The 57,671-nt window shown below is 60.6% G+C and carries 52 protein-coding genes (2 of these 52 cut by a window edge); 23 read left to right on the plus strand and 29 right to left on the minus strand.

Annotated features, from left to right (window positions below; translation table 11 throughout):
* Window positions 1–57, minus strand: the start of a protein-coding gene (gene rnpA, locus ISN74_RS20555; protein WP_188795939.1) for a ribonuclease P protein component. 324 nt of this gene lie to the left of the window's left edge; only the first 57 of its 381 coding nucleotides appear in the window; the start codon lies at window positions 55–57; the stop codon falls past the left edge of the window.
* An 11-nt stretch (window positions 58–68) separates the two neighbouring features.
* Window positions 69–203 carry a 50S ribosomal protein L34 gene (gene rpmH, locus ISN74_RS20560; RefSeq protein WP_049621303.1) on the minus strand — a complete coding sequence of 45 codons (135 nt, stop codon included), beginning with the start codon at window positions 201–203 and terminating at the stop codon, window positions 69–71.
* A 181-nt stretch (window positions 204–384) separates the two neighbouring features.
* Here rpmH and dnaA point away from each other — a divergent pair, with 181 nt between their 5' ends.
* The 9 genes from dnaA to ISN74_RS20605 all read left to right on the plus strand — a co-directional run bounded on the left by dnaA (window position 385) and on the right by ISN74_RS20605 (window position 10,909).
* Window positions 385–1,728 (plus strand): chromosomal replication initiator protein DnaA, encoded by a 1,344-nt coding sequence (gene dnaA, locus ISN74_RS20565; protein ID WP_188795940.1) that lies wholly within the window; start codon window positions 385–387, stop codon window positions 1,726–1,728.
* 245 nt (window positions 1,729–1,973) lie between these two features.
* A complete protein-coding gene (gene dnaN / locus ISN74_RS20570) occupies window positions 1,974–3,074 on the plus strand; it encodes a DNA polymerase III subunit beta (RefSeq protein ID WP_188795941.1) in 1,101 nt (366 codons plus the stop codon).
* An 88-nt stretch (window positions 3,075–3,162) separates the two neighbouring features.
* Window positions 3,163–4,242, plus strand: a complete 1,080-nt coding sequence (recF, locus tag ISN74_RS20575; RefSeq protein WP_188795942.1) for a DNA replication/repair protein RecF — start codon at window positions 3,163–3,165, stop codon at window positions 4,240–4,242.
* 75 nt (window positions 4,243–4,317) lie between these two features.
* Window positions 4,318–6,732, plus strand: coding sequence for a DNA topoisomerase (ATP-hydrolyzing) subunit B (gene gyrB / locus ISN74_RS20580; RefSeq protein WP_188795943.1), 2,415 nt, complete (start codon window positions 4,318–4,320; stop codon window positions 6,730–6,732).
* A gap of 304 nt (window positions 6,733–7,036) precedes the next feature.
* Window positions 7,037–8,344, plus strand: coding sequence for a tetratricopeptide repeat protein (locus ISN74_RS20585; protein WP_188795944.1), 1,308 nt, complete (start codon window positions 7,037–7,039; stop codon window positions 8,342–8,344).
* 219 nt (window positions 8,345–8,563) lie between these two features.
* Window positions 8,564–9,223, plus strand: a complete 660-nt coding sequence (locus tag ISN74_RS20590; RefSeq protein ID WP_188795948.1) for an energy transducer TonB — start codon at window positions 8,564–8,566, stop codon at window positions 9,221–9,223.
* A 47-nt stretch (window positions 9,224–9,270) separates the two neighbouring features.
* Window positions 9,271–10,047 (plus strand): MotA/TolQ/ExbB proton channel family protein, encoded by a 777-nt coding sequence (locus tag ISN74_RS20595; protein ID WP_188795950.1) that lies wholly within the window; start codon window positions 9,271–9,273, stop codon window positions 10,045–10,047.
* A gap of 10 nt (window positions 10,048–10,057) precedes the next feature.
* Entirely contained in the window at window positions 10,058–10,483 is a 426-nt protein-coding gene (locus ISN74_RS20600) for an ExbD/TolR family protein (RefSeq protein WP_188795952.1), read from the plus strand.
* Between the two features lie 6 nt (window positions 10,484–10,489).
* A complete protein-coding gene (locus ISN74_RS20605) occupies window positions 10,490–10,909 on the plus strand; it encodes an ExbD/TolR family protein (RefSeq protein ID WP_188795954.1) in 420 nt (139 codons plus the stop codon).
* A gap of 118 nt (window positions 10,910–11,027) precedes the next feature.
* On the opposite strand, the gene ISN74_RS20610 is transcribed toward ISN74_RS20605, so the two are convergent.
* The 4 genes from ISN74_RS20610 to ISN74_RS20625 form a co-directional block, all read right to left on the minus strand.
* Complete coding sequence (locus ISN74_RS20610; protein WP_188795956.1) at window positions 11,028–11,771, minus strand: pyridoxine 5'-phosphate synthase; 744 nt, start codon at window positions 11,769–11,771, stop codon at window positions 11,028–11,030.
* A gap of 40 nt (window positions 11,772–11,811) precedes the next feature.
* Window positions 11,812–12,456, minus strand: a complete 645-nt coding sequence (locus ISN74_RS20615; RefSeq protein ID WP_188795965.1) for a 4'-phosphopantetheinyl transferase family protein — start codon at window positions 12,454–12,456, stop codon at window positions 11,812–11,814.
* A 57-nt stretch (window positions 12,457–12,513) separates the two neighbouring features.
* A complete protein-coding gene (acs, locus tag ISN74_RS20620; protein WP_188795967.1) occupies window positions 12,514–14,454 on the minus strand; it encodes an acetate--CoA ligase in 1,941 nt (646 codons plus the stop codon).
* 124 nt (window positions 14,455–14,578) lie between these two features.
* A complete protein-coding gene (locus ISN74_RS20625; protein WP_188795969.1) occupies window positions 14,579–14,797 on the minus strand; it encodes a hypothetical protein in 219 nt (72 codons plus the stop codon).
* A 136-nt stretch (window positions 14,798–14,933) separates the two neighbouring features.
* Here ISN74_RS20625 and ISN74_RS20630 point away from each other — a divergent pair, with 136 nt between their 5' ends.
* Together ISN74_RS20630 and ISN74_RS20635 are read left to right on the plus strand one after the other, a co-directional pair.
* Entirely contained in the window at window positions 14,934–17,120 is a 2,187-nt protein-coding gene (locus ISN74_RS20630) for a hypothetical protein (protein ID WP_188795971.1), read from the plus strand.
* 47 nt (window positions 17,121–17,167) lie between these two features.
* Window positions 17,168–18,250 carry a PA0069 family radical SAM protein gene (locus ISN74_RS20635; protein ID WP_188795973.1) on the plus strand — a complete coding sequence of 361 codons (1,083 nt, stop codon included), beginning with the start codon at window positions 17,168–17,170 and terminating at the stop codon, window positions 18,248–18,250.
* Window positions 18,251–18,323: 73 nt separating this feature from the next.
* Here the strand turns inward: ISN74_RS20635 and ISN74_RS20640 are convergent, their stop codons facing one another.
* The 4 genes from ISN74_RS20640 to ISN74_RS20655 form a co-directional block, all read right to left on the minus strand.
* On the minus strand, window positions 18,324–20,375 hold the full coding sequence (locus ISN74_RS20640; protein ID WP_188795976.1) for a S9 family peptidase: 2,052 nt from the start codon (window positions 20,373–20,375) through the stop codon (window positions 18,324–18,326).
* An 87-nt stretch (window positions 20,376–20,462) separates the two neighbouring features.
* Complete coding sequence (locus ISN74_RS20645; protein ID WP_203546665.1) at window positions 20,463–22,004, minus strand: hypothetical protein; 1,542 nt, start codon at window positions 22,002–22,004, stop codon at window positions 20,463–20,465.
* The gene (locus ISN74_RS20650) at window positions 21,923–22,819 is read right to left on the minus strand and encodes an ABC transporter ATP-binding protein (RefSeq protein WP_188795980.1); all 897 of its coding nucleotides are present in this window, start codon (window positions 22,817–22,819) and stop codon (window positions 21,923–21,925) included. The genes ISN74_RS20645 and ISN74_RS20650 overlap by 82 nt, the downstream gene beginning before the upstream one ends.
* Window position 22,820: 1 nt before the next feature.
* Window positions 22,821–23,204, minus strand: coding sequence for a GntR family transcriptional regulator (locus ISN74_RS20655; protein ID WP_188795982.1), 384 nt, complete (start codon window positions 23,202–23,204; stop codon window positions 22,821–22,823).
* Between the two features lie 92 nt (window positions 23,205–23,296).
* On the opposite strand from ISN74_RS20655, the gene xth reads away from it, so the two are divergent.
* The 9 genes from xth to ISN74_RS20700 all read left to right on the plus strand — a co-directional run bounded on the left by xth (window position 23,297) and on the right by ISN74_RS20700 (window position 30,790).
* The gene (gene xth, locus ISN74_RS20660) at window positions 23,297–24,076 is read left to right on the plus strand and encodes an exodeoxyribonuclease III (RefSeq protein ID WP_188795984.1); all 780 of its coding nucleotides are present in this window, start codon (window positions 23,297–23,299) and stop codon (window positions 24,074–24,076) included.
* Window positions 24,076–24,759: a YecA/YgfB family protein gene (locus tag ISN74_RS20665; RefSeq protein ID WP_188795986.1), complete on the plus strand. Its 684-nt coding sequence runs from the start codon at window positions 24,076–24,078 to the stop codon at window positions 24,757–24,759. The genes xth and ISN74_RS20665 overlap by 1 nt, the downstream gene beginning before the upstream one ends.
* Before the next feature lie 151 nt (window positions 24,760–24,910).
* Window positions 24,911–25,744 carry a pirin family protein gene (locus ISN74_RS20670; RefSeq protein WP_188795988.1) on the plus strand — a complete coding sequence of 278 codons (834 nt, stop codon included), beginning with the start codon at window positions 24,911–24,913 and terminating at the stop codon, window positions 25,742–25,744.
* Window positions 25,745–25,999: 255 nt separating this feature from the next.
* Complete coding sequence (locus ISN74_RS20675) at window positions 26,000–26,461, plus strand: SPFH domain-containing protein (protein ID WP_188795990.1); 462 nt, start codon at window positions 26,000–26,002, stop codon at window positions 26,459–26,461.
* Between the two features lie 321 nt (window positions 26,462–26,782).
* Window positions 26,783–27,415, plus strand: a complete 633-nt coding sequence (rsmG, locus tag ISN74_RS20680) for a 16S rRNA (guanine(527)-N(7))-methyltransferase RsmG (protein ID WP_188795992.1) — start codon at window positions 26,783–26,785, stop codon at window positions 27,413–27,415.
* Between the two features lie 115 nt (window positions 27,416–27,530).
* Window positions 27,531–28,382: a ParA family protein gene (locus tag ISN74_RS20685; protein WP_188795994.1), complete on the plus strand. Its 852-nt coding sequence runs from the start codon at window positions 27,531–27,533 to the stop codon at window positions 28,380–28,382.
* Between the two features lie 270 nt (window positions 28,383–28,652).
* Complete coding sequence (locus tag ISN74_RS20690) at window positions 28,653–29,522, plus strand: ParB/RepB/Spo0J family partition protein (RefSeq protein WP_188795996.1); 870 nt, start codon at window positions 28,653–28,655, stop codon at window positions 29,520–29,522.
* A gap of 113 nt (window positions 29,523–29,635) precedes the next feature.
* Window positions 29,636–30,352: a glycosyltransferase gene (locus tag ISN74_RS20695; RefSeq protein WP_188795999.1), complete on the plus strand. Its 717-nt coding sequence runs from the start codon at window positions 29,636–29,638 to the stop codon at window positions 30,350–30,352.
* Between the two features lie 69 nt (window positions 30,353–30,421).
* Entirely contained in the window at window positions 30,422–30,790 is a 369-nt protein-coding gene (locus ISN74_RS20700) for a DUF488 domain-containing protein (protein WP_188796001.1), read from the plus strand.
* Window positions 30,791–30,868: 78 nt separating this feature from the next.
* On the opposite strand, the gene ISN74_RS20705 is transcribed toward ISN74_RS20700, so the two are convergent.
* Both ISN74_RS20705 and ISN74_RS20710 read right to left on the minus strand, forming a co-directional pair.
* Window positions 30,869–31,807, minus strand: coding sequence for a patatin-like phospholipase family protein (locus ISN74_RS20705; protein ID WP_188799410.1), 939 nt, complete (start codon window positions 31,805–31,807; stop codon window positions 30,869–30,871).
* Between the two features lie 253 nt (window positions 31,808–32,060).
* Window positions 32,061–33,032, minus strand: a complete 972-nt coding sequence (locus ISN74_RS20710; protein WP_188796003.1) for a helix-turn-helix transcriptional regulator — start codon at window positions 33,030–33,032, stop codon at window positions 32,061–32,063.
* 156 nt (window positions 33,033–33,188) lie between these two features.
* On the opposite strand from ISN74_RS20710, the gene ISN74_RS20715 reads away from it, so the two are divergent.
* Together ISN74_RS20715 and ISN74_RS20720 are read left to right on the plus strand one after the other, a co-directional pair.
* Window positions 33,189–34,049 carry a hypothetical protein gene (locus ISN74_RS20715; protein WP_188796004.1) on the plus strand — a complete coding sequence of 287 codons (861 nt, stop codon included), beginning with the start codon at window positions 33,189–33,191 and terminating at the stop codon, window positions 34,047–34,049.
* Between the two features lie 86 nt (window positions 34,050–34,135).
* Window positions 34,136–34,948, plus strand: coding sequence for a DUF481 domain-containing protein (locus ISN74_RS20720; RefSeq protein ID WP_188796006.1), 813 nt, complete (start codon window positions 34,136–34,138; stop codon window positions 34,946–34,948).
* Between the two features lie 146 nt (window positions 34,949–35,094).
* On the opposite strand, the gene hemC is transcribed toward ISN74_RS20720, so the two are convergent.
* From hemC to ISN74_RS20745, 5 genes are all read right to left on the minus strand, one after another.
* Window positions 35,095–36,006: a hydroxymethylbilane synthase gene (hemC, locus tag ISN74_RS20725; protein WP_229679177.1), complete on the minus strand. Its 912-nt coding sequence runs from the start codon at window positions 36,004–36,006 to the stop codon at window positions 35,095–35,097.
* Window positions 36,007–36,097: 91 nt separating this feature from the next.
* A complete protein-coding gene (locus ISN74_RS20730) occupies window positions 36,098–36,802 on the minus strand; it encodes a LytR/AlgR family response regulator transcription factor (protein WP_188796010.1) in 705 nt (234 codons plus the stop codon).
* Window positions 36,780–37,844: a sensor histidine kinase gene (locus tag ISN74_RS20735; RefSeq protein WP_188796012.1), complete on the minus strand. Its 1,065-nt coding sequence runs from the start codon at window positions 37,842–37,844 to the stop codon at window positions 36,780–36,782. The genes ISN74_RS20730 and ISN74_RS20735 overlap by 23 nt, the downstream gene beginning before the upstream one ends.
* 32 nt (window positions 37,845–37,876) lie before the next feature.
* Window positions 37,877–38,542 (minus strand): alpha/beta hydrolase, encoded by a 666-nt coding sequence (locus ISN74_RS20740; RefSeq protein WP_188796013.1) that lies wholly within the window; start codon window positions 38,540–38,542, stop codon window positions 37,877–37,879.
* 150 nt (window positions 38,543–38,692) lie between these two features.
* Window positions 38,693–40,795 carry a prolyl oligopeptidase family serine peptidase gene (locus tag ISN74_RS20745; protein WP_188796015.1) on the minus strand — a complete coding sequence of 701 codons (2,103 nt, stop codon included), beginning with the start codon at window positions 40,793–40,795 and terminating at the stop codon, window positions 38,693–38,695.
* Between the two features lie 149 nt (window positions 40,796–40,944).
* On the opposite strand from ISN74_RS20745, the gene ISN74_RS20750 reads away from it, so the two are divergent.
* Window positions 40,945–43,377, plus strand: a complete 2,433-nt coding sequence (locus ISN74_RS20750; RefSeq protein ID WP_188796016.1) for a S9 family peptidase — start codon at window positions 40,945–40,947, stop codon at window positions 43,375–43,377.
* A gap of 51 nt (window positions 43,378–43,428) precedes the next feature.
* Here the strand turns inward: ISN74_RS20750 and ISN74_RS20755 are convergent, their stop codons facing one another.
* The 12 genes from ISN74_RS20755 to ISN74_RS20810 form a co-directional block, all read right to left on the minus strand.
* The gene (locus ISN74_RS20755; RefSeq protein WP_188796018.1) at window positions 43,429–44,226 is read right to left on the minus strand and encodes a siderophore-interacting protein; all 798 of its coding nucleotides are present in this window, start codon (window positions 44,224–44,226) and stop codon (window positions 43,429–43,431) included.
* Window positions 44,227–44,252: 26 nt separating this feature from the next.
* Window positions 44,253–44,753 (minus strand): transcriptional repressor, encoded by a 501-nt coding sequence (locus ISN74_RS20760; protein ID WP_188796020.1) that lies wholly within the window; start codon window positions 44,751–44,753, stop codon window positions 44,253–44,255.
* Window positions 44,743–45,423 carry a PadR family transcriptional regulator gene (locus tag ISN74_RS20765; protein WP_229678898.1) on the minus strand — a complete coding sequence of 227 codons (681 nt, stop codon included), beginning with the start codon at window positions 45,421–45,423 and terminating at the stop codon, window positions 44,743–44,745. Before ISN74_RS20765 ends, ISN74_RS20760 begins: the two co-directional genes overlap by 11 nt.
* Before the next feature lie 197 nt (window positions 45,424–45,620).
* Window positions 45,621–45,920 (minus strand): hypothetical protein, encoded by a 300-nt coding sequence (locus tag ISN74_RS20770; protein ID WP_188796022.1) that lies wholly within the window; start codon window positions 45,918–45,920, stop codon window positions 45,621–45,623.
* An 81-nt stretch (window positions 45,921–46,001) separates the two neighbouring features.
* Entirely contained in the window at window positions 46,002–47,960 is a 1,959-nt protein-coding gene (locus tag ISN74_RS20775; RefSeq protein ID WP_188796024.1) for a M61 family metallopeptidase, read from the minus strand.
* Between the two features lie 235 nt (window positions 47,961–48,195).
* On the minus strand, window positions 48,196–50,226 hold the full coding sequence (locus ISN74_RS20780) for a tetratricopeptide repeat-containing sulfotransferase family protein (protein WP_188796026.1): 2,031 nt from the start codon (window positions 50,224–50,226) through the stop codon (window positions 48,196–48,198).
* 81 nt (window positions 50,227–50,307) lie between these two features.
* Complete coding sequence (locus tag ISN74_RS20785) at window positions 50,308–52,947, minus strand: TonB-dependent receptor (protein WP_188796028.1); 2,640 nt, start codon at window positions 52,945–52,947, stop codon at window positions 50,308–50,310.
* 672 nt (window positions 52,948–53,619) lie between these two features.
* Window positions 53,620–54,762 (minus strand): alpha-D-ribose 1-methylphosphonate 5-triphosphate diphosphatase, encoded by a 1,143-nt coding sequence (locus ISN74_RS20790; protein ID WP_188796030.1) that lies wholly within the window; start codon window positions 54,760–54,762, stop codon window positions 53,620–53,622.
* A 20-nt stretch (window positions 54,763–54,782) separates the two neighbouring features.
* Window positions 54,783–55,484, minus strand: a complete 702-nt coding sequence (gene phnL / locus ISN74_RS20795) for a phosphonate C-P lyase system protein PhnL (RefSeq protein WP_188796032.1) — start codon at window positions 55,482–55,484, stop codon at window positions 54,783–54,785.
* Window positions 55,481–56,251 carry a phosphonate C-P lyase system protein PhnK gene (gene phnK, locus ISN74_RS20800; RefSeq protein ID WP_188796035.1) on the minus strand — a complete coding sequence of 257 codons (771 nt, stop codon included), beginning with the start codon at window positions 56,249–56,251 and terminating at the stop codon, window positions 55,481–55,483. Before phnK ends, phnL begins: the two co-directional genes overlap by 4 nt.
* Window positions 56,252–56,405: 154 nt before the next feature.
* Window positions 56,406–57,239, minus strand: coding sequence for an alpha-D-ribose 1-methylphosphonate 5-phosphate C-P-lyase PhnJ (locus ISN74_RS20805; RefSeq protein WP_188796037.1), 834 nt, complete (start codon window positions 57,237–57,239; stop codon window positions 56,406–56,408).
* Window positions 57,236–57,671, minus strand: partial view of a carbon-phosphorus lyase complex subunit gene (locus tag ISN74_RS20810; RefSeq protein ID WP_188796039.1) — the 3' portion only. Its footprint extends 758 nt past the window's final position; only the last 436 of its 1,194 coding nucleotides appear in the window; its start codon lies beyond the right edge, outside the window — the gene reads right to left on this strand; the stop codon is at window positions 57,236–57,238. Before ISN74_RS20810 ends, ISN74_RS20805 begins: the two co-directional genes overlap by 4 nt.

Genomic DNA, 57,671 nt, shown 5'->3' on the forward strand with positions numbered 1-57,671 from the left:
GGCGAAGTCACCGGCTCGGCGAATCCGCGCCTTGCGCGGCAGGCCGGCGGTATCCATATGCGTAATGCTTATGGGATCAGGCGCTTACGGCCCTTGGCGCGGCGTGCGCTAAGGATCTTGCGACCGTCGGCCGTGGCCATACGAGCACGAAAGCCGTGCGTGCGTGCGCGCTTGAGCTTGCTGGGCTGGAAGGTCCGCTTCATGGCTTCCTCCTAAATGTTGGGGTGAAAAAGATTTGAAATTATGCGGAATGGGGCAGGCTCATGTCAAATGGGGGCTTCAGAACAACTTGTGGATATCCATGTGGATAGTTGTCGTGTGGGTGCTGGTAGACTTCCCGGTCCACCCTGCGCGTGAGCGCCCCTGCTGTGGTTGAACGTATCCATGAGTGATCTGTGGCGGCGCTGTCTCGAGCGTCTGGAAGGTGAATTGAGCGCCGAGGACCTGCACACGTGGCTGATGCCGCTGCAGGCGCGCGATGACGCGGACGGCTTGCAGCTTTACGCGCCCAATCCCTACACGTTGGATGCCGTTCGCGACCGCTACCTGCCGCAGATCGAAGCTGTGCTGACGCTGTTGAGCGGTCAGCGCGTCGCCGTGCGCCTGGAAGTGGGTTCCAGTGCCAACGGCGCATCCCATAACCGTCCGGCTGCCCCTGCGACGGCGCGTCCGGCGGCCACGGTAGCAGAACCACCGCCGGTCAACTTTACCCACAACCTGGATCCGCACTACACCTTCGAAACTTTCGTTGAGGGTAAATCCAACCAGTTGGGCAAGGCCGCGGCCATGCAGGTGGCGCAGAATCCGGGCCGCGCCTACAACCCGTTGTTGCTGTACGGCGGCACCGGTCTGGGCAAAACGCACTTGATGCACGCCGCCGGCAACCTGATGCGCGAACACAATCCGCACTTCAAGGTGCTGTACCTACGCTCGGAGCAGTTCGTCGGTTCGATGATCGAAGCACTGCGCACCAAGAGCATGGACGAATTCAAACGTCGCTTCCGCTCGGTGGATGCGCTGCTGATTGACGACATCCAGTTTTTTGCCGGCAAGGACACCACGCAGGAAGAGTTTTTCCACACGTTCAACGCGTTGTTCGAGTCCAAGCAGCAAATCATCCTGACCTGCGACCGCTATCCCAAGGAAGTGGACAAGCTCGAGCCGCGTCTGAAGTCGCGCCTGGGCTGGGGGTTGTCGGTAGCCATTGAGCCGCCGGACTTCGAGACGCGCGCTGCGATTCTGCTTTCCAAAGCGCAGGACAAGGGCGTAGCAGTGAGTGAAGATGTAGCGATGTTGCTGGCCAAGCGCATCCGCTCCAATGTGCGTGATCTTGAAGGCGCACTCAATACGCTCGCGGCACGCGCCAATTTCTACGGCAAGCCGATCACCACCGATTTCGCAGAAGAGACGCTGCGCGATTTGCTGGCCACGCACGCACAGGCTGTCACTGTGCCCAATATCCAGAAGATCGTGGCCGAATATTTCGGCGTGCGTCTGCAGGATCTGCTGTCCAAGCGCCGCGTGCGCTCTCTGGCCCGTCCGCGCCAGGTCGCCATGGCGCTGTCCAAGGAACTGACCGAACACAGCCTGCCTGAAATTGGCGACGCCTTTGGCGGCCGTGACCACACCACGGTCCTGCACGCCTGTCGCACCATCAAGAAGCTGTGTGAAACCGACACCCGCATGCGGCAGGACTGGGAACAACTCATCCGCACGCTGGCGGGTTGAGGACGCGACATTGTATAAGCGCTTGAAAACCGGCAGGGTATCCTGTGGATAATATGAGGACGCTTTGAGGGGCCAAAGTTATCCACTGGTGATACACGGTCCAGGGGCTGTTCCAAGCACAGGGGCATTTTCCGCAAGCCTTTGATTAAGAACGATAATTTTGTGTTATCAAGTTATCCACGGCACCTGCTGCAACCACTACTCTTCTTTTAAAAACAGAACTGCAGGATAGGGAAAGCACAAACATGCAATTCAGCATCCAACGAGAAGCTCTGCTTAAACCCCTACAGCAGGTCGTCGGAGTGGTTGAGCGTCGACAAACTTTGCCGGTGCTTGCCAATCTGTTGGTGAAGGTCGGCGACGGCAAACTGTCCTTCACCGGCACCGATCTGGAAGTGGAAATGGTTGCTGCGACCGAAGCTGAAAAGCTGGTCGATGGTGAAATCACCATTCCTGCTCGCAAGCTCTTCGATATCGTGCGTGCGCTTCCTGATGGCGCAAAAATCGAGTTGAAGTTGAACGGTGATCGCGTCGCCTTGAATGCAGGTCGCAGCCGCTTCACGCTAGCCACCTTGCCTGCCACCGAATTTCCGACCATCGATGAAATAGAACTGGTCGAGCGAGTCAGCCTTCCTGAAGAAGTGCTGCGCGATCTGATGGATCGCACCGCGTTCGCCATGGCCAACCAGGATGTCCGTTATTACCTCAACGGCATGCTGCTGGATCTGCAAGAGCACGCCCTGCGATGTGTTGCTACGGACGGTCATCGTCTTGCATTGAAAGAAACGCAGCTCGAGAGCAAAGTTTCTGCGCGTCGGCAGATCATCATTCCGCGCAAAGGTGTCAACGAGCTGGTCGGCTTGCTCGAATCAGGCGAAGGATCTGTCGAACTGGAATTTGGACGCAATCATCTGCGCGTACGCCGCGGCCAGGTGGTTTTCACTTCCAAGCTGATCGATGGTCGGTTCCCGGATTACGAAGCAGTGATTCCGCTCGGTGCCGATAAACGTGCAACGCTGGACCGCGAAGTGCTGCGCGGTGCGTTGCAACGTGCGGCGATCCTTTCCAACGAAAAGTACCGCGGCGTGAAGTTGGAATTCTCACCCGGGAAGCTGAAGATCGTTGCGCACAATCCTGAGCAGGAAGAAGCCGTCGAGGAAGTCGAAGCCGATACCGGCGTTTCTGATCTGACGGTCGGCTTCAATGTGGGCTATCTGCTCGATGCGCTTGCCGCATTGCGTGGAGATAAGGCTCGTTTGAGCTTGCGCGACGCCCAATCCAGCTGTTTGGTGCAGGAAGACGACAACGAGCAGTCGCGTCACGTCATCATGCCGTTGAGGCTCTGACCTAGCGCATGCGACTGGTTTTGCATGTTTCCACTGTTCGACGCCGGGGCCTCAAGCTCCGGCGTCGTCATTTTAGGGCTGTGTGTCGATGAGGTTTGAGCGGCTTCAGCTTCGCGGTTTGCGTTGTATCACCGAGGCGAGTCTTGAACTCGCTTCCGGGTTCAATGTGCTTGTGGGGGCCAACGGGGCAGGGAAAACGTCGGTGCTTGAGGCCGCTTTTCTGCTTTCTCATGGACGTTCCTTTCGTAGCGGTGCCCGTGAAGCGCTGACTCAACGCAATGCTTCCGCCTTGAGTATTTTTTCAAGCTTGCGTCACGATGATCAGCGGGTCGCTCGGTTGGGATTAGGCCGGGAAGGCGTACGTTGGGAGGCGAGGGTAGACGGCGAGGATGTTCCGATCGGGCAGTTGGTCAGGGAATGCGCTGTTGTCTGCTTTGAACCCGGTTCGCACGCATTGATTGCCGGAGGTGCCGAGGAGCGACGGCGTTATCTGGATTGGGGCGTGTTCCACGTGGAACATGACTTTTTGTCGTCTTGGCGCCGCTATCAAAGGGCGCTCAAACAACGAAATAGTCTGCTGCGGAAGGGTGGCCCGCTCGACGACGCGTTGTTCGGCCCCTGGGAGCAGGAATTGGCGCGATCAGCGAGTGTGATCGATCAATGGCGTAGCACCTATCTCGATGCGCTGCTGCCCTACCTACGGGCACAGGCAGCGTTGTTTTTGCCTGAGTTGGGCAATCTGGACCTGCGTTATCGCTCGGGCTGGCCGGATGGCGAAGCGTTGGCCGAGATTTTGGCGGCTCAGCGCTCACGGGACCTGGGACGTGGTCACACCACCTCAGGGGCCCATCGTGCCGACTGGTCGCTATCCTTCGAGCATGCTCCGCAACGCGAACACCTTTCCCGAGGTCAGGAAAAGCTGGTCGCGCTGGCTTGCCTGCTTGCCCAGGCCCATTTGGACGCGGAAAGACGGGGAGAATGGCCCATCATCTGTCTGGATGATCTGGCTTCCGAGCTGGATCTCAGTCATCAGGCCGCTGTGGTCGCCAGTCTCACTGAAGTTCCAGCGCAGGTTTTGCTTACGGGGACAGAGATCCCCAGGCCGCTTGAGGGGACTCCAAAGCAGGTGTTCCACGTGGAACAAGGCATGTTGGCGCCCCTGCTATAATTGGAAGGTTGCATCCAGCCCGGCCCCTGTGGCGCCGTACCGGGCGGATAAGTGGCGTCAGGACACGGTTACTGCATGAACGCATCTTACGATTCGAACAGCATCAAGGTACTCAAAGGCCTGGAAGCGGTGCGCAAGCGCCCGGGCATGTACATCGGCGATACCGATGACGGCACTGGCCTTCACCACATGGTGTTCGAGGTCGTGGATAACTCCATCGACGAAGCCCTGGCCGGCTACTGCGATCACGTTATCGTGACCATCCACGACAATGGCTCTGTCAGCGTGGTCGACAATGGCCGCGGCATCCCGGTCGATACGCACCCGGAAGAGGGGCGTTCTACCGCCGAAGTGGTCATGACCGTGCTCCATGCCGGTGGCAAGTTCGATGCGAACTCCTACAAGGTTTCCGGTGGTTTGCACGGCGTGGGTGTGTCGGTGGTCAACGCGTTGAGTGAGCATCTGTGGCTCACCATTCACCGCGATGGGCACGAATATCAGCAGGAATACTCGCTGGGTGAGCCGCTTTACCCGGTGAAGATGATCGGGCCGTCGGAGCGACGCGGCACTACGGTGCGTTTCCTGCCCAGCCCGCAAACCTTCACCCACATCGAATTTCACTACGACATCCTGGCCAAACGCCTGCGCGAACTGGCCTTCCTCAACTCGGGGGTCACCATCGATCTGCGCGATGAGCGCGGGGAAGGGCGTCATGACACGTTTGCCTACGAAGGCGGTATTCGCTCCTTCGTACAGCACCTTGCGCAGCTGAAAACCGCGCTGCACCCGAACGTGATCAGCCTCGCCTCGGTGCAGGACGGCATTACCGTCGAATTGGCGATGCAGTGGACCGACTCCTACCAGGAGACGATGTTCTGCTTCACCAACAACATTCCTCAGCGCGACGGCGGCACCCACCTTACGGGCTTCCGCGCCGCATTGACGCGCGCGATCCAGGCCTATATCGAGAAGGAAGGCCTGGCTAAGACCGCCAAGGTCACGCTTTCCGGCGACGACATGCGCGAAGGCATGATTGCTGTGCTGTCGGTGAAGGTGCCGGATCCGAAGTTCTCCTCCCAGACCAAGGACAAGCTGGTTTCGTCCGAGGTGAAGACGGTGGTGGAGCAGGTGGTTTACGAGAAGCTCGGCGAATTCCTGCTGGAGCATCCGAATGAGGCCAGGGCCATCGCCAGCAAGGTGGTGGATGCTGCTCGCGCCCGCGAAGCGGCGCGCAAAGCCCGCGAAATGACTCGCCGCAAGGGTGCGCTCGATATCGCTGGCCTGCCGGGCAAGTTGGCCGATTGCCAGGAAAAAGATCCGTCGCTGTGCGAACTGTTCCTGGTCGAGGGTGACTCCGCAGGCGGTTCGGCCAAGCAGGGCCGCAACCGTAAGACGCAGGCAGTGCTGCCCCTGAAGGGCAAGATCCTCAACGTCGAGAAAGCCCGCTTCGACAAGATGCTTTCCTCGGCCGAAGTCGGCACCCTGATTACCGCGCTCGGCACGGGCATCGGCAAAGAGGATTACAACCCCGAAAAGCTGCGCTATCACCGCATCATCATCATGACCGACGCGGACGTAGACGGCTCGCATATCCGCACGCTGCTGTTGACGTTTTTCTACCGCCAAATGCCGGAACTGATCGAGCGCGGCCACGTCTACATCGGCTTGCCGCCGCTGTACAAACTCAAGCAGGGCAAGCAGGAGCTGTATCTGAAGGACGACACAGCGCTCAACGCCTATCTGATTTCCAGTGCTGTCGACAACGCAGAGCTGATCTACAGCCCTGCTGCGCCGCCAATCAGCGGCGAAGCGCTGGAAAAACTGCTGCGTGATTACCAGGTTGCCTTGGATCAGATCGAACGCCTCGGCCATCGCTTCGATGCCAACGTGCTCACTGCGATGCTGGAGCACGCGCCGCTGGATTCGCATCACTGGACCGATCCTGCTGCTATGCAAATCTGGCTGGACGGCGTAGCGAAGAACCTCGCTTCCAGTGGTCTGGGCAAACCGCGCTATCGGCTTTCGCTGCGCCCGGCAGATGGCGAGCATCCCGCGGCGGTCGAAGTTGTGCGTGATCAGCACGGCCTCAGCCACACCTGGTTGCTGCCGCAGCCGTTCTTCAATGGTTCGGAATTCCGCCCAATTCACGTGATCAGCCAACAGCTGGCGGGATTGATCCAGCCCGACGCGATCGCGCGACGTGGCAATGCTTCGCGCGGCGTGCTTCGCTTTGCGGATGCGCGTAGCTGGTTGCTGGATGAAGCGAAGAAGGGTCGTACCATCCAACGCTTCAAGGGCCTGGGTGAAATGAATCCGGAGCAGCTGTGGGAAACCACGGTGAATCCCGAAACGCGCCGCATGTTGCAGGTAGGCGTCGAAGACGCCATCGCAGCAGACCAGATGTTCTCGATGCTGATGGGCGAAGCGGTGGAACCGCGCCGCGACTTCATCGAGGCCAACGCGTTGAAAGTCGCCAATCTCGACATCTGATGCAGATCAAAGGCGCGGCCACCATGCCGCGCTTTTTTTTAGAGCTTGCACTAACGCATTAGCTAGCGATAACGCGATGCGCAAAAGGAGAATGTGTTCATCGCCACCAACAAAAAACCATATTCACGAATGTCAAGCGCAAAAAATGCGGGCGCGTATGGCGAAGATGTCATAAGTTATTGATTCGTAAATGGCTTTGATGTCGCACTGCGACTTGTTATCGATGGTCGGCTCGGGTTAATCTCAGTGATCCCCCGCACAGTTCGTGCGTGAAATACCGACTCCTTTCATTTTGAGGAACGCCATGAAACACGCTTCCCTGAAGATGCTGGCCGGCGCAGCGTTTGCGTTGATGTTGGCAAGCACTCCGGCGCTAGCGAGCGACAACTCGTCGTCGAGCGACCAGCAGAAAGCGGCTCCGCTGTATCCCAACGCGACCCGCAAAGAACCGAAGCTGGACCTCACCGACGCCAAGGAGCAGAAGGCGCTCAACGAAGGCATCGATGCCGTTCAAAACAACGACAAGGACAAGGCTACGCAGATCCTGCAGCCGCTCGTCGACAGCAGCAAAAGCAAATATGTGCAGGCCATGGCGCTGCAAGCGCTAGCCCGCATCGACGCCACCAGCAACAACCTGCCGGCCGGCATCGACAAATTGAACAAGGCGCTCGCCAACGGCGTGTTGCCCAACGACGCGTACTTCCAGATCGAATACGAACTGGCCACGTTCTACCTGCTCAACCAGCAATACCAGCCGGCCATCGATACCGTCGAAAAATGGCGCGCAGAAGGCAAAAAGGAAACGCCCGAATCCTATGCGCTGGAAGGCGAAGCCTATTACCGCATGCAGAAATACCCCGAATCGATCACTGCGATCCAGAAAGCGCAGTCGATGGCTGGGGACAAAGCCGATCCGCGCTGGAATCAGCTGTTGATGCTCGCTTACAGCGATTCCGGTCAGAAGGACAAGGCAGCAGCACTTGCCAAGCAGGCAGTTGCTACGTCGCCGACCGATCCCACCAGTTTTCACAATGCGTTGAGCCTGGACATCCAGTCGCAGAACTACGTCGACGCGTTGAAGCTGATGGAACAAACCAAGGCCGAAGGCAAAGTACCGTTCACCGAGAACGACTACGTCACGATGGCCAAGCTCTACATGAATGATGCACAGAGCGACAGCAACCAGGATCCTTCCGCTGATACGTCCAAGGCCGTGCAGGCGCTGCAGGACGGCATGAGCAAGGGCATCGTGAAGCCGACCGCCGACAACTACACGCTGATCGGCGACGCCAACATGATCGGGCAGAACTACACCGAAGCCGCTGCGGCCTATCAGAAGGCCATTCCGTCGGCGAGCGATGGCGAGTCTGCTTACAAGGCGGGCGTTGCCTACGTGATGGCAAGCGAGTTCAGCCAAGCCAAGCCGGTGCTGCAGCAAGCCATCAGCAAAGGTGTGAAGCACAAGGGCAAGGCTTATATGGCACTGGCCCAGGCAAACATTGGGCTCAAGGACAAGGCAGCTGCGGCCGATGCAGTCATGGAAGCGGAAAAGGACCCGGAGACGGCCGCTCAAGCCAAGAAGTGGCTCAAGGACGCCAACATTGGCAATTAATCTCTAAGCTCTGGCGTTTGTTTTCCGTTGGCCAGATGGACGTCCATTCGATTGCCATCTCCCGCCTACACGAAAGCTATACAAACGCCATGTGCTGTTGTACCGTTGGACTTTTCCCGCATTGTCCAGTGGCAAATGTCACCCTCTTGGGAACGGCTTTGCCGATAGACGCTGCGACCACGTCATTCCGATTGACTAGCTCCTGATTGAAAGCGACAGATGGCCTCAAGTAACGAAGATACCGGCGTCAAGCCGTTCAGTTGGGGGCGCACATGGGCGCTGGCGGTAGCCATCGCGCTGCATGCGTTTGCTTTCCTGATACTGATCGCGCCGATGGCCCCCCCGAAATCGGCAGAAGTTCAGAAAGAAAAGATCGTGCAGGTGAACTTCATCGAGCCGCCGCCCCCGCCGCCTCCGCCGCCGCCCCCGCCGCCGGAGCCGCCGAAGCAGCCGCCGCCGAAGATCATCAAGCAGGTGGTTCCGCCGCCGACTCCGCCTCCGCCGGCACCGCCGCCGGCTGTGGAAGAAGCGTCGACCAATCCGCAACCGTCGCCACCGCCAGCGCCACCGGCACCGCCGGCGCCGCCTGCGGATATCCAGGCCGGTCAGGACATCACGTACAACAGCCGACTCCAGCCGAAGTATCCGCCGCAGGCTATTCGCCAACGGCATGAAGGCACGGTGACGTTGTTGATCCTGGTGGCTGAAGATGGAACGCCTAAGGACATCAAGGTCGACCAGTCCAGCGGCTTCCGCGAGCTCGACCGTGCGGCGATTGAAGCGGCCCAGAAATGGCGTTTCAATCCAGAAATCAAAAACGGTAAAAAGGTTGAGGGATACGTGCGCGTACCCGTCAATTTCAATCTCAATCAGCTGTAATACCTATTACAGTTACAGTTCACGCCTGACTTCCAAGGGTAGCGTTTATGTTCCAACAGACTCCTGCTTCCGATGCCGCCGCTCCGGCTCTGGGTGGCAACGCCAACGCCCAAGCTATGCAACAGATGGGCTTCGGTGACCTCATTCACCACTTCGACTTCCTGGGCTGGACGGTGTTCGTCGTCCTGGTCGTGATGTCGTTCTCCTCCTGGTACTTCATCATTGCCAACGCCATCCGCAACTCGATGGTTCGTAGTCGCGCAGAGACCGTGATCAACGGCTTCTGGTCGAACAACTCCACGCAAGATGCCATCCGCGAGCTGGAAGCCCAGCCCAAGGGCGAACCCTTCTCGAAGATCGCTCTGGATGCCGCTTCTGCAGTGGCTCACCACCAGCAGGCTTCGGCCAGCGGTGGCAAGCTTGCCGAGTCGCTGAGCCGCTCGGAATTCGTCGACCGCGCCCTGCGCCAGGCTGTTGCTCGCGAGAGCCTGCGTATGGAAGGCGGCATGACCTTGCTCGCCACGGTCGGTTCGTCCGCTCCGTTCGTCGGTCTGCTCGGTACGGTTTGGGGCATCTACGGCGCCCTGATCCGCATCGCCGCTACCGGCAATGCTTCGATGGAAGCTGTGGCAGGTCCGGTGGGTGAAGCTCTGATCATGACCGCTTTCGGTCTGTTCACCGCTATCCCGGCCGTGCTCGCCTTCAACTTCTTCACCCGCTCGAACCGCCTGACCTACGCCCGTTTCGACGAATTCGCGCATGACCTGCACGATTTCTTCGCCACCGGCGCACGCGTCGAAGGCGTCTCTTCGACTCAGAAGTGAGGATTGACCCATGGCGATGAGTACCGGAGGAAACGATTCCGGCTCGCCGATGTCGGAAATCAACGTCACGCCGCTGGTTGACGTGATGCTGGTGCTGCTGATCATCTTCATGATCACAGCACCGCTGATGTCGCACCGGATCACGGTAGATCTGCCGAAGGCGAATCCTAAGACCCAGGATGAAGCCCCGAAGACCGAACCGATCGATTTGGCCGTCAAGGCTGATGGCAGCATGTATTTCAACGACAGCCAGGTCGCGATTTCCGACGTTGAGTTGAAGCAGAAGTTCGCGGTGGCTGCGCAGATGTCGCCGCAGCCTGAAGTGCAGATTCGTGCAGCCAAGGACACCGAGTTCAAGGTCGTCCGCAAGATCCTCGGCGAAGCCAAGGATTCGGGCATGGTGCACGTCGGCTTCATGACGACCGGTAAGGAGTGACGGGCCATGGCATTTAGTAGTGGAAGTGGCAAAGGCCCGATGTCGGAAATCAACGTCACGCCGCTGGTTGACGTGATGTTGGTGCTGCTGATCATCTTCATGATCACGGCACCGATCATGACCCATAAGATCAAGATCGACTTGCCGCAGCCGAATCCGAACGTGATCCCGCCGAGCAATCCGCCCGAGCCGATTCACTTGAAGATCGATCCGTCAGGTGCGTTCTATTGGAACGATACTCCGGTGGACGAGTCGCAGTTGAAGACGCAGATTGCGGTTATCGCAACCAAGAGTGAAGCGGACCAGCCGGAAGTGCAGATCGATGCTGCAGATACGGTGCCTTACCAGGTCGTAGCTCGCGTGCTTGCTGACGCGAAGGGCTATGGTCTGAACAAGATCGGCTTCACCGACAGTAGTGGGCAGTAAGTAGTCATCACAGCGGTTGAATCGGAGCAGTTCAATCGTTGTCAGGCGTTACCCGCAAAAACCCCCGCGAAAGCGGGGGTTTTTGTTTGCGGGAACAGCCGTATGGACGGCCAAATGTTTAACGCAAGATCTGCAGATAATGGCGCACGGTATTGGCCATGCCTTCGTACAAGGCTTCGCCGATCAATGCGTGGCCGATCGAGACTTCCGCAAGACCGGGAATGGCCACGCGCAAGGTACCAAGATTGGCTTGGCTCAGATCGTGTCCGGCGTTCACCGCCAAACCGGCCTGTTGCGCGCGCCTCGCGGTCTCCACGCAAAGAGCCAGCTGCTCGCCAGCATTGCCATCCTCAAAGGCTTCGGCATAGGGGCCCGTGTAGATCTCGATACGCTGGGCGCCCATGGCAACGGCGTGCTCGAAACCTTGGGCACCTGGATCCACAAACAAGCTGACGCGACAACCCAATTCCCGTAATTCAGCAACCAGCGGACGCAGCTTTTCTGTATCGTTGGCCAGATCGAACCCATGATCGGATGTGATCTGTCCGTCACTGTCAGGCACTAACGTCACCTGCGTCGGACGGACTTCACGAGCCAAAGCAATCAGGCCCGGATAGTCCCCTCGCGGTGCCGCGAATGGATTGCCTTCGATGTTGTATTCGACACGCCCACGCAGCAACGCCGCCAGGGTGCGAACGTCGTCGGGACGAATGTGGCGCTGGTCCGGCCGTGGATGCACCGTGATACCACCACAGCCCGCTTCAATACAGGTCGCCGCAGCTCGCGAGATATCGGGTTCGTTGCCGCCGCGCGAATTGCGCAAGACCGCGATCTTGTTGAGGTTGACGCTAAGCAGAGTCATGGATCGAAAAGCATATGTCGGGCCGAACACAGTGCGCCCTTCAGCTGTCGTCGGCAAGTGTCCAGATGTCGATCGCCCGAGGCGGACCCCGCCAGGCCAGGCTCGCACGGTAATCGCCACCGACAGCCAGCGCATGCAGTTGCCACGACGAGGCATCCTCGCCATCGAGCCAACGCAGTGCTGCACCTTCGTGCTTCAGCGCCACATGGAGGCGATCCAGACCGAACGCCAAGCCTCGGCCCAGCGCCTTGAGCACCGCCTCCTTGCTGGTCCAAAGCCGTAGGAAGTCCTCTTCACGCTGGTCGTGATCCAGAACGTTCAGCGCCGCTGCTTCTGCCGGATGGAAAAAACGCTCCGCCAGTTCCATCACCTTGGGGCGTGGCCGCGTGCGCTCGATGTCGATGCCGGGAATCACGTCGCGTGCCACGGCAATGATGGCCTTATCTCCGCTATGAGACCAGTTGAATTGCAGTGCGTCGCGCCAGGGCTGAATCAATTCGGGGCGCCCGTACTCGCCCTCCCTCAGCACAACGTCTGCAGCCGGTACGCCGAGATAGACGCCGAGCAAGGCGCACAGTGGCTCGCGTCGCAGCGACCTCTGATAGTCGAGTAACCAGACATGGATAGCACGGTTATCGAGGCCGGAAGCAATGCCGGCGACATCCTGACCGAGTGTGGTGCGCATGCCTCATGCTGCCGGATCGCCGCCGCATGATACAAGCGGCGATCCGGACAGACGGAGTTATCGAATCAGGCGCTCGTCGACCAGACTCTTCACCACGCTCGGGTCGGCCAGCGTGGAAATATCACCGAGCTGATCGGGCTGGTTCTCACCGATCTTGCGCAGGATGCGGCGCATGATCTTGCCCGAGCGCGTCTTCGGCAGGCTAGGCGCCCACTGCAGATAGTCCGGCGTGGCGATGGGGCCGATCTCCTTGCGAACCCAGGCGACCAATTCCTTGCGCAACTCATCGCTGCCCTGCTCGCCGGCCACCAACGTCACGTACGCATAGATGCCCTGGCCCTTGATCTCGTGCGGACAACCGACCACCGCTGCCTCGGCCACCTTGGGGTGAGAGACCAGTGCGCTTTCCACTTCCGCCGTACCAATGCGGTGACCTGACACGTTGATCACGTCATCGACGCGGCCGGTGATCCAGTAATAACCGTCTTCATCGCGACGCACGCCGTCGCCGGTGAAATAATTGCCCGGATACGCCTTGAAATAGGTATCGATGAAGCGCTCATGGTCGCCGTACACCGTGCGCATCTGGCCGGGCCAGGAATCAGTGATCAGCAAATTGCCTTCACAGGCGCCTTCCAGCACTGATCCGCCTGCATCGACTACAGCGGGCTTGACGCCAAAGAACGGCAAAGTCGCCGAGCCTGGCTTGGTGTCGATAGCGCCGGCCAGTGGCGTGATCAGGATGCCGCCGGTTTCGGTCTGCCACCAAGTGTCGACGATGGGGCAACGCTCGTCACCGATCACACGGTGATACCACTCCCAGGCTTCCGGATTAATGGGCTCGCCGACCGAACCGAGCAGGCGCAGGCTGGCACGCGAGCATTTCTTCACCGGCCCCTCACCTTCGCGCATCAGCGCGCGGATGGCTGTCGGTGCGGTGTAGAACAGGCTGACCTTGTGCTTGTCCACCACTTGCCAGAAACGGCTGAAGTCCGGATAGTTCGGCACACCGTCGAACATCACCGTCGTCGCGCCGTTGGCCAGCGGACCGTAGACGACATAACTGTGGCCGGTCACCCAGCCGACGTCGGCGGTGCACCAATACACATCGTCCTCGCGCAAATCGAAGACCAATTCGTGCGTGAAACTGGCATACACCAGATAGCCGCCAGAGGTGTGCAACACGCCCTTTGGCTTGCCGGTGGAGCCAGAGGTATACAGGATGAAAAGCGGATGCTCCGCTTCCACCGGTTCGGCCGGACAATCGGCGGATTGCCCTTCCATCAGCACGTGGTAATAGCGGTCGCGAGGCGACTGCATCGGCACCGCCGATCCAGTGCGCCGCACCACGATGACTGTCTCGACACTGTTCGTACCCGGCCGTTCCAGCGCCGCATCCACATTTGCCTTGAGCGGGATCTTCTTGCCACCGCGGACGCCTTCATCGGCGGTCACCACCACCTTGGCCGTGGAATCGGCGATGCGGCCGGCGAGCGAGTCCGGCGAAAACCCGCCAAACACCACCGAATGAATGGCGCCGATGCGTGCGCAAGCCAGCATGGCCACGGCAGCCTCGGGAACCATCGGCATATAGATTGCCACGCGATCGCCCTTGCTGACACCCAGGTGCTTGAGCGTGTTGGCGAACTTGCACACTTCGGCGTGCAACTCGCGGTAACTGATGCGGCGCGATTCGTTCGGATCATCGCCTTCGAAGATGATCGCCGTCTTGTCCCCGCGCGTGGCCAGATGGCGATCCAGACAGTTGGCCGAGACATTCAGCAGGCCATCGTCGTACCAGCGGATGTGCAAGTTGTGCGGATCAAAAGAAACGTCGCGAATGCGCGTCGGCGCTTTCGACCATTCCAAGCGTTCGCCGATGCGGCCCCAGAAACCTTCAGGATCCTCGACCGACTCGGCATACAGCCGCTCATAGTCAGCCTTACGTAGACGCGCCTTGGCGGCGAATGCGGGATCGACCGGATAGACCTTGGACATAGTTGCCTCCTGCTCGCCGCTCAACCGGGAGCGCACTCGATGGAACACCGCATGACAGGCTGCGGCATCAATCGTCCGAGTGTAGCGTTCAGGCGGCTAAACCGCCAAAGCTGCAGTGCAGCATTCACCCTTGTGGAGGTCGTTGGCGTTGCGGTTTGCGCATCAGCTCGATGGAAGGCTCCGGCCGCGCGTTAGCCTCGATGCGTGCTTGCACAAACGCCAAGGTTGTCGCGATGGCGCCTGCAAGACCCAGCACCAGCCACCATGCCATCGCGCCGGGGCTATGCCGTGTGCTGCACAAAAACCATGACAACAGCGTTGCAGCAAGCAATAACCAGCGCATGACAGTCCTCCTCATTCCGGGCGCTATGTATCCATGATAAGGCGGGCCCCGCCGCAGAAATGCGACGCCATCGCCAGCCCAGCGCGCGCTTGCCCTAAGATGAGTGACCAATCAAGCCATGCGGGGAAGTGGAACGATGGCAGACCAGGATCCGTCCGCCGCGAAAGCAGCGCGCTTGCGGTTCACGCTTCTGGATTTCTTCGACTGGTTCGCCATCGGGCTGGATCATTGCAAGCCGATCCGCGTCTCGTTGCTAGTCCTTGCCTTTGCGACGATCGTGGTGAGCAACGTTGACCAGGCCAACGAGCTGTTCCTGATTGCCATGTGGGCCGATCCCAGCAGTGCCAGATACATCTCGCTGCTGACCACCAGCGCCATCGCGGGCGCGGCCGTTTGGTACACCGCCCACTATGCCTACCGCCTGATCTACCCACGCTGGCCGTCCCTGCAGGACATCCGGGCCGAATCCCTGCGCCGATGGATTCCCCTGATCCTGGGCACCCTCGTACCTTTGCTCGTGCTGTTCGGTTACCTGATGGCGCTGCGAGAGACACCGCATCCCACCTGCAACACGCCCGAACAATGCCATCGGCGCGATTTGCGTGTGACAGGGTTGCTGGCCGAAGCGGCTGTCATGTTCATGATCTTCATCGGGCGCCGCTGGCTTCTGCAATGGCGAGCCGGGCATCCCATACCGGAAAAGCGCGTCGCCACGATGGCCGCGCTGGGCATGCTGCCGCTAAGCATCTTCCTCGCCACCCTGATCTTGAACGTCCTGCTGATGGTGCTGGTGGTGATACAGCCGCGCCAGTTCGACGGTATGGGATCGCTGGCGGTGCTGCTGATCGCCGGCAGCTTCTTCTGTATGAGCGGAGGATTCCTGTGCATGCTCGCGGATCGCCGCGGTGTGCCCCTGCTCAGTCTGCTGGCATTGATGGCAACCAGCCTGCACGCGATGCATCTGAATGACAACCATCGCGTTCGCCAGTATCCGTTGATGAGCACACATCAGCGCCCGGCGCCGCCACCGGCAGATAACCGACCGACCTTTGAAAGCTATGCGCGTGCATGGCTGCAAAGCCGCTGCATGCCGCAACGCGCGTGCCCGGTGATCATGGTGTCGAGCGAAGGCGGCGGTCTGCGTAGCGCTGCGTGGACCGCGATGGTGTTGAGCCGTTTCACCGCATTGGTCGATCAGGCATTGCCTCCCAATGGCGGCGAGCCCATGTTCGAGCGCTACTTGTTCGCAGGTAGCGGCGTATCGGGCGGCAGCCTTGGCCTCGCTGCCTATGTCGCGGCACTGCAAGTGACACCCGCGACAGGCGAACTCGCGCAGAAGCGCACCGAGCATATGCTAAACCACGACTTTCTGGCGCCTGTGATGGCCAATGCGTGGTTTGTCGATTTCACCCAGCGCTGGTTGCCAGGTGCCTTGTTCGACGACCGCGGACGTGCGTTGACCCGGGCATTGGAACAAGCCGCGCAGGAACAGAACATAGATGTTTTTGCGCGACCGTTTTCCGCCCTTTATCAACACACCGATGGCAGCGTAGCAACCACCAGTCCCGCGCTATTCCTCAACAGCACTACGGTCGGACAGGGATGGCGTTTTGTGCAGGATCCGTTCCGTCCCTTCACGAAAAGCCCCTGGACCACGGCGTACGACGGCTCACGCTGGCTCGATCCGCGCGTGCCGCTCAGCGAAGTGGTACTCAATAGCGCGCGCTTCACCTATCTGAGTCCTGCAGGCACCCTGCAAACTGCCGCTGCGCCCGGCCAACCGCTGCCGACGCCGGCCGGATTCCAGCTGGTTGATGGCGGCTATTTTGAAAACTCCGGCACCACCACTTTGCGCGAAATCATCCAGCGCTTGCGCATCATTGCAGCGAAGCAGCAACAACCGTTGCAGATCATCGTGCTGCACATCAGCAACGATCCGAGCTTGCACGACTTTGTCGATGCGCACGATCCCACTCAGCCGTTGCCGCTTTATTCCGCCGCCTGTCCGCGCGTGCCAAGTCCCACCGAGCAGGCGAGCTACGGTGAGGCGACGGCGCCGATCGTTGCGCTGCTCGATACGCGCGATGCGCGCGGTGAATACGCTCGCGCCGAATTGCTGTCTTCGCTGGCTATTCAGCCAGCTGATCCAGGCAACGGCGACATCCTGTGGCATATGCGCCTTTGTCCCGGCAATTATCCGCTGCCACTGGGATGGACCATCTCGCCGCCGGTCTTCGACGAGATGCATCGCCAGCTCGAACAGAATTATCCGCTGGCCACCATGGCGACGTGGCTTGGACAACAGTTGCGTGATGCGATGTAAGCGCGAGTGTCGCGCCGATTGAGATCGCCTGCGCGCATCATGATGGCATGGCTGATCTTCCTCACGCATTCAAGGGACGTGGTGCGGCTTCCAATCCGGAAGGGCGCTTCGAAACCATCCGCCATCACACGGAGGACGATGGCTGGCAGCATGCCATGCTCGATGAAGAGCAACTGCGGCCCAGCACGGAAGTAACGGAAGAACGCGCACGCAGCGTCATTACTCACAACGATTCGCCGGATATCCATTTCACGCAAGCGATGAATCCGTATCGCGGATGTGAGCATGGGTGCATCTACTGCTTCGCTCGGCCGAGCCATAGTTATCTCAATCTATCGCCCGGTCTCGATTTCGAAACCAAATTGCGCGCGAAGAGCAATCTCGCCGAAGTGCTGCGGGCAGACTTGGCAAAACCAGGTTATCGCGCCAATCCGATCAACATTGGCAGCAATACCGATCCCTATCAGCCGATCGAAAAACGTTGGCGCCTGACCCGCGCAGCATTGGAAGTGCTGGCCGAATGCCATCACCCTTGCACCATCGTTACCAAGAACGCGATGGTCGAACGTGATCTGGACATCCTGGTTCCGATGGCGCGCCAACACCTGGTGCAGGTGCTGATATCGGTCAATTCACTGGATAACCATCTCGCCGCAAAGCTTGAACCGCGTGCGAGTGCACCCCATCGGCGTATCAAGGCGATCAAGACATTGGCCGAAGCCGGCGTGCCGGTGGGTGTGCTGGTTGCGCCGATCATTCCCGCTTTGAATGACCGCGATATGGAAGCGGTGATGGAGCAAGCCGCTGAGGCTGGCGCATCCTGCGCGGGGTACACCGTGTTGCGCTTGCCCTACGAATTGAAGGCGCTATTTCGGGAGTGGCTTGAATTGCATGCGCCGCAGCGTGCAGCGCATGTGATGAGCCTGGTCCAGCAAATGAACAGCGGACGCGATTACGACAGCAACTTCGCTACGCGGATGCGTGGCCAGGGTGTGTTCGCGGAATTGTTGCGGCGGCGTTTTGAGATTGCCTGTCGACGTCACAACTTTGGTCGTGCGCGAACGTTGCAATTGGATACGTCGCGTTTTATTCCACCGCGAAAACCATCGCCCCAAGGCGAGTTGTTCTAAATCTTGCGATTCTTGCGCTTACGACTCCCTCCCCTGCTTGGCAGGAGAGGGAGTTTCAGATCGAAAGACCTGATTACTGCGGCGGCAGATACTTCTCAAACCAATTCAACGCGCGTTGCAGCACATCGCGTTGATTGACTGGGTTGTAGAAGTGGTGTCCTTCATTTGGATACACCACCAGCGAAGTCGGCACGCCAAGTGCGCGCAGCGCATGCCAGTACTCGAACGACTGCGGTGCCGGACATTCCGCATCGCGCTCACCGACCACGATCAACGTCGGCGTTTTCACCTTCTTGATGAAGTTGATCGCCGAGCTCTTCGCATAAACCGCGGGATCGTCGTACACCGAAGCGCCGAAGAACGGAATCATCCATTGATCGATCAGGTTCTGTCCGTAATAGCTCTGCCAGTTCGCGATGCCGGCACCCGCCACCACGGCGCGGAAGCGCTGGGTCTGTGTCGGTACGAACATGCTCATGAAACCGCCATAGCTCCAGCCGGTCAGGCCCAGGCGGTGATCGTCCACCGGCACCAACTTCTCCACTGCATCCACGCCGGTCAACGTATCGCGCAGGTCGCCGTAGCCGAAATCTTTGCGGTTGGCCTGTACGAACGTCTCGCCTTCACCGAAGCTGCCGCGCGGATTGGTCATGAATACGAAATAGCCGAGCGCGGAGAACGGCGCAGCACCGTAGCCCACGGACGGCCAATGCGGCATCACCGCTGACGATGGACCGCCGTGAATATTGACGATCATCGGATAGCGCTTGGTCGGATCGTAATTGGCCGGATAGAGCAGCCAACCCTGGACATGGAAACCTTCGTTATCCCATTCCACCGATTGCGCCTTGCCCCAGCTCGGCTTCAGCCCGGCGTTGATGGACGTCACGGCAGACGGTGCCTGATCACCGACAGCACCGGCATAGACTTCAGGTGCCACGTCGAACGACGATTGCGCGAAGGCGATGTAGTGATGATCAGCCGACAAAGAAAGCGAAAGCTCCGCCGTTCCATCGCCGATATAACCCGGCGCAGTGAACAGTACGCGTTGCTGCTGTGCCTGATCTGCCTGGACGGTGTATTCCGCGACTTGCGCGTGCCCGTTGTTCACCTGACTCACCAGCATGGATTGCGGTGAGCTCCAGCTGAACCAGGCCGGCGTCACATGAATACCGGGTGTGAGGTCGACCGGTGCGCCGCCGTGCGCCGAAACACTGTAGAGGTCGCCGCCGGTAGCGCCCTGGTCGCTCATCAGGCCACCGATGAAAGCGATGCGCGATCCATCCGGCGACCAGCGCGGCAATGCGATCTGCAAGCCATGCAAGGAGCCGCTGACCGTATGAGGATCAACCAGCGCTGTGCGCGTTGCACCCGACGTGGCAGCTTGCACGTAAAGTTGCCCGACCCACCAGTTATTGTCGCCCGGCGGCGGTGCGGCGACGTAAGCCACGCGCTGGCTGTCCGGTGCCCAGCTGAACTCGTACACATAAGTGTCCGCTGGGGTCAGCAACTGCAGCGCACCACCTTGTGCAGGCAGGGTAGCGATGCGTTGCACTTCGATGCCTTCGACTCCAATTTCGCCTAAGGCGGGTTTGGCTGCGGCCAATGCGCTGGCGCGGCGAGTGGCGCCTTCGACATACAAGAAGCCCAACGACTTGCCGTCCGGTGCCCAGCTCAGCGCATCCACATAACCATGAAGGTTCGACAGACGCGTCGGCTTGCTCTGCGATTGCGTGTCGAGCACATAGATATCGGGCTGCTTGCTGCCCATCGTGCCGGTGGCGCCAGCGCAGGTGGAAAGAAAAGCCAGATGCTGTGAATCGGGCGCCCAGGCCATTCCGTATTCGCTGCATACGCCCGGCTTGGCTGCCAGACCGACATTGTGCGCGTGCTGACCATGGGCATCGGCCAGCACAATGCCGGTTTTGCCATTCGTGTCCACCACCCAAGCCAGCTGTTGGCCATCCGGAGACACGGCGACTTCACTGATGTTGCGGACCTTGCCCAGCTGGGTAAGCAGGGACTCGATACGCGGATCGGTCGCGCCGCTGTGCGTATCGGCCATGGCGGCAGGAGCGAGCAGGGCGGCTAACAAGGGCAGAAAGAGGCGGGTTGGTTTGAACATGGCGACGATCCGCGAACACAGGAAGGCACTCACGCTAGCAGGCCCGGCAAGCGCTGCTCATGTGCAGGATGGCACCCGCGGCACCCTCTAAGCAGGCAGGAAGGGATGCGGACGGCGCACTAAGCCGCGCCAGCCTCGATGGCCCAGCCAGCAGAGGAACGCCAGCACCATCAGCCGGCCAGCGAGCACGAATGCGGCGATGGAGTAATCAACAACTTGGGAAGCATCGACCCCGGCACTGACCCCGGTGCCGATGCCCAGCAGGACAAAGGTCGTACCGGCCGCCGGGCCGGTTACCCAACCAGGCAAAGCGCGGCCTCCAAGTGTGGCGAGCGCAAAGGCCGGAGCGAATGCGAGCGCTGTGATTTGCTCAAGTATCGCCGACAACCCATCGCTGATGTTCGGATGACGTAGAACAGCGGCAATGCACAACACCACCGCAAGAAGCAACTGCAAACACAGCGTAGGCAACAGACTCGCCTGCAGCAGATTTTTGATCAGCGTCGGGCCACGACCCAGTCCAGGCAGAAGCGCCAGGATGGAAAGTTCGGCATTGGCCTTTAGCCAGCGCTGTTGCATCAGGGTGGCGGCGAAAAGACCGAGAAACAGGCTAGTTAAGCTGAACAGCCAAGCGATGCCATAAAACGGAAATGCGCGCCATAGATCCAGCAACTGCTCCGGAAACAACAGGTACAAAAGAACAAAGAACACCGTTATCGGCAGCGTCACAAGCATGCATAGCCAAAGCGCGTGATGCCGGGTCTTTGGCACCAGCCACCCGCCCAACAAAATGCGCAGGCTGTGCCGCGGATACTGGGGCCCGCTGCCACGCACATCGGCGACGGCTCGCTTCCATGCAGGCTGGGAGGTGCCACGCTCGTCATTTTCAGCACTCCGATCCCAAATCCTCCAGCCAGCTCCGCCATATCGGGCCATGCGTTGAGTCCGCACCACCAGAGGGGTACCAAAGTTCAACCGATAGGGATTGGCTCTGCGCAGCTGATACCACCATGCAACGGCGATGGCGACTACAAGCACCGCCGCGGCCACCCACAGGTGAGTGACAACCAGCGATACAGGGTGGTGAAAACGGGGCAGCACGGAGATGAAAAGGGAAGGCATCAGCATGGTGGTGATGATGAAAGCCCTTGGTAAAACACCGCCGGCAACGCCTATGACCAGACATAGCACCTGAAATGCGACCACTATCGAAGGCGGACCGCCTGCGATACACAAGATCATGGAAGGGATGGCGATCAACAGCACCGAATAAAACAGCATCCCAAGAACGATCGCGTATTGAACTTTGGGCAAGCGCAATTGCTTTGCATCGATCGCCAGCAGCAAACAAGGCGCTAGAAAGCCGATGCCAATCAGATACTGGCCGAACGCTGAAAAAAGCGATGGAACCCAAACAGGGGGAGCCCCTGGCTGATAACGTTGCAAAGCGGTTGCCAGCGCCAATAACAGCACCATGACAACCACCATGGCACAACGCGAGCCAGCGGAAGTTGCACGCAGAGGCATCTTCAGCACCGTTGCCATATTCATTCGGCAATCTCCACGAACAGATCTTCCAGGCCGAGCACATCGATGCGTGCGCCAAGCAGCGTGGACGCCTCCGGCCAATGCCCTTGTTCATCGCGCGCGACAACCAGGCTCAGGCTGCCATCGTCATGGCGGCGCCGGCTCAAGCTTTGCGCTGGCGCGGCCGCCGTCATTTTCGCTGGCAGCCATAAGCGCCCGTAGCGTTCTTTCGTGTCGTCCACGCCACAATGCAGCAGCACTTTGCCTTCGTGTAGAAACGCCACTTCCGAGGCAACGCGCTCCAGATCGGAAACGATGTGAGTGGAAAACAGTACCGTCGTGCCCGATTCGCCGGCACGTAGCGCGAGTTCGCGTAGCAATTCGCGGCGTGCAACGGGATCGAGCGCGGCTGCAGGTTCATCCAACACCAGCAATTCGGGCTGCGAGGCGAGTGCGCGAATCAAATCTACGCGCTGGCGCTCGCCCGGTGACAACTTGGCCAGCAGGCGGTTGGGCTGGATATCCCAGCGTTGCAGCATCTTCTTTGCGAATCCTGCGTCCCAGTGCGGATAAAAACGGCCGACGAAGTCCAGCATCTGCTCAGCCGTCAGCCATCCCAGCGCTTCGGGTTGTTGCGGCACGTACGCGATACGTGACTTCGCGTCGTCGCTGAGCTTCAGCGCGGACTCGCCAAAGACGAATGATGAACCCGACAACGGTTCAAGCAATCCCAGCATGGCGCGAATCAGTGTGGATTTGCCGGCACCATTGCGTCCGATCAAACCGAGCACGCTGCCCGATGTCAACGCAAGATCCACACCGGTAAGCACGTTGCGGCCCTCATAGCAGTGCACTAGGCCCTGGGTGATCAGTGGCAAAACCGGTGCCTTAACAACGTCCTGTCGAACAGCGTTCATGTCAGTCCCCCAGCAATTTGGCCAGCCGGCGCAATACGGGCTCGGCGGGCAGTTCCAGTTCATTGGCGTGACGCGCCAGTTCCTGCAGTTGTGCTTCCAGCAGCGCCATGCGCTGGCTTTCGCTTTGCACTGCCTTGCGCGTGGCGGCTACGGCCATGCCTTTGCCGCGCAGGCGTTCAAGCAGGCCCTCGGCTTCGGCGATGCCGTAGGCGCGCGATACGGTCATCGGATTAACGGCATGGAAACCGGCCACATCGCGGACCGAAGGCAGCAGCTCGCCCGCGGTCAGCTGGCCGCTGGCGATGAGGCGGCGCAACTGCTCGACGATCTGGCGATAGATCGGTTCAGGTGCGTTGGGTTGTATGGTCAGTAACGAGGCATCCATGTGTATTAATACAACAATACACATGGGGCGCAGTCAAGCATGACCGGTGGCACAGTCCGGTCGCCGTCATCTGCATCCCTTACAATTGGCCCATGAGAATTGCTTCATGGAACGTCAACTCGCTTAACGTGCGCATCCCGCACCTCACCCAATGGCTCTCGGACGCGCGGCCAGACGTGGTGGCGTTGCAGGAAACCAAGCTGGAAGACGCGAAATTTCCGGTGGATGAGCTGGCTGCCGCGGGTTACCAGGCTATCTATGCTGGCCAGAAAACCTACAACGGCGTGGCCATCCTGGCGCGCAACGACATGGGCCTCGTGTTTGAGGACGTCATCACCGACATCCCCGGGCTGGACGACCCGCAGCGGCGCATCCTTGCCGCCACGGTCGGCGGCGTGCGTGTGGTGGATTTGTACGTCGTTAACGGCAAGGCGGTGGGCGACGAGAAATACGCCTACAAGCTGCACTGGCTGGAGCGCGTTCACGCCTTCCTGGCGCAGGAGATCCAGCGGCATCCCAAACTGGTGGTGCTGGGCGACTTCAACATCGCTCCGGATGATCGTGACCTGTACGACCCGGTGGCCTGGGGCGAGGATGTGCTCTGTTCCCCGCCCGAGCGCGCGGCCTTGAAAGCCATCACGGATCTGGGCCTGCACGACAGCTTCCGGCTTTTTGAACAGGAAGGTGGGCACTACAGTTGGTGGGACTACCGACAGGGTGCTTTCCGGCGCAACATGGGTTTGCGCATCGACTTGATCCTGCTCGGCGATGCCCTGAAATCGTCGGCCAAGGCCGCCGCCATCGATCGCGAACCGCGGCGCTGGGAACGGCCTTCCGACCACACCCCGGTCACAGTGGACCTGGATATCTGATGACGACGACCACCAACAAGGCAGATTGGCCCAGTTCGCTGGATGACAGCGAACTCGACGAACTCGATAACTATCTGCGCGCCCACGCGCAGGATGGCCACCTGCTGCTCGACGGCGTGCACGGCTTGCTCAGCGCGATCGCTGTCGGCCCCATACGGGTATTGCCCGAAGAATGGCTGCCCGAAGTACTGCACGAGCCCTTTGCCGACGAAGATGAAGGCAACCGCGTGTTGGCGCTCCTGGCCAAGCTCAACGATTCGATCAGCGCCGAGCTGGATGTTGACGCCTACGAGCCCATCCTCGGTGAGGTGGAAACCGAAAGCGGCCCGGCGCTTTCCGCTGCCGGCTGGTGCGAAGGCTTCAGCCGCGGCATCGACCTGCGCGCGGGTCTGTGGGAAAAACGCCTCGCCGACGATCCGTCCCTGATGGAAGTGCTCGGCCCGGTGATGGCCCTGGCGGTGGACGAAGGCATCCTCAGCGCCGAAACCGAATTCGAAAAGCTCAATGACGAGGAGTATGACGACTGCCTGGCGCAGCTTCCGGCCGTACTCGCCGCCGTCAACCATTACTGGTCCGGAAACCCTGCGACGGAAGCAGAACTCGACGCACTCAATCACACCAACCAGTCGAAACAGGAACAGACCCCGCCGCCGCGTCATCGCAGCGGGCATTGGGTGCATTGATGGGAGGCGCGTTTTTCGCGCGCTCCCCATTCGCTTTCGCTCAATTGCGCGTCATCGTGATCGAGAAACAATCCGTTCACCTCACGCATCTTGGGTACAGACCACAACACAACCATCATGTGCTCCAGATCCTTCTCTCAGGAGCCAAGCCATGACAGAGCGCAGCATCCGCCGCCGCATCCGCGGCACTGACACCTCCGACGGTGCGGGGGTGAAACTCAAGCGCATCATCGGCCAGCCCGGCCTGGATATGCTTGATCCCTTCCTGTTGCTGGACGAATTCCGTTCCGACCAGGCGGGTGATTACATCGCCGGTTTTCCGGAGCATCCGCATCGCGGCTTCGAGACCGTTACCTACATGCTGGCCGGCCACATGCAGCACGGTGACAACCACGGCAACCGCGGCGATCTGACGCCCGGCAGCGTGCAATGGATGACCGCCGGGCGCGGCATCCTGCATTCGGAAATGCCACAACAGGAAAACGGCCTGATGTGGGGCTTCCAGCTGTGGGTAAACCTGCCGTCCAAGGACAAGATGACCGCGCCGCGCTATCAGGACATTGGCCCGGACCGGATCCCTGTGGTTCACCCGGCCGATGGGGTGACGGTGAAGGTCATTGCCGGCAGTCTGGGTGACGCTACCGGTCCGGTGTCAGGGATTGTCACTGCGCCGGTCTACCTGGACATCGCGGTGGAACCCGGCGCCAGCATCGAAATCCCGCTGCCGGAAGGCCACCACGCTTTTGCCTACGTGTTCGATGGAACCGATGCCCAGGTGGCGGGTGAGAAGCTTTCCCGCAGTGAGCTGGCGGCGCTGTCCAAGGGCAGCAGCGTACGCATTGCAGGCCGCGAAAGCCCGGCCCGCGTGCTTTTGGTGGCCGGTCAGCCGCTCAACGAACCCGTCGCGCGCTACGGCCCGTTCGTAATGAATACGCCGGAACAGATCCACGAAGCGATCGCCGATTTCCGCGCCGGCAAGTTCTGACAGCCCTCAGCTTTAGCCCATCCATCGCCCTGCCGATAGAGATATCGGTGGGGCGATATTCGTTCAGGGGACATGGCACGAACGATGCACCATTTCTGTCGACCGAAGCTGTTAAAAGTGTTTAACAGACAGGGGGTTGCGAAGCAGGGTGTTTCGCCGTTAAATAAAGATTAATCCAAGCGCACTCATGTGCCTGTACAATCCTGCTTCGTGAAAATTTCAGAAACCGCAGCTAAATAATTGTATTAACTGATTATGACCGTCCTGACACTCAGCCTGATCATCGCCCTTCTCGCCCTCGCGGCGGTTGCGATCAAGCGTGTGCCGGCCGGTCAGGTGCATAGCGTCTATCGCCACGGCAAGCCCATTCGTCTGCTGCAACCCGGCACCCATGTCGTGCTGCCGCTGGTGGATCGTGTAGGGCACCGCATCGATCTGGGCGGCCGCACGCTGCGTTTCGATGCGTCGTTGGCCGAAGCCGAGCCGCTGCACGGTACGGTCTACTGGCAGGTGCTGGAGCCTGAGCGTGTGGATGCCGTGATCGATCAGGCCGATCAACTCATTCGCACCGGTGTGATCGATGCCCTGCGCACCGATGCCGCCTCCAATCAGGATGACGAGCGCCGCGAAGTGGCTGCTCGCCTCAAGTCCCGCCTTAACCAGCGTCTGCGCGATCGCGGCGTCATGGTGACCCGCGTGGAACTGGAAGCCGCCTGAGCAACAACCTATCTGGCCAGGTCGCCTGAAGAAGCACCGGCACAGGGGAACCTGAAAAGTATCGACCCGCTCCGGCGGGTCTTCTTTTTAAGGGCATTGAAAAGCGCACCTTAGCCTCGGCGTCATTCCGGCGAAGGCCGGAATCCATTTTCAGCGCTCGGCGCGAACCGCCTAGGCAACTTTGTATCCTGCGGCTTCCGATTGGAAATGGATTCCGGCCTACCCCGGAATGACGCTGACGGAGACTGGAGATCCGCCGAAAATGAGCGTTCTCCCTGGATGAACCTGTTGCCCGGAAAGGCACCCAACAATGGACCTCCGATGACCGACCGCAACACCCTGCAAGCCCAACTCGAACAGGGTATCGATGCGCTCGGCCTGCAGTTGCCGGCCGATGCCGTGCCGCGACTGCTCGATTACCAGGCCTTGCTCACGCGCTGGAACGGGACCTATAACCTCACCGCCATTCGCGATCCGGCAGAGATGGTGAGCCGCCATCTGCTGGATTCGCTGGCCATCCTGCCCTTCGTGCAAGGCAACTCGCTGGCCGATCTCGGCACCGGTCCCGGTTTGCCTGGCATTCCGTTGGCCATCGCCGCGCCAGGCCGGCAGATACTGTTGGTCGATTCCAATGGCAAAAAGGTGCGCTTCCTGCGCGAGGCGATCCGCTCGCTCAAGCTGGAAGGCGTACGCGCCGTGCAATCGAGGGTGGAAGAGGTGGATGGCCAGTACGACTGCGTGACAGCGCGCGCGTTTGCCAGTCTGGCCGACATGCTGGGCTGGGGCGGCCATCTGCTGGCCCCTCAGGGCATCTGGCTGGCGATGAAAGGCAAGTCGCCGGACGACGAGCTTTCCGGTGTGCCGGATGGTTTCACGGTCAACGGCATTCACGCTCTCGATGTACCTGGGCTGGGGGCCGCGGAGCGTCATCTGGTCGTGCTTCAGCGAAGCTAAGCGCCATCACGGTCCTGCAGACCGGAAAGCCCTCAGCACGGCAGGTTTTCGAGGTTTGAGTCCACAAACTGGTAATCTAGCCCCCCTCTCTAACACGCACGGTACCGGACGAGACATGGCCCGTATCATCGCTGTCGCCAACCAGAAGGGTGGCGTCGGCAAAACTACAACGGCTGTCAATCTCGCTGCAGCGCTCGCTGCGGCGAAGCGCAAAGTGCTGCTGGTCGATCTGGATCCGCAGGGCAATGCGACCATGGCATCGGGCGTGGACAAGCGCGAAATTCATCCCAGCGGCTGCGAAGTCCTGCTGGGTGAAGCGCCGATCGAGCAAGCCATCGTCACGACCGAAGCGCACTACGATCTGCTTCCGGGCAACGGTGATCTCACCGCCGCCGAATTGAAATTGATGGACGCGCTGGCGCGCGAAAACCGGCTCAAAGAGCAGCTGGCGAAAGTGGCGCACAAGTACGACACCATCCTGGTCGATTGCCCGCCTACGCTGCATTTGCTCACCGTCAACGCGCTTACCGCTGCGGATGGTTTGCTGATTCCCGTGCAGTGCGAATACTTTGCGCTGGAAGGTCTTTCCAGTCTGCTCGACACGGTCAAAGCCGTGCGTCAGCACCTTAATCCGCAACTGGAAATCGAAGGCCTGCTGCGCACCATGTACGACGTGCGCAACAACCTCGGCAATGAAGTGTCAGCGCAGCTCACCCAGCATTTCGGCGACAAGGTGCTGCGCTCTATCATTCCGCGCAACGTGCGTTTGGCCGAAGCGCCCAGCCACGGTCAGCCGATCCATCTCTACGACCGCAGCTCGCGCGGCGCGATTGCCTATATCGGACTCGCCGGCGAGATCATCCGCCGCGAACGCGGCTCGACGGCCGCCGTGGCAGCGCTGCACGCCATGCATGGTGACGCGCCCGAGGAATCGTTGGAAGCCTCGGCACATCTTGATCAGGAATAGAGCCTATGTATGGTCTTGGCGTGGCCCACGCCGGGATCTGTTTGCCTGACGGGCAAGGAGGAACGAAGGCGTGTATGTCGATACACAACTGAGAGAGGACGCAGTCCGGCGGGCAAACAGACCCGGCCCTTCGGGTTGCCACGGTGCGTCCACCATGCGGCAGCGCGCAGCTTGGTTTGCCAGCCAGGCAAGCGCTGCGCCGCGCACTACCACTTGGCGGACGCACCGTGACAACGCGGGCTACGCCAAGACCATACATAGGCTCTAGGCATGTCAGCAGCTAAGAAACGTGGTTTGGGACGTGGACTTGACGCCCTGCTTGGCGGTGGCGATACCGGCACTCCGTCAGTGGTCGAACAGGAAGGCGAGCTGCGCTCGCTGCCGATCCAGTACATCCAGCCCGGCAAATACCAGCCGCGCCGCCACTGGAACGACGAAGCGCTGGACGAGCTGGCCGCCTCGATCAAGGCCCAGGGCCTGATCCAGCCGGTGGTGGTGCGCGCGATCGGCAAGAACAGCTACGAGCTGATCGCCGGTGAACGCCGTTGGCGTGCCGCGCAGCGCGCTCAGATGAGCGAGATTCCCGCGCTGGTGAAGGACGTGCCCGAAGTGGCCGTGCCGGCGATGGCCCTGATCGAAAACATCCAGCGCCAGGACCTCACGCCGCTGGAAGAAGCCGACGCCATCAAGCGCCTGATTGACGATTTCGACCTCACCCATCAGCAAGCCGCCGATGCGGTGGGCCGTTCGCGCGCTGCCGTCTCCAACATGCTGCGCCTGATCGATTTGCCGGCGTCGATCAAACGCCTGCTGGACGATGGCAAGCTGGAAATGGGCCACGCCCGTTGCCTGCTCACCTTGCCCGAATACCAGGCCGAATCGCTGGCGCTGGAAGCGGCGCGCCATAACTGGAGCGTGCGCGAGCTGGAAGACGCTGCCCGCAAGGCGCAGACAGCGCCCAAGGGCAAGGCCAAGAGCGCGCCGGCGCGCGATCCGAACGTCGATGCACTGGAACGCGAACTGGCTGAGCGTTTTGCCACCAAAGTCGAAGTGGCTCATGGCCGCGGCGGCCGCGGCAAGGTGGTGATCCACTACCACAGCAATGACGAACTGGAAGGGATTCTGGGCAAGATGCGTTAACGCGCTTGTCCACCCATGACGAGCAAAAAGCCCTTTCGTCATTTTGTCTTTAATCGCAACTAACCTTTTCCGTTTCGTTCCAACTGCATACGCAAGACTCAAGGCCCAGCCCCATGCCGCAACTCTCCGTCGTCGTGCCCGTCTTCAACGAACGCGACAACATTCCGCCGCTACTCGCTGAAATCGCCACGGCCCTGCGCGGCAAGCTGGATTTCGAGATCGTCTACGTGGATGACGATTCCAGCGACGACAGCCGCGCCGTGTTGAATGCGCAGAAAGTCAGCTATCCGGAATTGCGCGTGCTGCACCATGTGAGCCGCAGCGGCCAGAGTACCGCCGTGTCGAACGGCGTGCGTGCCGCGCGTGCGCCTTGGATCGCCACGCTGGATGGTGACGGCCAGAACGATCCGGCCGATATTCCCAAGTTGCTTGCCGCGCGCGATGCGGCGGATCCTGACGTCAAGTTGTTCGCCGGCTGGCGCACCACACGTCGCGACAGCTTCAACAAGCGTATTTCCTCCAAGATCGCCAACGCCGTGCGATCTCGCATGCTGCGCGATAACACGCCCGACACCGGTTGCGGCCTCAAGCTGTTCGAGCGCGAAGTGTTCCTGCGTCTGCCGTACTTCGACCACATGCACCGCTATCTGCCTGCGCTGGTCAAGCGTGCGGGATTCCGCAGTCAGAGCGTGCCGGTGGGACATCGCCCGCGTACCGCCGGCACCTCCAAGTACGGCATGCTCGATCGCCTGTGGGTCGGCGTGGCTGACCTGCGCGGCGTGGCGTGGCTGATGCGCCGGGCCAAGGTCACGCGCGTCGAGGAACTCTGAACATCATCACGCCAGTTGAATGACTGAGGCGTATGCTTGACGTTCGTAGTTCCGTACGGGAGGCCGTCCGTGAGTATTGCCGTCAAGCGCGTCTACGAACCTGCCGCCAAGTCGGATGGTTATCGGGTACTGGTCGACCGCGTATGGCCGCGTGGCCTGAAGAAAGAAGATGCAGCGCTCGATATCTGGGCGCGCGATCTGGCGCCGAGCACTTTGCTGCGCAAGTGGTTTGGACACGATCCTGCTCACTGGGAAGGTTTCCGCCATCGTTACGCCAGCGAGCTGGATAAACACAAATCACTTTGGCAGCCGCTGGTGACTCAGGCCGAACGGCATCGCGTCACCTTGTTGTTCGGTGCGAAGGACGAGGAACACAACCAGGCCGTTGCGCTGAAGATGTACCTGGACACTTGGCTCAAGGCGAATGGTCTGCGCTAGAGCGTTGTTCCGGGTCACGGCGAGCCCATAGCCAAATAGGTTCGGGTAAGCGTCAGAGCGTCCCGACCGACGTGCGATTCAGCGCCCGCTGGGATTCCAACTGCTCAACGCCTCGCGCATCTTCCCGCGTCCGAGCTCGACCAATTCACGCGCACGATAGAACTCGTATGCGCTCGACACATTGCGCGCCAACTGCACCAGCAGGTCCGGCTGGTATGCGGCCAGACGCAGACGCGAGAGATTGGCTTGCATCAGATCGATCGATTGCCCAAGCAAATCCAGTGCGCCGTGCTCTTGCGTTCGGGGGTCCATCGATTTTCCATCGCCGCCCGGCAACAACCGGCTGAGCAGCCGGCCAATACCACGCTTGCTGGGCGTGTCACCCGCTGAAATCACGACCGGCAGGTTGGTATCGGTGGGTCCGTCGATGCTCACGGCAATCAGATAATCCGCTGGATCGCGAATGAGCGGCGTCACCGGCACAGGATTGAGCAACGCGCCGTCGACCAGCAATCGTCCATCGATGACGTGCGGACGGAACAGCGTGGGTATCGCGATCGAGGCCCGGATCGCGTCGAACAGTGAACCACGCGTCAGCCACACTTCGCGTTCGCGCTCGATATCGGTGGCGACGGCGGTGAAGGCGATCGGCAAATCTTCGATGCTGGTGTCGCCGATCAATTCCAGCATGGTGCCGATGATCTTCTCGCCCTTGATCAGGCCGCCACCGGCAAAGGAAAACGACCAGTCCACCAGCTTCAGCACATCGAACTTATCGAGCGAGCAGACCCAGTCGCGATAGACATCGAGCTTGCCCATGGCGTACACGCCGCCGATCAGCGCACCCATCGAGCAACCGGCGATCGCGGTGATCTCGAAACCTTGTGCCTGCAGCTCCTCGATCGCGCCGATATGCGCCAACCCCTTCGCGCCGCCTGCGCCGAGCGCCAGCGCAACCGTGGGCTTGCGCGGTGTTTGCGCGGTGGCAACTTCAGAGCGGAGATCGGTGACAGCCATCTGCGGCATGGTAGCGCGGGATGGTCGGAGATGGATTACCGATGGTGCCGCGATCTATTTCACTCTCTACGTGCGCAATAGTAGAGGTAAAGGCATGTCCTGCCTCACCGTCGTCCCGGTGAAGGCCGGGACCCAGCGACTTTGGTGCGGAAAGATACTGGGTCCCGGCCTTCGCCGGGACGACGGTGAGGTACTAAGCGACGTTTCAGACAGTTGCGCAGACAAAATTCTGCGGGGAAGTCGCCGACTCGCCTTACTGATACCCACCCAACGCCAGCTGCAGCATGATCTTCATTTCCTCACGCAACGGCAGTGGCGCCACGATTTCAGCATCCGGTCCGTACTTGAGCACGTCCATCAACAGCTCGCGCGAATTGGAATAAGGCAGCTGCAGTTCGTAGCGGCCATCCGGCAGCCAGGTGCCTTTCTGCTGCGAATGCCAGTGTTCGTCGGCCACCCAGCGGGCGGCATGCGCTGAAAAACGAATCGTCGCCCACGCTTTGGGTTTACCGGCGAAGATGCCGTAGCTCGAGGCCAGCAGCTCGTTCAGATCGCTTTCTGCGACGTCGGTGGCCGCGCCCTCCAACGTATGCGGATCGGCAATGCGATCCACCGCAAAACTCCGCAGGGCTTCGCGATCGTGATCCCAGGCGTCCAGATACCAGTTGTCGCGGTAGTGCGTCAGGCGCTGCGGCGACACCGTGCGCTTGCTCTCGTTGTTCGTGGTGCGCGCGCGATACAGGAAGCGCAGTTGCTTACGGTCGAGCACGGCGCCCGCTGTAATGCGGAACACCTGCTGGTCCAGCTTGCGCTCGCCCCATGGAATCACGCGGATGCGTTCCACCGGCAACGCCTTGCCACTGGCGCGGTCGGAGAGCAGGTGCTCGATGCGTGCCTTGAACGGCGCCAGCGCACCGGCCAGCACGCCGGGGCCGCTGCGCCCGATCAGTTCGTTCAGGGCCAGCAGGGCGGCCAGTTCGTCTGAAGTCAGCCACAGGCCAGGCAGTTCGAAGCGTTGCCCTTCGGTGGCTTCGTAGCGGAAGGCGGCGTGTTCGCCACCTGCGCTTTCGATCGGCGCCCCAAGGGCGTCGCGCAGAAAAGCCACGTCGCGGTACAGCGTGGCTCGCGAGCACTCAAGCTCGTCCATCAGTCTGGGCAGCGGCACCGGGTAGTGGGCCGACTTCAGCAGACGGTGCAGGGTAAGAATGCGCTCGTAGCGATCCATGTCGAGATTCGGCAGACGGGTTTGTGTAGCATGAGGACGCAACGTGACGCCCGCAAGCGTGCGTGCGGACTTTCCCCGGTCCCTATGGTTCAACCGCCCTATCCATCGCAGTCGGTCGACGGCGCCCTGGAAACCCCGCAAATGGGGTTGGCGCCTATGCTTCTGGAGGCCCTGGCCCTGTGTGGCTACGGGCTATGGATGTTGCTTGGCCTGGCGCTGGCCCTGGGGATCTACAGTGCCGGCCGTGGCGACGCGCTGGTACCGCTGGCGCTGGGCTGCGCCTTTGTCAGCACGGGCCTGCTGGCGGCTGTACTGCGGTTACGCGTCATGCCTGAATGGCATGGCTGGCGCATCGGCACCACGCAGCGCCCTACCCGCGAGGCGCTGCTGGCCCTGGCGACCTACCTGCCCATGCTGGGTCTGGCCGGCCTGGCCCGCGGCGATGACGGCTTCTGGGCCACGCGTCTGATCAGCGTGGCGCTGATGGTGTGCAGCTTCTCCTGCCTGGTGACCAGCGCCTACGGTTATCGCACCCGTCGACTGGCCAGCCAGGCCGGGATTGCCATGCAGTTACCCGCCAGCCGCTTGCTGGCAGCGTGGTACTGCGGCGGCCTGTGGCTATGGGTGTGCGTGATCTTCCAGGCCAACCTCAGTGGCGGCGCGGTCGAACCGCTGCCGTGGACGATCAGCCTGCTGCTGATGGCGATGCTGCTGGGCCTGGTGGACGGACTGGGCTGGCAATCGCTACGGGCGCCGGGACTGGGCGGGCCGCGCCAGCGCGTTCATGGACTGCAATCGCGGCGTTTTCTGGCCGCGCTGTTCATCTGGGTAATCCCCTGCCTCAGCCTGTTGCTGGTACCCCAGTTTCAGGGTGGACGCTGGCTGGCGCTTTGCGCGGCCACCGCCTGTGTCGTCGGCAAAAGCATGGAATTGTGGCTCTACGACTTCGCCCTGACCCGCCAGGCGGTGGCCCGCGCGGCTGAGCCCGTGCCGCTATGGCCGCGTGATCGGCTATAAGACCGATCCAAATATTCACTAAAGATTCAAGCCGAGCCATTAAAGTGGCCCGTTCAACAGCTTTTTAACATTAGGACGACACAGCGATGAAAAACATCCTGATGACCGGTCTGGCGCTTGCCACCCTGGCCACGTTCGCTGCCCAGGCACAGGACACCTCCTCCGGCGTACAGACCTCCTCGGGCACCTGGACTGGCTCGGGCGAATTGGGCTTTGCGTCAACGACCGGCAATTCCCGCTCGCAGAACATCAACGCGAAACTGAAACTCCATCAGGAAACCAATCAGTGGAAGAACGACTTCTTCGCTGATTGGCTACGTACCAAGGGCCAGGTCACGGTAGTCAATGCCGCGGGCAACTCGTACAAGCAATTGGACACGACGGCCAGCCGCTACGACTTTGGCGCTTCGGCCGGCTACAAGCTCGATCCACGCAGCTACATCGTGGCTGCCGGCCGCTATGACCACGACGACTTTGCAGCGAACCGCTGGCAAGGCACGGTCTCGATCGGTTACGGATACATGGCTTTGAAGACGGATCGCACCCAGCTTTCCTTCGAAATCGGTCCGGGTTACACCGAGTACCAGCCGGCCACCGGTTTCGTGACCATCAATAACGAAGAGGTGTTGTACAAGGAGCCTCGTCAGAGCCAAGCCGTGGCGCGTGGCCTGATCAACTACAAGTACCGCATCACGGACAACACGTCTTTTGAAGATACGTTCCTGACCGAAGCGGGTAGCAAGAATACCTACCTGCAAAATGATGCCGGCGTTGCCGTCAGCATGACCAAGAAACTTGCCATCAAGGTCGGTTTCCAGGTGCGTCACAACAGCGAAGTGCTGCCGGGTATCCGCCGCACCGATACGCTCGCCACCACCAATCTGGTCTACAACCTCTGACAAAACGCGCCTCGCGCGGCTCTGTCATCGCAAACCTCCCCGTGTGCAAACACGGGGAGGTTTTTTAGTTCTTCGCGAATATGATGATCATGAGTAGCACGGCAAGCGATGATTGAATGCGTTCAACGCGCTTGCGATACACCACACTAAGAATGAAGTAGCGCCGCTGCGCCCTGCGCCAACAACGCCTGCGCTACGGCGTTACCCAGTGCGACAGCATCGTTGCTGCTGGCCGCCGCTTCGGTGACCAGCAAACGTCCGCTGGATACATCGCCCACCATGCCGCGCAAGTGCAAGCCGTGTTCGGTGACGGTACACCATGCACCCACGGGCACCGTGCAACTTCCGCCGAGTGCCTGATTCATCACTCGCTCGGCGGTGATCGCCAGTCGCGTTTCGGCATCGTCCAGCACGGCGAGAGCTTCGAGTACGAAGGGTTGATCAGTGCGAGCTTCGATGGCAATGGCAGCCTGACCTGGTGCTGGCAGCCAGGTGGGTGCGCTTAGACGACTGCGAATGCGACTGTGCAAACCCAGCCGTTCGAGTCCTGCACAAGCTAGCACGATGGCTTCGTAATGGCCGGCATCGAGCTTTTGCAAACGAGTGCCGACATTGCCGCGCAGATCGAGCAATTCCAGATCGGGCCGCACAGCGCGCAGTTGTGCTTGCCGCCGAAGCGACGAGGTGCCGACACGTGCGCCGAGCGGCAACGCGGTAAGGTCGGAGTAGTCGTTGCTGACAAAGGCATCGGCGGCGTCCGCACGCGGCAGGATTGCCGGCAGTGTGAAACCCGGTTCCAGTTCCGAAGGAACATCCTTCAGCGAATGCACGGCAAGATCGGCGTGACCTTCCAGCATCGCCACTTCCAGTTCTTTAAGGAACAGGCCCTTGCCACCGATGGTCGCGAGGGATTTATCGAGGATTTCGTCGCCACGCGTCGATAGCGGGACGAGCTCCACTCTCAGCCCCGGGTGCGCCTTGCACAGCAGATCCGCGACGTGCTCAGCCTGCCAAAGGGCAAGCGCACTTTTGCGTGTAGCAATGCGCAGGGTGGAAATCGTCATGACAACTCCAGGGGAACGGTTGCCGCCATTGTCGCGCACTTAAGGATGCTCTGATTCGTTCTGCGCAGAATGGATCAGAGCATCCTTAGCCCAGGCGCAGCAGCTTGCGCAGCGCAGGCAGATTGCGGCGGCTCACTTCCGGACTGAAATCGGTGCCGGCCAGGCGTGCCAGCACGCGGCCGTCAGTCAGGGTTTTCAGGCCAATCAGGCGATGCGCAGGCACCAGGCAGTTGCGATGCAGGCGAATCAGCTGGTCCGGATAGGTTTCTTCGAGCTGGCGCAGCGATTCGTCCAGGAGCAGCTGGTCGCCGCTACGACGGGCGATGACGTACTTTTCCTCGGCCAGCAGGCAGATCACTTCATCCAGCGCCATGCGTACCGGCTCGCCGCGGACCCGCGCATGCAACCAGGCGACATGCTCTCGCGGTTGGGCATCCAGCCGCTGCCGCACACGCTTGAGCGCGTCGCGCAGGCGCTCCACCCCTACTGGTTTCAACAGATAGTCGGTCGCACCGAGATCAAAGGCATGCACAGCATGGGCTTCGTATGCCGTACAGAACACGATTTGTGGACGTGTCCGATTGGCCAGCCGTGCTGCCAGCGCTTTGCCATCCAGTCCGGGCATATTGATGTCGAGCAGCAACACATCCGGTTGCGTTTCGGACAGCACGCTAAGCGCGGTTTCGCCATCGCCCACGCTGCCGACGATGTCCACGTCATCGCATTCTTTCAGCAAGGTCGCCAGGCGCGCACGCGCCAGTGGTTCGTCATCGACGATCAGCACGCGCATGGCGCACCTCCACCGGCAACTGCAGCGTCACCACGAAACGGCCGTTCTTCGGTCCCGCCTCCACGCTGGCGCGCGGTCCAAAGTGATAGGCGACACGCTGGCGGACATTGTTCAAGCCATGCCCGCTGCCGCCGGTGCCAGAGGTGTCGGTAAGCGGGTTGTCGATCTCGATCAACATCATGGGTCCCTCGCGCTTGCCGCGAAGGATAATCTCTCCGCCTTCTCGCAAGGGCTGGATGCCGTGGCGCACCGCGTTTTCCACCAGCGGCTGCAACAGCAGCAGGGGCAGTGCGGCATCCAACGGCAGATCGTCAAGCTCGCGGCGCACGTGCAGGCGATCTCCCAGGCGCAATTCCTCAATGGCTAGGTAGCGCTCGACCAATTGCAGCTCGTCACCCAAGGTCCGGGTATGCGTGTCGTCATGCCCGAGTGCCGCGCGAAACAGCTCCGAGAGATTTTCCACCGTACGTTCGGCGGCTACCGGGTCGACCCGCACCAGCGCGGCCACCGTATTCATGCTGTTGAACAGGAAATGCGGGCGAATACGCGCTTGCAGGGCTTCCACCTTGGCATGCGACACAGCGGCCAGCCGTGCCTGCCACTCCGCCAGCACGTAGAAGTAACGCAGCATGGCGGTGCCGAGAAGCGCGGCAATCAGGGCGTTGTCGCGCACGAAAACGTTGGGACCGGAAAAGATCAGCTGCATCTCCAGCACCTGATCCATCCACTGTGCCAACCAGCTACCCAACGTCACGATCGTTACCATCACCAGCCACACGCCGGCATAGGGCAGCAGGCCCGGTAACCGCAGCAACCACGGCCGCAACTTGCACAAAGCCACGCCAATCACCATCGCCAGCCATTCGACGAACAGCATGCCGACGCTGTAGCCACGCCAACCGCGCGTGCTTTGCGGCGCCAGCCACGCCAACGTCACGCACAGTGCGCCGACGACCAGCAAGGCGGAGATCACCGGCAGGCTGCAGAAATCCGGTAACGGACTGTGCGATTCGGAGGGTGTTTTGTCAGTCGATACTGGCATGCGGACAAGTATGCCCGCTGCGGTGGCCGCTTTCAGCGCAACCGTTCGCCCATCCAGTGGCGGAGGTCCGCGATTTCCTCCGGGCATACGGCGTGCGGCATCGGATAGGTATGCCAATCCACCTTGTAGCCCAATGCCTCCAGCGCAAGGCGGGAGTCGACGCCACGCTGCAGCACCACCACCGGGTCGAAGCTGCCATGACCCCAGAAGATCGGCACCGAGGCGTTGGCCGGACTGCGCTCGGCGGCGAGCGAATCAGCAATCGGCAGGTAGGTGGACAACGCCATGATGCCGGCCAGCTTCTGCAGGTGACGCAGGCCAGCGGCCAGAGCAATCGCCCCGCCCTGCGAAAAGCCGGCGAGCACGATGCGCTCGCTGGGCACGCCGCGTTCCTGCTCGCGTGCGATCAAGGCTTCCACCTCGGCGATCGACTGGCGTACACCGGCCTCGTCCTGACGTGACAGCAGGTCGAAACCGTAGATGTCATACCAGGCGCGCATCGGCATGCCACCGTTTATCGTCACCGGCCGTACCGGCGCATGCGGAAACACGAAGCGCAGCGCCGGCCATTGGGGCGAGACCAACTCCGGCACGATCGGTGCGAAGTCATGGCCATCGGCACCCAGGCCGTGCAACCAGATAACGCTATAGATGGGGCTGGCGGCGGTTTCGTTTTCGACGGTCGGAAGCAGGGTCATGGGAACTCAGCAGCAAAAAACCAGAGCAGCACGCATGGTAGCAGCCGCTCCGGATGGCTGTTTACGCCTCGCCGTCATTCCCGCGTAACCAGCTTCGCTGTCGTAAAACACCTCGCTGGAACGACGGCCATGTAGCCATAGAAAGGAGCGTTATTTCGCGTTCAATCCCAATTCCTGCGCAAAGAACGTCAGCATGATCGCCGTGTTTCCCACCCGCTGGCTAAACGGTGCGCCAATGCCGTGGCCCGCATTCATGCGTGTCAGCAACAAAATCGGCTGATCCGACGTCGTTGCAGTTTGCAGTGACGCGGTGAACTTGCGTGATTGCCAGGGTGCGACGCGTGGATCGTTTGCGCCGGTGGTCATCAACACGGCCGGATATGCCGTATGCGGCTGCACGTTCTGCAGCGGCGAATAGGCGAGCGTGGCCTTGAACTGCGCCGGATCACTCACCGTGCCGAATTCGCTGACGTTGTAGGCACCGTTGGCGAAATCGGTTTCATGGCGAATCACGTCGTAAATGCCGACCATCGACACCACCGCGCGATAATCGCCCGGATGCTGCACCAGCGATGCGCCCATCAACAGGCCACCGTTGCTGCCACCAAGAATCCCGAGGTGTTGGCGGTCGGTCCAATGCGTGTCGAACAACGCCAGCGCCGCGGCGTGGAAATCGTCGAATACGTTCTGCTTGTGCAGCTTCTGCCCTTGCGCATGCCAATCCTGGCCATAGTCATTGCCGCCACGGATGTTGGCGAAAGCCAGCACACCGCCACGCTCCAGCCAGACAAGCTCAGGGCCGATAAAGTGCGGTGTGATCGGAATGTCGTAGCCGCCGTAGCTGTACAGAATGGTCGGGCGCTGGCCGTTGGGCGTTACGCCGGGCATCGAAAGTACGGTGACCGGGATCTTGGTGCCATCTTTGGAGACACCATCGATGCGTTGCACGGCGACCTTGCTGTAATCCGCGGCAGGTTTCACTTCAAACACGGTGCGCAGGTTGCCGGTCTTGGCGTCGTAATCGGCCCAGCGCGAGGGCAAGGTCCAACCACCGTAAGTGATCAGTGCGCGATCCTGGCCTTGCTCGGCGGCGATACCCTCAACACCGATGCCGTGCGACGGCAACGGTACGCGGCGCACGAACTGGCCTTGTGAGTCGTACTGTTCCACCCACCAATCCGGCCCCCAGCTGCGTGTGACCAGAAAGCCGTTGGCGATCGGTTCGACGTCTTGCAGCGCGCCGTCGCGTTGAGGCACCACCGTGCTGACTTTGCCTTGCGCATCGATCGCCAGCACCTTGCCGCGTGGTGCGTCGGCGAAGCTGGTGACCAACAGGCGTTGACCCACCCAGTTTGCGACGCGGACGTTCGCATCGTCGCCCAGCACTTTGTTCCAGTGCGTGCCTTCGCGCAGATAAACCTCGGCCGGACCACCATCACCTACGTTGGCCAGCACGGCCAGTTGTTTGGCTCCGGGCGAGGTGAGTAAGCGGTACTCGGCAACCTTCGAATAATCCTTGCCGAACACCACGTCATCCGCCGTGGATGCCTGGCCGATGACGTGATGGACCAGCGTTGCATCGAACTGCTGCACCTCGGTGCCGGCGGGCGGCAGCGGGAAACGCACATAGGTAAAGCCATGTTCGTCCGCATCCCAGGCGACGCCTTGCGGTGTCGTGCCACCGCCGGCATAGGGCAGGGCATCACTCAGCACCTTGCCGGTGGTGACATCAAGCACATGCAGCGTGGTCAGCTCGCTGCCGCCTTCCGCGGTGCCGTAAGCCAGATAGCGTCCGCTCGGCGACGGCCAGTAGCCGGTGATGGCGATATTGCCGTCGCCAGCATTCAGATCCACCAGCACGCGCGCCTTGCCGTCGGGCCATGCTTGCGCCATCAGTTGCGGCTGCGGTTGCGGGGGCGTTTCCTGCATGTAAAACAGCGTTCCACCCGCAAGCAGTGGCGAAGAGCGCGTGGTCGACGTAATCGCCAGCTGTTGCACGCGTTCGGTCATCGCCTTGCCGTAGGGCATGGCGGCGAGCACCGCTTCGGTATGATCGTTTTGCGCCTTGATCCAAGCCTGCACAGCGGGATCTTGCGGATTCTCCAGCCAGCGATACGGATCGTTTACCGTGACGCCGTGTAAGGTGCTGGAAGCCGCTTGTGTAGGCGAAGCGGGTGGCGGCACCGTGCCGGCGTGCGCGGCAATCGCGGCGGCAAGGGCAAGTACAGGCAGACGACGCAATACAGGACGCATGTGCTTGGGTTCCACGGTTGAGTGCCACCGATCCGGCGGCCGATTCGCCAGCCTATCCGGTGAAGCGTATCGGCGGTACGGGACCCTTGGCGCTTGCCAGACACGCCTGCTTGGCTATGCTGAGTAGTTTTCACCCAGGGGAGCGACCCATGCGCCGACTGCTGCTTGCCGGCCTCATAGCCCTTACCGTCCTGCCTGTGGCGGCCGAACCTGCGACGAGCGCGCAACCGCTTGATCTGGAAACCATCATGGCCAATCCGGATTGGATGGGTCATGCGGTGGAGAACCCGTACTGGAGCATCGACGGGCGCAGTCTGTACTACAGCCTCAAGCGTGACGGCAGCCCGGTGCATGATCTGTACCGAGTCGATCCTGCGACCGGTCAAAGTACCAAGCTCGATCCCGCTGCGATGGCCAACGCAGAAGGCCCGGCGGTGTACGACCGCGCGCATCAGCACGCCGCCTTCATCCTGCATGGCGATGTTTTCCTGGTGGATCTGGGCAGCGGCCGCCGCGTGCAGGTGACGCGTAGTTCGCAGCCGGAATCCTCGCCGCAGTTTTCTGCAGACGGACGTTCGCTGCAGTTTCGCGAGAGCAACAACTGGTATGTCTATGACATCGCCAGTGGTGTGACGTCGCCAGCGGCGGTGCTGAAATTCACCGATGATCCGCAGGCAAAAACGCCCGATGCGCTGCAACAGCAGCAACTGGATCTGTTCAAGGAACTGCGCCAGAACAAGGATGACAAGGACGCCGAGCACGCCGAGCAGCAAGCATTGGCTGCCGCCGATCCCACGCGCGCGCCGTTGCCGTTCTACCTCGGCGACAAGGCGCAGTTGCTGGACACCGAGTTGTCGCCAGATGGCCGCTGGATGCTGGTAGTCACCCAGCCTGCGCATCATGACGATGGCAAGGCGCCGTACGTGATTCACTACGTTGCCGAATCAGGCTATACCGAAACCGAAGATGCACGTACCTACGTCGGCCGCAATGATCCTGCGCCGCAATCGGTGCTGCTGCTCGACTTGTCCGCGCACAAGCAATACCCGCTGTCCACCGACAACCTGCCTGGCATCAAGGACGATCCGCTCAAGGCCATTCGTGACAAGACCGTCGCTGCGCTGGAAAAAGCCGGCAAGGACGATGAAGCCAAAGCGCTCAAAGCACCGGATGTGCGCCCCATCACCATGTACAGCATGGATAGCGGCACCGCCGGCATCACGTGGAGCGAAGACGGTCGCAACGCCGCGCTGGAATTCCTCTCCATCGACAGCAAGGACCGCTGGATCGCTACCGTCGATTTCAACAAGCACGCGTTGGTACCGCAGCATCGCTTGCACAACGATGCGTGGATCAACTGGATCTTCAACGATTTCGGTTGGCTCAAGGATGGCCGCACGCTGTGGTATCTCAGCGAGGAAACCGGCTATTCGCAGCTCTATACCAAATCCGTCGACGGCTCGGCCAAGGCGCTGACCAGCGGCAAGTTTGAAGTCAGTGAGCCGCAGCTTTCCAATGACGGCAAGTGGTTCTACCTGCGCACCAATCAGGTCGCGCCGTACAGCTATGACGTGTACCGCGTGCCATCGAGCGGTGGTGCGTTGAGCCGCGTCACGCAGTACGGTGGCATGGATCAGTTCGCGCTGTCGCCGGATGACAACCAGCTTGCCGTGTTGCATTCGTCGGCCTACGTGTTGCCGCAGCTGGCGGTGCAAGGCGCGCAAGGTGGCACGCCGCGTGAACTGACCAACACCATGAAGCCGGGCTTCACCGCGCATGCGTGGATCCAGCCCAAGATCATCGAAGTGCCGTCCTCGCATGGCGCAGGCGTGATCTATGCTAAGTATTACGGTCCGGCCGATGAAACCGATGCGCTTTCCTCGCGCCCTGCCGTGATCTTCGTGCACGGCGCCGGCTATCTGCAGGATGTGAGCGAATCGGCCACCTACTACCAGCACGAACAATTGTTCAACAACCTGCTGGTGCAGCAAGGCTATGTGGTGCTCGATATGGACTATCGTGCATCCGAGGGCTATGGCAGTGCATGGCGTACGGCCATCTATCGCCAGATGGGTCATCCGGAGCTGGAAGACCTGCTCGACGGCAAGGCCTGGCTGGTGAAGAACCACGGCGTGGATCCGAAGCGTGTAGGCATCTACGGTGGCAGCTACGGCGGCTTCATGACGGAAATCGCACTGCTGCGCGCACCCGGCGAATTCGCCGCTGGCGCAGCACAGCGCCCACCGGCCGACTGGATCACCTACAACGACCAGTACACCTCCAACATTCTCAACGATCCACAGATCGATCCGGAGGCGTACAAGATCAGCTCGCCGATCACCTATGCGGAAAACCTGCGCGATCCGCTGCTGATCAATCACGGCCTGATCGATGACAACGTCATGGCCAGCGATTCACTGCGCCTGTACGAACGCTTCGTGGAACTGCACAAGAAGAACTTCTGGATCTCGCTCTACCCGCTGGAGCGCCATGAGTTCGAACACGCCGATTCCTGGTACGACGAGTACCGCCGCATCGACGAACTGTTCGAAACCTGGGTAAAGCCTGGAACGACCCACTAACACGCGTGACGCCCTCTCCCTTGCGGGGAGAGGGCTGGGGTCAGGTGGAACTCAATCCTCCCCATCCTCCGAACCGTCGGCTTGCCAATAACCCGAGGCACGCACCCACTCCTTCGGTACACCACGTTCTTCTGCCAGGTACTTGCGCATCGTGCGTACGCGCCGCGATTCGGCAGCAATCCAGTAGAACGTATCGCCTGGCCATTCCGGCAACTCGCGCAAGGCTCGTTCCAGCAAATCGCTGCTGGCGCCATCGACGCCATCGCGTTCCAGCCAAGTCACATGGAACTGCGCCTGCGAACCCAGCGGCTGGCGATCCGTCACTTCCGGAATCTCTGCCAGCACATGCACTCGTGCACCGGCATGCATTTCATCGAGCCGGCGACCGATGGCGGGCAGGGCGGTTTCATCGCCGACGAGTACATAACGATCGAAATCGTTGGCGATCATGAATGAACCGCGAGGGCCGCCAATGCCAATGCGCTGCCCGGGTTTGGCTCGCTCGGCCCAAGTCGATGCTGGACCATCGCCGTGAATCACAAAATCCACAATCAGCTCGTGGCGAACGGGATCAAATTCGCGCGGCGTGTAATCGCGCATCGGCGAGGGGATGACGCCGGGCGGACATTCAGGTCCGTTCGGTCCAAGCGTTGGAAATACCAGATCGCCGCTCGGGTTCGGAAAAACCAGTTTCACATGGTCATCAGGCGAAGCGCTGAGAAAACCGCGCAGCTCCTCGCCACCGAAAACAATGCGCTGCATATGCGGAGTAATGCGTTTGGCGCTGAGGACTTCAACGGTTCTGCGCACCAGCGTGTGTCGAACCATTTGATGTTCGTGCCGGGTCATGGGGACTCCAGATCAAAGCGTGGGATTTACGCGGTCGTGCCGCGCTGGGGAAGCAAGCGGTAGCCGAGATGTCCGGCGATCTCATGCAGCACGGCCAAGGTACGGTCGCTGCTGGGCGGGAGCGTTCCCGACGATGCACGCGCAGCCGTCGCTTCGGCCAGGCCCATCTGCTCCAGCGTATGCAGGAAATGCTGCACCTGAGCCACCATTTGGCGAATTTCGCCTGCTGTTTGCGCCGCCGCGGACAACGTTTCATCGCGTAATTGCCAGCGCGTGTGTCCATGCGTCTGCGCGTAGGCATCGACCAGACCGCGCTGTTCCATCTCGCGCAAAAAACGGTAGACGGTGCCGATGCTGGTGGGCGCATGATGCGCTTGTGCAGCCTGCAGCAACGGTACCGCATCCTGCGCGCTGGCCTGATCCAGCAATGCGTGCAGAATGGCGTTGCGCGAGGCAGTCAGCGCCAGGCCATAAGCCTTGCAGCGCTGCTGCCAGCGAGTTAATGCATCACTTGTATCAGGGTTCATCCGCAGGGCCCGTCACGATCTCGGCGGCGGCGCGCTCAAGAATCGCTGCGACGCGCTGCGCTTCCGTTTTGTTCCAGTTGCCTGCACGCATCAGTACCGCATGCTTGAGCACGTGCATGGCCTTGCGCACCGCCAGCGGCAATGTCAGCTTGGCAATCAAGCGAGCGCTGTGCTTCGTGCGCTCGGTCATCGCATCCACCGCGGCACGGTTCTCATCGAGAAAGGCGCGGCCCTCGTCCGTGATGGCATACAGCTTGCGGCCGCCTTGCTCCGTTTCCACCGAGGCATGTCCCAGTTCTTCAAGCATGGTCAGGGTCGGATAGACCGCTCCCGGGCTGGGTGAATACTGCCCATGGAACATTTCCTCGATGATGCGGATCAGCTCGTAGCCGTGCCGTGGTTGCTGTTCGATCAGCGCCAGTAAGAGCAGCTTCAGGTCGCCATGACCCAGCAACCGCCCGCCGCCGCGGCGTCCGCCGCCTTGCAGGCCGTTCCATTCGCTAAAAACGTCGCCATCGTGGTGATGGCCGAAATGCCCATGGCGGCCGCGCCGGCCATGGAGTTCGTAATCGTAGGCCTCATCGTTGCAACGATCGGCCTCGTCCCAGCCCATGCCGTGCCAGCGATGGTGGCGGTGCATGAACCGGTGAAACAGGGGGTGCCTGTGCATGGTGATATAACTCCGATATATCGAATTGTGTCCAAAAAACGATATATCGAAACTATATCGGGTTGCAAGTGACGCCCGGGCGCCGGGCACAAAGGCCCTTCCCCGCCGGCAATCTGGCAGCGCTGGGAGCGTATCCAAGGGGCTGGCGCCCCCTTGGGGGCGCCACTAACTGATTTGGCCGGGGCCGGGCGCTGTTGTCAGTTCGGCCCTATGCCATATCCGGTGAACGTCACGCGCGAACTCTTTACCCAGCCTTCCGTGTCTTCGCCGGTTTTCGGATTCATGTACATCACGGCAGTGAAATCACCGTAGGTTTCATACGCTGTGAGTTGTTCGCGAGGAAGAATAAAAACACCCTTCATCGTGCAGTTCTCGCTGGGACCGCTATAGAACTGCACGCGACCGGTACCGATGGTCACCATGACCGCATTGCTTTCGGGAATGCGGATGCCCTTCTCGTTGGCCTGGTTGTCGAGCGCCGTGCAATCCATTGCCATAGCGGGGCACGACAGGAGTAAGAAAACCAAGGCGGCGAGAATTCTCCGGCGCATCATGATGGACCGTCCTTTGCTGGGCGCTTACTTCCGTGGTGCAGCAATCTCATCCAGATAATCAGGCGTGCCTTCGACGCGCACCAGATGGGGATATTTCAAGCCGCCGTGGTAGTCGACCGGCACCGTGCGGTAACCGCCCTGGTACTTGAACAGCAACTGGATTGGCGCCGAGCTGTTCTTGGCGGCTGCAATGGCGTTTTTCAGCACATCGCTCGAATAATCATGGCCGTTGACCGCGACCAGCGTGGCACCCGTGCTGACGCCAGCCTTGAATGCCGGACCATCCCAGCGCACATCGTTGACCTCGCCCTTGTCGGTCATCGTCAGGCCGATCGACCAGGCGAAGTTATACAGATGGCGGGACGATTGCGGGCGGCTGTTGTATTGCTTCTCGTACTCGCTTTCCTGATCGGTATAGACCAGCTTCCAGCCTGTTGCCTCGACACCATCAACGAGCGGCGGGTTGAGCGCGTCGACGTGCGCATGCAGAAAGCCGGCCCAGTCATAGGGCGCTACGCTGTTCAATGCTGCGACGACATCATCGAACGTATAGGTCTTGGTGACATAGCTGCCGTTGTCGACGCCAAAGAAGGTGCGTGCGAAATCATCCAGCGACTTTTGATCACGGGTGAGCGCGCGCAGCTTGGCATCGACCTCCAGCCACATCATCTGACCGCCGCTGTAGTAATCCTCACTCATCTGCCAGCTACGGTACGGCAGGCTTGAGCGGCGAGCTGCAGTGGGGTCATTGGTGGTGTCTTCGAGCGTGCGCCACTGGAAGCCGGCGCGATTGATCTGGTAGTTGGCCGTCTCCATCGCCAGGGCGTCGCGGAACTGCTCTGGCGTCCACATGCCGGAGCGCGCGGTCAACACGTAACCCCAGTACTGAGTCTGCCCTTCGTACACCCACAACAGCGAATCGCCCATGGGGACGTTGAAGTTGGGTGTCCACAAATCAGCGGGACGGCGGAACTTGCCGTTCCACGAATGGGTGTATTCATGAGGCAGCAGATCGCGGCCCGGCGCGGAATCGCTCCAGGCGGTGAAATAGTCAGCGCCAAGCCCATTTTCGCTGGACTGATGATGCTCGGTGCCGTTGCCACCCAGTTGATCGGAGAGCGAGAACAGGAAGTCGTAATGATCGTAGTGATGCGAGCCGAACAGCTTCACGGCTTGCGTGACGAGTGCACGATGCACTTTCAGCTGCTCAGGTGTGATCTCCAGATACTTCGGCGCGTCAGCGACGATATCCAGATGCACCGGTGTATCACCGCCGGGATTGAGATCGACGCGCTTGAAATACTGACCGGCGTAGATCGGTGAATCGACCAGGTTGTTGTACGTCACCGGTTTGAAGGTGACGGTGTCGCCCGACTGCGAGGCCGTCTCCAACGCGGTACCGAGTTGCCAACCACGCGCCAACGTCACGCTGGGAGCGAACGTGATATCGCGCGAGAAATATCCGGCCGGATACAGCGACACCTTGCTCCACTCCATATCCATCATGAGGTCGGTGATCTCGAAGCCTTCGCTGTCGGTGCGACCTGACATGTACTGGAATGAGACGTCGAGGGCAGAAACGCCGTCCGGTATGTCGACATGGAACGCGTACACGTTGTACTCGTCGCGCTTCCACATCAGCGGCTTGCCATTGGCGCTGAGCTTGAGACCAGCAAGCATATTGATCGGACCGGTCGGCGAGTGGTCACCGGGAATCCACTGCGGATACAGCAGCGTCAATGCACCAGCCTTTACCGGGATCGTTTCATGGACGCGGAAGATGCCCTGCGCGGTGTCACTGGCGTCGACATGGAGCGTCACCGTGCCGGAATAAGGTGTGTCCTGCGGCGGCGGTACGGTATCGGTACGCGTTTGCTGTCCAAAGGCAGCGCCCCCCGCAAGCGCCATCGCTACGGCCAGGGCAAGCCGCGAGAACCTACGATGGTTGCTGGCCGTAGAAACGGAAGTAGGGACACGGGACATGAGGGACTCCGGCAGGCGTGGGAACAATAGAACAACTTAGCACCTCGAAAGCCTGATGGAATCGGCTGTTCGTCATTGATGGCGCCCCCTCGGCCAACACGCCGTCATCCCAGCGAAAGCTGGGATCCAGCGACTTACAGATCGCCAAAGACACTGGATCCCAGCTTTCGCTGGGATGACGGCACGGTGTTAATCAGCCTCCGATGTTTTGCATTGATCGCGATCAAATGCCCCTTTAGCTCGGCTGCATGCCATCCGTTCGATAACGCACCAGCGCATCACCAAGCTCCTCCTTGAGCTTGCCGAGATAGGGCGCAAACTTGGTCCATTGATCAATGCCATCGCGGAAGATGGGGCGCCGGACCTGCTCTGAGCTGGCGGTGCGGACACTGCGCTCGGTCTTGTGGAATTCCAGGCAAGCCGGTTCAAAGGGCAGGCTGCAGAAGTCGAGCATGCGCCGCACGTTGCCTTCCAGGTCATCGACGACGTCTTCGTGATAGACGCGCAGCACGCGGCCGGGAAGCACTTCATCCCAGTGCGCCATCAGGTCGAGATAAGTGCGGTAGTAGCGCGCGATATCTTCGATGCTGTAAGTGAATTCCTGACCGGTGGCGAAGAGCTGCTTGAGATTGCTGAAGCAGCAGGCCATCGGTTCGCGTCGTGCGTCGATGATCTTCGCGTTCGGCAGCATCAGGCGGATCAGGCCAAGGTGCCGGAAATTGTTCGGCATCTTGTCGATAAAGAAAGGCTTGCCGCTGCGATAGACACGCGTGTCATGCAGGAACTTTTCGCCGAGTTTGCGAAAATCCTCAGCCTGCATCTCGGCCAGTACGCCCGGATAGCGAGGATCATCCAGATTTGGATCACGCCCTTGCAGATCAAGCACGATGCGCGGAATGTCGGCCAGTTCCTGCGTACCTTCAACCAACGAGTGGGAGGCGAGAATCTGCTCCAGCAGTGTGGAACCGGCGCGTGGCAGGCCCACGATAAAAATCGGATCCGGGCGCGGATCGCCCACGTTTGAGCGTTCCGCAAAGAATTCGCGCGTGCAGACGTCGATCTGCCTGTGCGTATTGGTTTCGATGATCTCCGCGCGGTAGCGGCTCTCAGAACGCTTTAGCGCGTTGCCTTGCTCATAGTAGCGCCACGATTCGGCGTAATCGCCACGATCTTCGAAGGCTTTACCTAACGCGAAGCACAGATGGTGGCGATCGACGAGCGGCGTGGCGGGTGACGCTTCCTCGGCGCGCATGCGGGCGATCTCTTCGTCCGGGAAGCGATACGTCTTGAGGTTGGCAAGGCTCCAATAGGCGTCGCCAAAGTTGGGGCGTGCTGCCGTCGCCGCATGATAAGCATCGATAGCTTCGGCTTGCCGACCTTGCGTCTTCAGCGAATGGGCCAACGATAGATGCACATCCGCCGCACCAGGTGCATCTTGCAAAAGCTGTCGATACAACGCGACGGCGCGATCGTGCTCGCCAAGGCCAACGCTCGCGCTGGCGTAGAGCGTGCGGTAATCGAGATGATTGGGATCGAACGCAAGCAGCTTTTCGATCTCTTCGCTGGCACGTTGATACAAGTGCCGCTCGAACAGTACACAGGCATAGTCGTAGCGCGCCGCACGATAATCCGGGGCGATCTTCAACACGGCTTCGAGCAGTACATCGGCATCGTCAAGCACGCCACGCGCTAGCCCGATGCGGGCAAGCAGGCGCATCGCTTCGACATCGTTGCCGACTTTGAGCAGATAGGCGCGAATGATCTGTTCGGCGGGATCGAATTCGCCATCCGAGAAATGACTGGTGGCGCGCACGACATCCGGCGCAAGACGCTTAAGCGTGGCGACATGCGAAGCGGCTGTCGCCGCGTTGGCCGCATCGCCGGTCATGCGATACAGGCCTTCGAGCAGGTTCCAGCTCGAGGGCAATGCCGGGTTGATGTTGACGGCATGAAGTAACGCGTCGATGGCATTCGGTGCATCGCGCAACACCACGTAACAGTGGCCGCGTTCCTCGTGCAGACGGCTGTAACGCGGATGTTCCTGCTCCATGCGCGCGAGCGTCTGCAACGCGGCGTCGATCTGTCCCAGGTAGCGCTGGCTGCGGGCAACCAGATAGAGCACCTCGTAATGGCCCTTCGCCTCCGTCAACAACGCCTGAGCCGCTTGCAGGGCTTGCGCGTGCTGGCCGTCACTCTGCCACTGGCGTATGCGTTCGATGTCCCTCGCCACGGAATCGGAAACGGGATCGGTTGCCGCGGTGTTCATGGATGATCAACAACCTTGAATAAAAAAGAGGGTGGGCTTGCGCCCACCCTATACTACGAGCCTGCCTGCGGAGAAGGCAGCTTAGAACTTGAAGCCAACCTTCACGCCCAGCACGCGCGGACGTAGCGGCACCTGCGACTCGATGAACTGAGCCGAAGAGGTGAACACGCTGGCATGATTGTTGGTCAGGTTGGTGCCATACAGCGACACATCCCAGTTGTCCTTGGCCACGCCAATCGATGCGTCGACGGTGGTGTAGCCACCCTGCAGATAACGCAACTCCACCGTGGTGACGTCAGTCACGCCTGCGCCGCTCGGATAGGTCGCCGGCTGGTTGTACATCGAACCGGTGCGGTTGAAGCCAGCCTGCGCGAACGCCTTGAAGCCGCCGTTGAACTCCCAGTCATAACGCAGACGCATGTTGTACTGCGAGCGCGGCGAGAACGCGGGCGTGCTGCCAACGTTACCGAACGGGTTGGTGAACGATGACACGTCACCAACAGCGCCCGTTTCGACGATGCAACTGTTGTAGCCCGGCGAACCTGGAATGTTGTTGACCAGACACGGCGAGTTGGTCTGCTTGGCGTGATTGAGCGAGCCGGAGCCGATGAGCGACAGGCCATCGGTGATCTTGCCCTGGAACTGCACCTCCAGGCCATCCACCTTGTAGTTCGGTCCATTGACCGCGAAGGTGGTGTTACCCAGCACCAGCGGATTGAAGAACTGCATCTGCACGTTGTCCCACCGCATGTCATACGCAGAGGCATTAAGCAGCAGGCGGTCATCGAAGAACGTGGACTTGAAGCCGATTTCGTTGTTGGTCAGCGTGTCGGGCGCGTAGCTGATTGGCTTCTGGTACTGCGCCTCGCCATCGAGCTTCGCCACACCCGAAGTCGTGCGGTTGAAACCGCCCGGACGGAAGCCTTGCGAGAAGGTGTAATACACCATCATGTCCGGCGTGATGTGCCACTCGAGGTTCGCGCGGCTCTTAAAGCCGTTATACGTCTTGTGGTAATTCATCACCGTGTCATCGCCCACGTAGGTACCGTTGGGGACGTTGACCTGGGCGCTGGTGGTGTAGAACTCCGTACCAGTCTGCCATTCGGAGTAATGGTAATAGCGGGTTCCGGCTGTCGCGGTCAGGACATCCGGGATGATGTCGAACGACATCGAACCGAACGCTGCTTCCTGCTTGTAGCCGCGCTGCGCATTTTCACCGAAGGCCGTGCCAGCGGGGAGCGTGACACCCGGCGAGGACTCCGCAACAGCGACGCAGGGGTTGCCACCGGCGAGGGCGCTGGCGAGGTTCTGCGGTGTGCAAGAGGGAATCGTGTTGTAGTCGAACCGCATGTGGTCGTCGATGTTGAAGTCTTCGTAGTAAAGACCACCGATGACACGGAAGCGATTGTCTTCCGGTGTGCTCAGGCGCAGCTCGTGGCTCTGGTGCGAGCTGGCTACGTTGTCGTTCCAATAACCGTTCGGCGAATAGCACGTCGGCTTGCCGGCGCTGGATATGCCCGCCGAGGTGCCGGTGCACTGGTAATACATGCCACCCGCGCTGCGCGAGTAGTTGGTGTAGTCCTGCTGCTCGCTGATGCGGCGATTGGTGTAGCCGCCGGTGTACACCACCGAGAGGTCGCCGACCTGGCCATTCAAGGTCCAGGCGGTGTTGGTGTAATGGTCATTGTTCCAGGCCGGCACGAAGGCGGTAATCTGGTCGGTGCCGAGCGTCTGGCCGTCCGAGCCGACCGGGTAGGTCGAGGACTGACCCTTCGCATCCATGTTCTGGTAGCTCTCGGCGATCAGGAAGTTCCAGTCGTCGTTGATCTTCCACAGTCCGGACAGGCGTGCACCCTGGGTATCGACCGGGTTCCAGTTGCTCTGCGCCACCGAATAGTTGTTGGCAACCGAGGTACCACCGGCGGCCACGTAAGGTGCCATGGCACCGCCACCGTCGGTCGGCTGGCGCGTGTACGTGCTCGGCACGTTGTCGATGTAACCGCCCTGATGATCGTTGTAGATCACGCCACGCACCGCGAACGTACCTGGAATGATCGGCAGGTTCAGCACCGCGTTGGCCGAATTGTTCGGACCACCGCCGGCGGTGACACCGGTGCTGGCTTCCGCACTGCCGCTGACGCGGGTGAGGTTCGGTTGGTTGGTGATGTAGCGCACCGCACCCGCTTCGGCGCCACCGCCGAACAGCGTGCCTTGCGGACCTTCCAGCACTTCGACGCGATCCATGTCGACCATGTAGATGTCGAGATTACGCGCCGGGAATTGCATGGACTGGTCGTCCAGATAGACGGCCACGTTCGGGAACGGTGCGATGGTCGCGCTGGACTGGTTGCCCAGGAAGCCGGTGCTCAGGCCGCGCATGTAGATGTTGCCCTGGCCGGGACCGTTTGCGGCGAAGGTCACGTTCGGCAGGTATTTGATCAGGTCGTCGAACGACGTGATGTTCAACTGCTGCAGCGTATTGCCGGTGAATGCCTGGATGGTGATCGGCACGTCCTGAATGTCCTGGACGGTGTGCTGCGCCGTCACCGTCACAGTGCCGAGGGTGGACGTATTGGACGAATCCGGTTTGGACGGCTGAGCCGGCTGCGCGGCGGCAGAAGGCTGTGTGGCCGGCACTGGCTGAGTGGTGTCATCCGCATAGGACACGCGGGTGATAGCAAGCGCGGCCAGCACCGCGCAAGTGATTGGATTGATCTTCAAAGCCATTTTCCCCCGAACAAAAAAATTTAGCCGGACATGCCGGCGCGGATGCCTGAGTACTGCAATGCCTAACAGGCTAGAGAGTGGCGATGAAGCGCTTATGACGTGGTCTAGCCAAGTGGCGTAGCTGTCTAGGCGTACCCGATGCAAGCATCCCTAGCTGGGTGCGGTACTTTTCAAGTTGCGCGTGACAGTGTGATGTCTACGAAACGTGCGAACGATGACAAACGCGCATAATCGAGCATGTTGTGTCGATGACATCGATGCACAACGCGTCATGGATGCTGTTGCATGCAACGTACGCAAGTTCTTGTCAGTCGCAACAGGATCGGAAAAACGTGCTTATGACGTTTTGTAACGAGTGTTATCGATCTTCAATTCAGGGCGACTTGGATGCGGGATTGTCATTTACGCGCAAGCTTGAGCTTGTCTTGAGAGGCCACGTCTTTCGTTGCAAAAGACAGCCTTGTCCACACGATTTAGAAGGCTACGTATTTTTCGAGATAGCCCATAACGCCTCACCGTCATTCCGGCGAAGGCCGGAATCCATGCTTCGTACTTGCCATAGATTCCGGCCTTCGCCGGAATGACGGTGAGGCAAGATTTGTTCTTACGTATACCTAAGCGCCAGCAGAGAAAATGGTTGGCCGGTAACGCTTACGTTTGATGTGTTTAGAACGACCGCTGCCCCGCCACCCAAACGTTGCGCACGATCGGCAGTCCATCCATCACCCGCATCCGCACCACATCGGCGCGCAAGCCCGTCTTCAGCTCGCCACGATCATCAAATCCAAGCGCCTTGGCGGGGTTGCTGCTCACCGTCGCCATTGCGCGCGGCATCGACCAGCCCGCCTGCGTGTGCAGCATGAAAGCACCATGCAACAAACTGGCAGGCACGTAGTCGGACGAAAGCATGTCCAGGCGATCAGCGCGCGCCAATTCCAGCGCGGCGACGTTGCCCGAATGCGAACCACCGCGCACCACGTTCGGAGCACCCATGACCGTGGTCAATCCGCGTGCATGCGCCGCCTCAGCAGCTTCTTGCGTGGTGGGAAATTCCGAAATCGTCACACCGATGCGTTTGGCGTGTTCGACCTGTCCGGTGTCGGTGTCATCGTGACTGGCGAGTACGATATTGCGGCCGTGCGCCAGTGTAAGCACAGCACTTTCATGCTTGGCGCTGTAGGTGGCCTGCTGTTCGGTACGGCGCTTCACCACCTCGGCGAATTCATCTTCGCCCCAGCTCATGTGGTTCTTGCTGTAGTACTTGCGGTACTGCTGCAGGTCACGGTACTGGCGTTGGCCGGGCGTGTGGTCCATCAGCGAGATAAGACGCACGCTGGCGTGATCCATCAGCGGTTCCAGCGCCTCGATCAGGCGCGGATACGCCAGCTCGCAACGTAGGTGGAACCAGTGGTCTGCACGCAGCGCACCGCTGCGCTGGCCGCCCAGAATGCTGTCGTAAGTACTGCGCAAGGTTTCGATGCGCACGCTTTCTTCTTCCAGATCGCCAACCGAAAGCGCGTCGAATACCGTGGTGATGCCCGCGGCAACGATTTGCGCGTCATGGGTCAGCACGGCAGGCAGCGATGGCCACAGCACACCGGCGCGCGGCATCAGGTGCTTTTCCAGATTGTCGGTGTGCAGCTCGATCAAACCGGGAATCACGTAGTCGCCTTCGCAGTCGATCGCGCCGGGGGCCTGGGTCGAACCTTCTTCGACCAGCCGGATGATGCCGTTGCGGGCGATCAGCGAGCCGTGGATTTCGCCATCGCCGAGCACGATGCGCGCATTGGTAAGAGCTAAATCGTTCATGAGAGTCTCAAGGTAAAAGTTCAGGCAGCTTCGAGAGCTTGCATCGGGAACAGGCGTGTCGCGACGCGCTCGCGCATGTCTTCGTCATGGAAAATGCCCAGCACGGCCGAGCCGTTGGCACGCGCTTCCTCCAGCAGCTCTGCGACAACGGCGCGGTTGTCGGCGTCGAGCGAGGCAGTAGGTTCGTCGAGCAGCAGGATCGGACGCGGCACGATCAAGCCACGCGCAATGTTCACGCGCTGCTGTTCGCCGCCGGAGAAGGTGCCAGGCGGTAGCTGCCACAGGCGTTCGGGCACGTTCAGGCGGGACAACAGATTGCCCGCGCGTTCCCGCGCCTGTTCCAGGCAGGCGCCGTTTTGCAGCAACGGCTCGGCGACGATATCCAGCGTCGGCACGCGCGGGATCACCCGCAGAAACTGGCTTACGTAGCCCAACGTGTGACGACGTACGTCGAGCACCTCGTGCGGCGTGGCCCTGGCCAGATCCAGCCAACGCCCGTCGTGGCGCACATGCACCGCGCCGAAGCTGGGGTGGTAATTGGCGTAGATCACGCGCAGCAGTGTGCTCTTGCCAGCACCGGAAGCACCGGAAAGCACCACGCATTCGCCGGCATGCAGGCGCAGGTTCAGTCCGCGCAGCACATTCAGGCGGGCACCGTGCTGGTGGTGCAGTTCGAACGACTTGCTAAGGTCGCGCAGTTCTAACATCAAGGCGGCGGTCATGTGGTCAATACCGAAGAAACGAGCAATTGCGTGTACGGATGTTGCGGATCGTCCAGGATCTGGTCGGTGAGCCCGGTTTCGACCACGCGGCCACCCTGCATCACGATGGTGCGTGCGGCGAGCAGACGGGCGACGGCCAGATCGTGCGTCACCATCACCGCGGCGAGGCCGAGTTCGTTCACCAGGCGGCGCAGCAGATCGAGAATGCGTGCCTGCACCGATACATCGAGGCCAGCCGTGGGTTCGTCCATGAAGACCAGCCGCGGCTGCGTGACCAGGGTGCGGGCGATTTGCAGGCGTTGCTGCATGCCGCCGGAGAAACCGGACGGCGCGTCATCGATACGTTCCGGATCGATTTCCACGCGTTCCAGCCAGTTTCGTGCGACGCCACGCAACTGGTTGTAGTTGCGCATACCCAGCGCCATCAGGCGCTCGGCCACGTTGGCGCCAGCGCTGACATTCAGGCGCAGCCCGTCGCGCGGATTCTGGGTGACGTAACCCCATTCCTCGCGTGCAAGGCGTCGTCGATCGGCTTCGCTGAGCGTATGGATATCCAGCCAAGCATCATCGCGTTGGCGATAACGCACGCTGCCGGAGGTGGGCGATAACTGCGCTGCGACCGTGTTCAGCAAGGTCGACTTGCCTGAGCCGGATTCGCCCACGATGCACAGCAATTCGCCCGGATGCAGGTCAAAGCTCACATCAGCACAGCCGATGCGGTGGCCGTAGTAGCGGCTGAGGTTGCGGACTTGCAGCAGCGCGCTCATAAGCACCTCCATGTCTGCGAACTTTCAGACTTGCTTAAATATTCGACCCGTCGCCCCGTCGCAGATCGGGGTCTAGCGTCTTTGTTGCGGTAGGCAAGGCGCTGGGTCCCGGCCTGCGCCGGGACGACGAATGAAAGATTGCGGGGAAGCAAACTCATGCCTGCACCTCCGCCCTGCGCTGACCGCAGAAATCGGTATCGGAGCAGACGAACATGCGCGTGCCGCGATCATCGACGATCACTTCGTCGAGATAACTTTCGCCCGAACCGCACAACTCGCACTGGTGTTCCCAGCGCTGGATCTCGAACGGATGGTCCTCGAAAGCCAGGCTTTCCACCTTGGTATACGGTGGAATCGCATACAGACGCTTTTCGCGGCCCGCACCGAACAGCATCAGCGCGGGCGAGTGATCGAGCTTGGGGTTGTCGAACTTCGGAATCGGCGAGGGCGAGGTAAGGAACCTGCCATCGACCAGTACCGGGTAGTCATAACTGGTGGCGATGTGCCCGTACTGGGCGATGTCTTCGTACAACTTCACGTGCATAAGTCCGTAATCGGCCAGGGCGTGCAGGGTGCGCGTCTCGGCTTCGCGGGGTTCCAGCGTGCGCAGCGGCTCGGGCTCGGGCACCTGGAACACCAGGATCTGATCTTCGCGCAGGGATGTTTCAGGAATGCGGTGACGGGTCTGAATCAGGGTCGCCTCAGCCGTGCGCTCGGTCGTGGTGACACCGGCGACGCGGGCGAAGAAACGGCGGATGTTCACTGCGTTGGTAGTGTCATCTGCACCCTGGTCGATCACTTTCAGTACGTCGTCAGGACCCAGCAAGGCGGCGGTGACTTGAATGCCGCCGGTGCCCCAGCCGTAGGGCAGCGGCATTTCGCGGCTGCCGAACGGCACCTGATAGCCGGGAATCGCTACGGCTTTCAGCAGGGCGCGGCGCAGCATGCGCTTGGTGTCTTCGTCGAGAAAGGCAAAGTTGTAGGTCATGTTCTTAGCGCCTCAGACGGCTCCTTCCCCTGCTCGCAGGGGAGGGTTGGGGTGGGGTCAGGCTCTTGCGATAAGGCAGCATCAGGGCCCACGCTCCCAACCTCTCCCTGTTCTCCAGATGGGTTTCGCGCATCACTCACGTGCTGTGCGGCCAAGGTGCGCAGCAGCGACAGCTCCGCCTGGAAATCCACGTAATGCGGCAGCTTCAAGTGCTGCACAAAGCCAGAGGCTTCCACACTGTCCGAGTGCGACAACACGAATTCCTGGTTCTGCGCCGGCGCGTAGTTCGGTTCGGCCAGTTCGTCGCAACGCAAAGCGCGATCCACCAGGGCCATCGACATCGCCTTGCGCTCGCCTTCTCCCATGGTCAGGCCGTAGCCGCGCGTGAATTGCGGGGGTACGCCGTTGCCACCGTGAAACTGGTTGATCATC

Origin of the sequence: Dyella caseinilytica (genome assembly GCF_016865235.1) — a bacterium.
Classification (GTDB): domain Bacteria; phylum Pseudomonadota; class Gammaproteobacteria; order Xanthomonadales; family Rhodanobacteraceae; genus Dyella_B; species Dyella_B caseinilytica.

Excerpts from the sequence above, each read along its gene's own strand:
- ISN74_RS20765 (WP_229678898.1), bottom strand. The coding sequence starts at position 45,423 with ATGCACAGGCACCCCCTGTTTCACCGGTTCATGCACCGCCACCATCGC.
- ISN74_RS20685 (WP_188795994.1), top strand. The coding sequence starts at position 27,531 with ATGGCCCGTATCATCGCTGTCGCCAACCAGAAGGGTGGCGTCGGCAAA.
- ISN74_RS20635 (WP_188795973.1), top strand. The coding sequence starts at position 17,168 with ATGGCTGATCTTCCTCACGCATTCAAGGGACGTGGTGCGGCTTCCAAT.
- ISN74_RS20640 (WP_188795976.1), bottom strand. The coding sequence starts at position 20,375 with ATGTTCAAACCAACCCGCCTCTTTCTGCCCTTGTTAGCCGCCCTGCTC.
- ISN74_RS20755 (WP_188796018.1), bottom strand. The coding sequence starts at position 44,226 with ATGACCCGGCACGAACATCAAATGGTTCGACACACGCTGGTGCGCAGA.
- ISN74_RS20770 (WP_188796022.1), bottom strand. The coding sequence starts at position 45,920 with ATGGCAATGGATTGCACGGCGCTCGACAACCAGGCCAACGAGAAGGGC.
- rpmH (WP_049621303.1), bottom strand. The coding sequence starts at position 203 with ATGAAGCGGACCTTCCAGCCCAGCAAGCTCAAGCGCGCACGCACGCAC.
- ISN74_RS20665 (WP_188795986.1), top strand. The coding sequence starts at position 24,076 with ATGACGACGACCACCAACAAGGCAGATTGGCCCAGTTCGCTGGATGAC.
- ISN74_RS20805 (WP_188796037.1), bottom strand. The coding sequence starts at position 57,239 with ATGACCTACAACTTTGCCTTTCTCGACGAAGACACCAAGCGCATGCTG.
- ISN74_RS20650 (WP_188795980.1), bottom strand. The coding sequence starts at position 22,819 with ATGAACGCTGTTCGACAGGACGTTGTTAAGGCACCGGTTTTGCCACTG.
- ISN74_RS20750 (WP_188796016.1), top strand. The coding sequence starts at position 40,945 with ATGCGCCGACTGCTGCTTGCCGGCCTCATAGCCCTTACCGTCCTGCCT.
- ISN74_RS20610 (WP_188795956.1), bottom strand. The coding sequence starts at position 11,771 with ATGACTCTGCTTAGCGTCAACCTCAACAAGATCGCGGTCTTGCGCAAT.
- ISN74_RS20780 (WP_188796026.1), bottom strand. The coding sequence starts at position 50,226 with ATGAACACCGCGGCAACCGATCCCGTTTCCGATTCCGTGGCGAGGGAC.
- dnaA (WP_188795940.1), top strand. The coding sequence starts at position 385 with ATGAGTGATCTGTGGCGGCGCTGTCTCGAGCGTCTGGAAGGTGAATTG.
- ISN74_RS20760 (WP_188796020.1), bottom strand. The coding sequence starts at position 44,753 with ATGAACCCTGATACAAGTGATGCATTAACTCGCTGGCAGCAGCGCTGC.
- ISN74_RS20615 (WP_188795965.1), bottom strand. The coding sequence starts at position 12,456 with ATGCGCACCACACTCGGTCAGGATGTCGCCGGCATTGCTTCCGGCCTC.
- ISN74_RS20775 (WP_188796024.1), bottom strand. The coding sequence starts at position 47,960 with ATGTCCCGTGTCCCTACTTCCGTTTCTACGGCCAGCAACCATCGTAGG.
- ISN74_RS20790 (WP_188796030.1), bottom strand. The coding sequence starts at position 54,762 with ATGAACGATTTAGCTCTTACCAATGCGCGCATCGTGCTCGGCGATGGC.
- ISN74_RS20625 (WP_188795969.1), bottom strand. The coding sequence starts at position 14,797 with ATGCGCTGGTTATTGCTTGCTGCAACGCTGTTGTCATGGTTTTTGTGC.
- ISN74_RS20595 (WP_188795950.1), top strand. The coding sequence starts at position 9,271 with ATGTTCCAACAGACTCCTGCTTCCGATGCCGCCGCTCCGGCTCTGGGT.
- recF (WP_188795942.1), top strand. The coding sequence starts at position 3,163 with ATGAGGTTTGAGCGGCTTCAGCTTCGCGGTTTGCGTTGTATCACCGAG.
- ISN74_RS20735 (WP_188796012.1), bottom strand. The coding sequence starts at position 37,844 with ATGCCAGTATCGACTGACAAAACACCCTCCGAATCGCACAGTCCGTTA.
- ISN74_RS20655 (WP_188795982.1), bottom strand. The coding sequence starts at position 23,204 with ATGGATGCCTCGTTACTGACCATACAACCCAACGCACCTGAACCGATC.
- ISN74_RS20675 (WP_188795990.1), top strand. The coding sequence starts at position 26,000 with ATGACCGTCCTGACACTCAGCCTGATCATCGCCCTTCTCGCCCTCGCG.
- ISN74_RS20740 (WP_188796013.1), bottom strand. The coding sequence starts at position 38,542 with ATGACCCTGCTTCCGACCGTCGAAAACGAAACCGCCGCCAGCCCCATC.
- ISN74_RS20630 (WP_188795971.1), top strand. The coding sequence starts at position 14,934 with ATGGCAGACCAGGATCCGTCCGCCGCGAAAGCAGCGCGCTTGCGGTTC.
- ISN74_RS20710 (WP_188796003.1), bottom strand. The coding sequence starts at position 33,032 with ATGGATCGCTACGAGCGCATTCTTACCCTGCACCGTCTGCTGAAGTCG.
- gyrB (WP_188795943.1), top strand. The coding sequence starts at position 4,318 with ATGAACGCATCTTACGATTCGAACAGCATCAAGGTACTCAAAGGCCTG.
- xth (WP_188795984.1), top strand. The coding sequence starts at position 23,297 with ATGAGAATTGCTTCATGGAACGTCAACTCGCTTAACGTGCGCATCCCG.
- ISN74_RS20715 (WP_188796004.1), top strand. The coding sequence starts at position 33,189 with ATGCTTCTGGAGGCCCTGGCCCTGTGTGGCTACGGGCTATGGATGTTG.
- ISN74_RS20720 (WP_188796006.1), top strand. The coding sequence starts at position 34,136 with ATGAAAAACATCCTGATGACCGGTCTGGCGCTTGCCACCCTGGCCACG.
- ISN74_RS20695 (WP_188795999.1), top strand. The coding sequence starts at position 29,636 with ATGCCGCAACTCTCCGTCGTCGTGCCCGTCTTCAACGAACGCGACAAC.
- ISN74_RS20585 (WP_188795944.1), top strand. The coding sequence starts at position 7,037 with ATGAAACACGCTTCCCTGAAGATGCTGGCCGGCGCAGCGTTTGCGTTG.
- phnK (WP_188796035.1), bottom strand. The coding sequence starts at position 56,251 with ATGAGCGCGCTGCTGCAAGTCCGCAACCTCAGCCGCTACTACGGCCAC.
- ISN74_RS20705 (WP_188799410.1), bottom strand. The coding sequence starts at position 31,807 with ATGGCTGTCACCGATCTCCGCTCTGAAGTTGCCACCGCGCAAACACCG.
- ISN74_RS20670 (WP_188795988.1), top strand. The coding sequence starts at position 24,911 with ATGACAGAGCGCAGCATCCGCCGCCGCATCCGCGGCACTGACACCTCC.
- ISN74_RS20600 (WP_188795952.1), top strand. The coding sequence starts at position 10,058 with ATGGCGATGAGTACCGGAGGAAACGATTCCGGCTCGCCGATGTCGGAA.
- phnL (WP_188796032.1), bottom strand. The coding sequence starts at position 55,484 with ATGACCGCCGCCTTGATGTTAGAACTGCGCGACCTTAGCAAGTCGTTC.
- ISN74_RS20745 (WP_188796015.1), bottom strand. The coding sequence starts at position 40,795 with ATGCGTCCTGTATTGCGTCGTCTGCCTGTACTTGCCCTTGCCGCCGCG.
- acs (WP_188795967.1), bottom strand. The coding sequence starts at position 14,454 with ATGTCCAAGGTCTATCCGGTCGATCCCGCATTCGCCGCCAAGGCGCGT.
- rsmG (WP_188795992.1), top strand. The coding sequence starts at position 26,783 with ATGACCGACCGCAACACCCTGCAAGCCCAACTCGAACAGGGTATCGAT.
- ISN74_RS20730 (WP_188796010.1), bottom strand. The coding sequence starts at position 36,802 with ATGCGCGTGCTGATCGTCGATGACGAACCACTGGCGCGTGCGCGCCTG.
- dnaN (WP_188795941.1), top strand. The coding sequence starts at position 1,974 with ATGCAATTCAGCATCCAACGAGAAGCTCTGCTTAAACCCCTACAGCAG.
- ISN74_RS20605 (WP_188795954.1), top strand. The coding sequence starts at position 10,490 with ATGGCATTTAGTAGTGGAAGTGGCAAAGGCCCGATGTCGGAAATCAAC.
- ISN74_RS20590 (WP_188795948.1), top strand. The coding sequence starts at position 8,564 with ATGGCCTCAAGTAACGAAGATACCGGCGTCAAGCCGTTCAGTTGGGGG.
- ISN74_RS20690 (WP_188795996.1), top strand. The coding sequence starts at position 28,653 with ATGTCAGCAGCTAAGAAACGTGGTTTGGGACGTGGACTTGACGCCCTG.